At 37.6% G+C, this 57671-nt stretch carries 45 protein-coding genes and 12 tRNA genes (2 of these 57 only partly in view); 44 read left to right on the top strand and 13 right to left on the bottom strand.

The window, feature by feature from the left end; translation table 11 throughout:
• The 3 genes in view from OC457_RS16710 to OC457_RS16700 are tightly spaced (at most 18 nt apart) and all read left to right on the top strand, a layout consistent with a single transcriptional unit that may run on beyond the window.
• Positions 1–4500: the 3' portion of a hypothetical protein gene (locus OC457_RS16710; RefSeq protein WP_235866992.1), read on the top strand. 1989 nt of this gene lie to the left of the window's left edge; 4500 of the gene's 6489 nt are visible here — the last part of the coding sequence; its start codon lies off the left edge, out of view; the stop codon is at positions 4498–4500.
• A 17-nt stretch (positions 4501–4517) separates the two neighbouring features.
• Positions 4518–5039 carry an OmpA family protein gene (locus OC457_RS16705; RefSeq protein WP_080176103.1) on the top strand — a complete coding sequence of 174 codons (522 nt, stop codon included), beginning with the start codon at positions 4518–4520 and terminating at the stop codon, positions 5037–5039.
• Between the two features lie 18 nt (positions 5040–5057).
• Positions 5058–7817, top strand: a complete 2760-nt coding sequence (locus tag OC457_RS16700; protein WP_080176104.1) for a hypothetical protein — start codon at positions 5058–5060, stop codon at positions 7815–7817.
• 127 nt (positions 7818–7944) lie between these two features.
• On the opposite strand, the gene OC457_RS16695 is transcribed toward OC457_RS16700, so the two are convergent.
• A complete protein-coding gene (locus OC457_RS16695; protein ID WP_080176105.1) occupies positions 7945–9066 on the bottom strand; it encodes a tetratricopeptide repeat protein in 1122 nt (373 codons plus the stop codon).
• A 62-nt stretch (positions 9067–9128) separates the two neighbouring features.
• Between OC457_RS16695 and OC457_RS16690 the strand changes: the two genes are divergently transcribed.
• The 22 genes from OC457_RS16690 (at position 9129) to OC457_RS16585 (ending at position 33761) form a co-directional block, all read left to right on the top strand.
• Complete coding sequence (locus OC457_RS16690) at positions 9129–9725, top strand: hypothetical protein (RefSeq protein WP_080176106.1); 597 nt, start codon at positions 9129–9131, stop codon at positions 9723–9725.
• A 203-nt stretch (positions 9726–9928) separates the two neighbouring features.
• Positions 9929–10020, top strand: a tRNA-Sec gene (locus tag OC457_RS16685).
• Positions 10021–10121: 101 nt separating this feature from the next.
• The gene (selA, locus tag OC457_RS16680; RefSeq protein WP_080176107.1) at positions 10122–11531 is read left to right on the top strand and encodes an L-seryl-tRNA(Sec) selenium transferase; all 1410 of its coding nucleotides are present in this window, start codon (positions 10122–10124) and stop codon (positions 11529–11531) included.
• Positions 11531–13381, top strand: a complete 1851-nt coding sequence (gene selB, locus OC457_RS16675; RefSeq protein WP_080176108.1) for a selenocysteine-specific translation elongation factor — start codon at positions 11531–11533, stop codon at positions 13379–13381. The genes selA and selB overlap by 1 nt, the downstream gene beginning before the upstream one ends.
• 328 nt (positions 13382–13709) lie before the next feature.
• Positions 13710–14324, top strand: a complete 615-nt coding sequence (locus OC457_RS16670) for a 4Fe-4S dicluster domain-containing protein (protein WP_080176109.1) — start codon at positions 13710–13712, stop codon at positions 14322–14324.
• Positions 14321–16252 carry a proton-conducting transporter transmembrane domain-containing protein gene (locus tag OC457_RS16665; RefSeq protein ID WP_080176110.1) on the top strand — a complete coding sequence of 644 codons (1932 nt, stop codon included), beginning with the start codon at positions 14321–14323 and terminating at the stop codon, positions 16250–16252. Before OC457_RS16670 ends, OC457_RS16665 begins: the two co-directional genes overlap by 4 nt.
• Complete coding sequence (locus tag OC457_RS16660) at positions 16252–17205, top strand: respiratory chain complex I subunit 1 family protein (protein ID WP_080176111.1); 954 nt, start codon at positions 16252–16254, stop codon at positions 17203–17205. The genes OC457_RS16665 and OC457_RS16660 overlap by 1 nt, the downstream gene beginning before the upstream one ends.
• A 9-nt stretch (positions 17206–17214) precedes the next feature.
• The gene (locus OC457_RS16655; protein ID WP_080176112.1) at positions 17215–18969 is read left to right on the top strand and encodes a hydrogenase large subunit; all 1755 of its coding nucleotides are present in this window, start codon (positions 17215–17217) and stop codon (positions 18967–18969) included.
• A gap of 8 nt (positions 18970–18977) precedes the next feature.
• Positions 18978–19526, top strand: coding sequence for a formate hydrogenlyase complex iron-sulfur subunit (locus tag OC457_RS16650; protein WP_080176113.1), 549 nt, complete (start codon positions 18978–18980; stop codon positions 19524–19526).
• Complete coding sequence (locus OC457_RS16645; protein ID WP_080176114.1) at positions 19523–20365, top strand: NADH-quinone oxidoreductase subunit B family protein; 843 nt, start codon at positions 19523–19525, stop codon at positions 20363–20365. Before OC457_RS16650 ends, OC457_RS16645 begins: the two co-directional genes overlap by 4 nt.
• Positions 20358–20807 (top strand): formate hydrogenlyase maturation HycH family protein, encoded by a 450-nt coding sequence (locus OC457_RS16640; protein WP_080176115.1) that lies wholly within the window; start codon positions 20358–20360, stop codon positions 20805–20807. Before OC457_RS16645 ends, OC457_RS16640 begins: the two co-directional genes overlap by 8 nt.
• Positions 20808–20877: 70 nt before the next feature.
• Entirely contained in the window at positions 20878–21372 is a 495-nt protein-coding gene (gene hycI / locus OC457_RS16635; protein ID WP_080176146.1) for a hydrogenase maturation peptidase HycI, read from the top strand.
• A 270-nt stretch (positions 21373–21642) separates the two neighbouring features.
• Positions 21643–22191: a 4Fe-4S dicluster domain-containing protein gene (locus OC457_RS16630; protein ID WP_080176116.1), complete on the top strand. Its 549-nt coding sequence runs from the start codon at positions 21643–21645 to the stop codon at positions 22189–22191.
• Between the two features lie 58 nt (positions 22192–22249).
• Entirely contained in the window at positions 22250–24394 is a 2145-nt protein-coding gene (gene fdhF, locus OC457_RS16625; RefSeq protein WP_080176117.1) for a formate dehydrogenase subunit alpha, read from the top strand.
• Between the two features lie 318 nt (positions 24395–24712).
• Entirely contained in the window at positions 24713–26818 is a 2106-nt protein-coding gene (locus OC457_RS16620) for a sigma 54-interacting transcriptional regulator (RefSeq protein ID WP_235866993.1), read from the top strand.
• A 51-nt stretch (positions 26819–26869) separates the two neighbouring features.
• Positions 26870–27703: a formate dehydrogenase accessory sulfurtransferase FdhD gene (gene fdhD, locus OC457_RS16615; RefSeq protein ID WP_080176119.1), complete on the top strand. Its 834-nt coding sequence runs from the start codon at positions 26870–26872 to the stop codon at positions 27701–27703.
• Between the two features lie 112 nt (positions 27704–27815).
• Positions 27816–28403, top strand: a complete 588-nt coding sequence (locus tag OC457_RS16610) for a HupE/UreJ family protein (RefSeq protein ID WP_080176120.1) — start codon at positions 27816–27818, stop codon at positions 28401–28403.
• 18 nt (positions 28404–28421) lie between these two features.
• Positions 28422–30800 (top strand): carbamoyltransferase HypF, encoded by a 2379-nt coding sequence (gene hypF / locus OC457_RS16605; protein ID WP_080176121.1) that lies wholly within the window; start codon positions 28422–28424, stop codon positions 30798–30800.
• A gap of 2 nt (positions 30801–30802) precedes the next feature.
• Complete coding sequence (hypA, locus tag OC457_RS16600) at positions 30803–31144, top strand: hydrogenase maturation nickel metallochaperone HypA (RefSeq protein ID WP_080176122.1); 342 nt, start codon at positions 30803–30805, stop codon at positions 31142–31144.
• Position 31145: 1 nt separating this feature from the next.
• A complete protein-coding gene (gene hypB, locus OC457_RS16595; protein ID WP_080176123.1) occupies positions 31146–32213 on the top strand; it encodes a hydrogenase nickel incorporation protein HypB in 1068 nt (355 codons plus the stop codon).
• Positions 32214–32478: 265 nt separating this feature from the next.
• Positions 32479–32781: a hypothetical protein gene (locus OC457_RS16590; RefSeq protein ID WP_080176124.1), complete on the top strand. Its 303-nt coding sequence runs from the start codon at positions 32479–32481 to the stop codon at positions 32779–32781.
• 503 nt (positions 32782–33284) lie between these two features.
• Complete coding sequence (locus OC457_RS16585) at positions 33285–33761, top strand: hypothetical protein (protein WP_080176125.1); 477 nt, start codon at positions 33285–33287, stop codon at positions 33759–33761.
• A 70-nt stretch (positions 33762–33831) separates the two neighbouring features.
• On the opposite strand, the gene OC457_RS16580 is transcribed toward OC457_RS16585, so the two are convergent.
• Positions 33832–33905, bottom strand: a tRNA-Gly gene (locus tag OC457_RS16580).
• Positions 33906–34270: 365 nt separating this feature from the next.
• Here OC457_RS16580 and OC457_RS16575 point away from each other — a divergent pair.
• Positions 34271–35620, top strand: a complete 1350-nt coding sequence (locus OC457_RS16575) for a sensor domain-containing diguanylate cyclase (RefSeq protein WP_159447883.1) — start codon at positions 34271–34273, stop codon at positions 35618–35620.
• Here OC457_RS16575 and OC457_RS16570 read toward each other — a convergent pair.
• Entirely contained in the window at positions 35613–36092 is a 480-nt protein-coding gene (locus OC457_RS16570) for a GNAT family N-acetyltransferase (RefSeq protein ID WP_159447884.1), read from the bottom strand. The two genes, OC457_RS16575 and OC457_RS16570, sit on opposite strands and share 8 nt — an antisense overlap.
• A 589-nt stretch (positions 36093–36681) precedes the next feature.
• On the opposite strand from OC457_RS16570, the gene OC457_RS16565 reads away from it, so the two are divergent.
• Positions 36682–37989 carry a lipopolysaccharide biosynthesis protein gene (locus OC457_RS16565; protein ID WP_080176129.1) on the top strand — a complete coding sequence of 436 codons (1308 nt, stop codon included), beginning with the start codon at positions 36682–36684 and terminating at the stop codon, positions 37987–37989.
• A gap of 97 nt (positions 37990–38086) precedes the next feature.
• On the opposite strand, the gene OC457_RS16560 is transcribed toward OC457_RS16565, so the two are convergent.
• Positions 38087–39142, bottom strand: a complete 1056-nt coding sequence (locus tag OC457_RS16560; protein WP_306341397.1) for a nickel/cobalt transporter — start codon at positions 39140–39142, stop codon at positions 38087–38089.
• 20 nt (positions 39143–39162) lie between these two features.
• Positions 39163–39825, bottom strand: a complete 663-nt coding sequence (locus tag OC457_RS16555) for a DUF1007 family protein (protein ID WP_080176130.1) — start codon at positions 39823–39825, stop codon at positions 39163–39165.
• Positions 39826–40275: 450 nt separating this feature from the next.
• Between OC457_RS16555 and lptA the strand changes: the two genes are divergently transcribed.
• Positions 40276–40764: a lipopolysaccharide transport periplasmic protein LptA gene (gene lptA, locus OC457_RS16550; protein WP_080176131.1), complete on the top strand. Its 489-nt coding sequence runs from the start codon at positions 40276–40278 to the stop codon at positions 40762–40764.
• A gap of 11 nt (positions 40765–40775) precedes the next feature.
• Positions 40776–41243, top strand: a complete 468-nt coding sequence (locus OC457_RS16545) for a GNAT family N-acetyltransferase (protein WP_080176132.1) — start codon at positions 40776–40778, stop codon at positions 41241–41243.
• Positions 41244–41533: 290 nt separating this feature from the next.
• On the opposite strand, the gene OC457_RS16540 is transcribed toward OC457_RS16545, so the two are convergent.
• Positions 41534–42685, bottom strand: coding sequence for an iron-containing alcohol dehydrogenase (locus OC457_RS16540; RefSeq protein WP_080176133.1), 1152 nt, complete (start codon positions 42683–42685; stop codon positions 41534–41536).
• Positions 42686–42894: 209 nt separating this feature from the next.
• On the opposite strand from OC457_RS16540, the gene OC457_RS16535 reads away from it, so the two are divergent.
• The 5 genes from OC457_RS16535 (at position 42895) to OC457_RS16515 (ending at position 48797) form a co-directional block, all read left to right on the top strand.
• Positions 42895–43842, top strand: a complete 948-nt coding sequence (locus OC457_RS16535) for an AraC family transcriptional regulator (RefSeq protein WP_080176134.1) — start codon at positions 42895–42897, stop codon at positions 43840–43842.
• Positions 43843–43950: 108 nt separating this feature from the next.
• Positions 43951–44574 (top strand): NAD(P)H-dependent oxidoreductase, encoded by a 624-nt coding sequence (locus OC457_RS16530; protein WP_080176135.1) that lies wholly within the window; start codon positions 43951–43953, stop codon positions 44572–44574.
• Positions 44571–46508 (top strand): monovalent cation:proton antiporter-2 (CPA2) family protein, encoded by a 1938-nt coding sequence (locus OC457_RS16525; RefSeq protein ID WP_080176136.1) that lies wholly within the window; start codon positions 44571–44573, stop codon positions 46506–46508. Before OC457_RS16530 ends, OC457_RS16525 begins: the two co-directional genes overlap by 4 nt.
• A gap of 214 nt (positions 46509–46722) precedes the next feature.
• Positions 46723–47754, top strand: a complete 1032-nt coding sequence (locus OC457_RS16520; RefSeq protein ID WP_080176137.1) for an ABC transporter substrate-binding protein — start codon at positions 46723–46725, stop codon at positions 47752–47754.
• The gene (locus tag OC457_RS16515) at positions 47754–48797 is read left to right on the top strand and encodes a histone deacetylase family protein (RefSeq protein ID WP_080176138.1); all 1044 of its coding nucleotides are present in this window, start codon (positions 47754–47756) and stop codon (positions 48795–48797) included. The genes OC457_RS16520 and OC457_RS16515 overlap by 1 nt, the downstream gene beginning before the upstream one ends.
• Positions 48798–48862: 65 nt before the next feature.
• Here OC457_RS16515 and OC457_RS16510 read toward each other — a convergent pair whose 3' ends face one another.
• The 3 genes from OC457_RS16510 to OC457_RS16500 form a co-directional block, all read right to left on the bottom strand.
• Positions 48863–49117: a hypothetical protein gene (locus OC457_RS16510; protein ID WP_080176139.1), complete on the bottom strand. Its 255-nt coding sequence runs from the start codon at positions 49115–49117 to the stop codon at positions 48863–48865.
• A 111-nt stretch (positions 49118–49228) separates the two neighbouring features.
• Positions 49229–50113: a DMT family transporter gene (locus OC457_RS20965; protein WP_080176140.1), complete on the bottom strand. Its 885-nt coding sequence runs from the start codon at positions 50111–50113 to the stop codon at positions 49229–49231.
• A 155-nt stretch (positions 50114–50268) separates the two neighbouring features.
• Positions 50269–50976, bottom strand: a complete 708-nt coding sequence (locus OC457_RS16500) for an SDR family oxidoreductase (RefSeq protein ID WP_080176141.1) — start codon at positions 50974–50976, stop codon at positions 50269–50271.
• Positions 50977–51179: 203 nt separating this feature from the next.
• On the opposite strand from OC457_RS16500, the gene OC457_RS16495 reads away from it, so the two are divergent.
• A tRNA-Ser gene (locus tag OC457_RS16495) sits at positions 51180–51270 on the top strand.
• Between the two features lie 273 nt (positions 51271–51543).
• On the opposite strand, the gene OC457_RS16490 is transcribed toward OC457_RS16495, so the two are convergent.
• The 3 genes from OC457_RS16490 to OC457_RS16480 form a co-directional block, all read right to left on the bottom strand.
• On the bottom strand, positions 51544–52077 hold the full coding sequence (locus OC457_RS16490) for a hypothetical protein (RefSeq protein WP_080176142.1): 534 nt from the start codon (positions 52075–52077) through the stop codon (positions 51544–51546).
• Positions 52078–52240: 163 nt separating this feature from the next.
• Entirely contained in the window at positions 52241–54373 is a 2133-nt protein-coding gene (locus OC457_RS16485; protein ID WP_080176143.1) for an ExeM/NucH family extracellular endonuclease, read from the bottom strand.
• Between the two features lie 67 nt (positions 54374–54440).
• Positions 54441–55442 carry a porin gene (locus OC457_RS16480; protein WP_080176144.1) on the bottom strand — a complete coding sequence of 334 codons (1002 nt, stop codon included), beginning with the start codon at positions 55440–55442 and terminating at the stop codon, positions 54441–54443.
• Positions 55443–55781: 339 nt separating this feature from the next.
• Between OC457_RS16480 and OC457_RS16475 the strand changes: the two genes are divergently transcribed.
• From OC457_RS16475 to OC457_RS16435, 9 genes are all read left to right on the top strand, one after another.
• Positions 55782–55872, top strand: a tRNA-Ser gene (locus OC457_RS16475).
• Positions 55873–55913: 41 nt separating this feature from the next.
• Positions 55914–55990: transfer RNA gene (locus OC457_RS16470), tRNA-Asp, on the top strand.
• A 50-nt stretch (positions 55991–56040) separates the two neighbouring features.
• Positions 56041–56116: transfer RNA gene (locus tag OC457_RS16465), tRNA-Thr, on the top strand.
• Positions 56117–56125: 9 nt separating this feature from the next.
• Positions 56126–56210, top strand: a tRNA-Tyr gene (locus tag OC457_RS16460).
• A 394-nt stretch (positions 56211–56604) separates the two neighbouring features.
• Positions 56605–56695 (top strand) — tRNA-Ser (locus OC457_RS16455).
• A 41-nt stretch (positions 56696–56736) separates the two neighbouring features.
• A tRNA-Asp gene (locus tag OC457_RS16450) sits at positions 56737–56813 on the top strand.
• Between the two features lie 50 nt (positions 56814–56863).
• Positions 56864–56939, top strand: a tRNA-Thr gene (locus tag OC457_RS16445).
• Positions 56940–56948: 9 nt separating this feature from the next.
• Positions 56949–57033 (top strand) — tRNA-Tyr (locus OC457_RS16440).
• A gap of 6 nt (positions 57034–57039) precedes the next feature.
• Positions 57040–57115: transfer RNA gene (locus OC457_RS16435), tRNA-Asn, on the top strand.
• A 93-nt stretch (positions 57116–57208) separates the two neighbouring features.
• Here the strand turns inward: OC457_RS16435 and OC457_RS16430 are convergent.
• The gene (locus OC457_RS16430) for an IS630 family transposase (RefSeq protein ID WP_262054044.1) occupies positions 57209–57671 on the bottom strand (it continues 573 nt past the right edge of the window). Within the gene, positions 57209–57671 belong to an annotated coding region that runs on past the window's edge; the region does not span the whole gene.

Raw genomic sequence — 57671 nt, 5'->3', positions numbered from 1 at the left:
TCGGCTTATACGACTTTAGATAATTTTAATATTCATAATGTAACCCCTGCCTCATATGGTTCATATGGTAATGAAGATCTTGAAAATTCAGGTTTATTTCCAATTACGATCAGAGATCGTGCTGAGACCTTTGACATACCTTTAGATCCTAAAAGTTTAGATCGTAGGTTAACAATTCAAAAAGATGCAGATAAAGATAATGCTGAAATTGGCAGTTTCGTTAAATACTCTGTAACGATCAAAAATAACTTACCGGATAGCCAATTATTTAATGCACAAGTTTATGATTCAATGCCATATGGTTTTAAGTATATGGAAGGCAGTACTCGATTAAATGATCAGCCATATAAAGAGCCAGTACGGATTGATACTTATACTTATCGTTTTGATATTGGAACATTAAGTGGAAGCACACAACCACCTGAAAATGGTACATATAAATTAACCTATGTTCTTCAATTAACGGCTGGTGCGGTAGATTCTGATGGTATTAATTCTGTTTATGTTGATGCCGTTACTTTTGGTGGAAGTGATGATGATCGTATAACTTCTAATGTTGATAAATATCAGGTTAAAGTTACGCAAACAGGAGTGATGTCAGAGAGAGGGATTATTTTCGGAAAGGTATTTGTCGATGCACAGTGCAACGATATTATGAAAAATCAGATATGGCCAGTTGGTGGAGTAAAAATATATTTAGAAACCGGTGATTATGTTATCACTGATGAAAATGGTCAATATTCAATGTTTGGTGTTAAACCTGGCAATCATGTTATGAAGGTTGATAAACAAACACTGCCTTTAGGTATTGAATTAGAGCCGATAGATACACGTAATGCAGGAAAAGGTGATTCTCGATTTGTTGATATAAGACGCGGTGAAATGCATCGGGCTGATTTTGTTGCACCATGTCCGACAGAAAATCAAGATGCGGTTTATCAAGAATTGAAAGAAAGAAATACTAATATTAACGGTGATTGGCTCTTTAAAACTTCTGAGAAGTTTAAAGGGTTGCAATATGACGCTAAACCAAAAGCATTAAAAACCGGAGAGTTACAGTCTGGGGTTATTAGTGGGCCTTCAACAGCATCTGATAATAGTTCTAAAGTGGTAACAGCAGGCTCAACGTCTTCTTTGACCATGTTTAAAGGTTATGCGTTAGAGTCACGTAAAGGCAGTGAAGCAGATCTTGCGACAATGATTAAGCTATACCCCAAATCAGTACAAGATGAAGCATACATTTATCCCAATAGCGATAAATCATCATCAATTCGATTTGGTTTTAGTGACTCAAAAGATAAGCTTAAAGCATTAAGAAAAGCCTTATCACTTAATAATATTGATACTGAGATTGTTCCTACGGCATACAATAATATACCGAAAGATGCGAAATTTAGGATCGATAACGTATTGCAAGATGTTATCCCATTACCTGAAGATGAAGCAAAAAATATCACTCGAGCAGAAGCTGAATCAGGCGCATGGTATTGGCCAACAAATGATTATAGTTATGACGGACGTTTTATTGCAGTAATTAGAGGGGATGTTGAGCCAACCTTGTATGTTAATGGTCGAGTGATCAGTATTGATCAACTGGGTGAACGTATTATTAATAAACGTGAGAATGCTCAGATTGTTGGTTGGTATGGAGTACCACTAGAAGATGGCGATAATGTTGTTGAAATCAAAACAGTTGATCCATTTGGAAATGAGCGTTTAGTTTTAGGCAAAACGTTCTCTCATCCTAAGTCTGCAAAACGTATTAGTGTTGTTGCTGATGGTGATGTATTACGTGCCGATGGTGGTCGTTCTGTTATTCCCGTAATTATTAAATTATATGATGAAAACAATAACTTAGCACGTGGTACTTATTTTGTAACCTTAGATACAGATCAGGGCGATACTTGGCTAGACCCTGATATTCAAGAGAATGAAACGGGTCATCAGGTTCGTGTTATTAATGGTGAGAAAACCGTTTATTTACGCAGTACTGAAAATACGGGTCAAGTTAATATTCAGGCTTCAGTAGAAGATTTCTCTGACAAGATAAAGCTTTATCAAATTGCAGCTAAACGACCACTTTTTGTCTCTGGTATTTTAAATTATACCGGGCGTTATGGTCGTTTTAGTGGCGAACAGCCGCCAGCTCAGATCGACGGTTATGAAAATAAAAGTTACAGTCATGATGAAAGAGCGGCAGCCTTTATTAAAGGTAATATTAAAGGTGGCATGCATTTAACGCTAAGTTATGACAGTGATAAATCAGATGAAGAGTTTTATCGGGAGATTTCACCTGACAGTTACTATCCAATCCCTGGTGATGCGAGTATTAAAGGTTATGATGCTCGCAGTACAAGTAAACTTTATGTGAAGCTTGAGAAAGAACGTCATTTTGCAATGTGGGGTGACTATAGTACTGCTGATGGAACTGATGAATCAGATATTGGTCGTACGAGCCAGATCCTTAATGGCTTTAACAGCATGTATAACGATGGCAAAGTAACGGCACAATTATATGGGGCTCGCCCAGAAGATTTACATAAAGTGGTTGAGTTTAATGGTAACGGTACTGCAATGTTCTACAGTATTGGCGATACCCGTATTGTTCGTCATTCAGATACAGTAACGTTAGTTACTTATGATAGAAATAATACCGGCCTTGTTTTAAGTCAAAAATTATTATCTCGTTATATCGATTATACCATTGATTATTTTACGGGTGATATGCGTTTTAATCGTGTAATTCCAACCTATGATCCTGATCTTAATCCGATTAAAGTACGAGTTGCCTATGATGTTGATGGTGACGGTGATGCTTATACTGTCGCTGGGGCAAGACTCTCATATTTATTTACACCTTATTTACTTGCCGGTATTAGTTATGAATATAACGATAATAATATTGAAGGTTATGATATTGGCAGCATTTGGGTTAATTATGACTTTGATAGTAAAACGCAAGTAACTGCATCAGCAGCAACGATGTCTCATAAAGGAAATGAAAGTGCCGATACACTAACAACGGCAACAGAGACTGATGGAAAAATTAAAGATGGTATGGCTTATAAACTGCGCATTAATCGTGACTGGAATGCTCAAGCAGCCACTGAACTTGAATATGTTTATGCAGAGGAAGGCTTTACCAATACGACCGGAGGAGTAACCCCTGCACGTCAAGAACTTCGTCTTCGCCATCGTCAGAAATTGACAGGCTTAATGAATTTAAACATTGAAGCTAGCCATTCTGAATCTCTTGTTCATACCGAAAAGCAGCAGACTATTGGCGCAACGGTAGATACTAAGATCTTAGGATCTCAGTGGACAACACGTTTAGGCTCTCGTTATATAAAAAATGAAACCGAAACCGATTCAGAGGAATATACCACAGCGATTGTAGGTCTTGGTCGTACATTCAGTTTATGGGGACGTCCTGGTCGAGTAGATACCGAATATGAACAGAGTTTTGGTCATGATAGTAAGCGTCGTTTTAACGTAAAAGCTGATTGGAAGGTTCATAAGCAAGCGAGCATATATACTCAATATGAATATATCGATTCTTTAAGTGGTATTAGCAATTTAGGCAGTGGCGCAACAAGCCTGTTTACTGCTGGTATTGATGTTGATTGGCTTCATGGCGGTAGTACTTTCAATGAATTTAGACAAAGAGGGGCGTCTGATGGTCGTAGTCTTGAGCTAGCAAATGGTTATCGTGGTCGTTTCGAAGTAATACCGGGTATCAGTGTTGACCCTGCGATTGAATATGTGGAAGTTATTGAAGGCGAAGGGACATCTGGTGTTGCAGTATCTTTAGGTCTTGCTGATATACGTAATCCAAATTATAAAACCACAGGGCGTATAGAGTATCGTCATGGTGATTCTGAAGATTATTATGGAATATTGGGCGCTTGGGTGACACGTTTAAGCCAAGATTGGAGTGGTTTAGTACGTGAAGAATACCGTTATATTGATAAAGAAAATGCGCAAAATACTTGGAGTAATCACTTTAGTTTAGGTTTTGCTTACCGCCCAAGATTAACCAATCGCTATCATATGCTAGGTGCATACGAGTGGAAAACGGAACGTAATGACAGTACTCGTTCTGCACATATCTTATCGACTCATCAGAATTATCAATTATCACCAGATTGGACATTATCAGGACGTGTTGGCCTGAAGTGGGAAGATTTTACTGAGTATGAGCAAGATTATAATTCTGTAGCAACAATTATTGATGGTCGTGTAATTTATTATATTAATCGACGTTGGGATCTTGATGTGCATGCAGGCATGTTAGGAACTGATTGGTTCGATAGCCGTCGGTATTCATTTGGTGTCGGTTTGAATTATCTGGTAATGAAAAATCTGCGTGCTGGTATTGGTTATAACGTAATTGGTTTTGATGATGATGACCTCGATCCACAAGGTTATAACTTACAAGGTTTTTACTTTGAAATGATGTTTAAACTTGATGAAGACTTATTTGGTTGGTTAAGCGAATAGCGGTGAGGAATGTAATCATGAAATTATTAACAACTTCTTTCTTATTTTTAAGTGTAGGGATTTCAGGCTGTGTTTCTAATCAAGCTATCTATGCCGATTATGGTGATCTCGCTTGTGGCCAGACGACGACGGTTGTTGAAGGACATTATTGGCCAACTGTTGTCAATTTTGATTTTGATACTAAATCATTAGATAAAGCGCAGCAGCGAGAACTCGATAAAGCGGCACAATTGTTAATAATGAATCCTACATTAAATATTGCCGTCATTGGCTCTGCTGATTATTCAGGAAAAACGGGTTATAACGATAAATTAGCAAAAGCAAGGGCCGTTGTTGTTGCGCGTTATTTAGAACAACAAGGCGTCTCTTCTCATCGAATAATAACGTTAGGTACGGGATCGAGAGAACCATTTATTATTTCTAATAATAAAACAGAAAACCGAGTAAATCGTCGCACGCAACTTATTCTTTTAGGCGCTGATTTTAATCCGGTTAGCATGCAATATAATTCAGTGGCTAGTCATTCTAGTGCAAAATAGGGAAAGGGGGAGCGTCATATGAATGTCTTCAAGGGAATCGCCAAAATAGGTATAACCGTTGTTGCTAGTGCTAGCTTCGCTGTAATGGCTTTAACTGAATCTGGTACAGTAATTAAAAATCAAGCTGGTGCTACATACCGGGATAGTGCCAATGTTTTACGTAGCACAACATCTAATTTAGTTGAGACCCTTGTTCAGCCTGTTGCGGCGCTTACTTTGATTAATGATCAATCTAAGTTAGGTGCCCCTGGTCGAACAGTGACATTTAATCATGTGCTAACTAATACGGGTAATAATACAGATTCCTTCGCTCTCGATATTGTTTTACCTGCCTCTGTGATTAGTTCTGCCACTATTTATCCTGATGAAAATAATGATGGTATTGCAGATCCTGGCTCATCACCGATTACATCAGGATCTATTATTGGACCACTAGCTGCCGGTGAAAGTTTTGAATTTGTTATTGTGGCTGATATTGATGCAGCGGCGACTATTAACGCTTCAGGTTCCCTAACGGTTACAGCAACGAGCCAAGCCGTAAGCGTTGATGGTATTTCTGTTGCAAATGGCGCGGTGGGTACACAGACAAATACAGATATAGTAACGGCAACAAATTTACCTATTGTTGAAATATCTAAAGCATTAAGTAGTAATGTTGGTGCATCGCCAAGTGGTCCTCATACTGTAACATTTACCTACACCAATGTTGGTCTTACCGATATGGATCCTTTACAGACGAATGGTGTTATTTTAAATGATGAACTTCCTGAAGGTATGCTATTTAATGGCGCAGTATCTTGGAGTTTATCAGGTACAACAATAACAGCTTCAGGTTCAACTACTGGCGGTAGTGAAACGACAGGTGATCAAGATTTAGCTTTTACAACCTGTATAGCACCTAATGCTTCTTGTCCTGATAATGATGAAATTCAATTTGTTATGGATGGTTTAGCCGCTGATGAATCTGCAACAATAACATTTGAAGTAAATATAGATTCAGGTCTTTCAGCAACGATATTATATAACCAAGGTATTTATGGCTTTGATGAAGATAATAGCGGTACTGTTGACTCTGGTGAGTTAGATTCAACAAATACGAACAGGGTTCCATTCTTAATCACCTCGAACTATGCAGTTATTGCTAATAATGGTGGCTGTGATGTGGGTACTGATGCTAATTGTGATGCGCTTGATGATACTAATCATGAAATTGTTAATATAGCATCAGCTTCGCAAGGTGCACGAGTTAGCTTTACCAACTACATCTGGAATACTGGTAACGATGAAGATATTTTTAATGTTACGATTGAATCATCAACATTTCCTAGTGGCACTAGTTTCTTCTTATATAAAAGTGATGGTGTAACACCATTAATTGATACTGATAATGACAGTAATCCAGACACTGGGGTTATTCCGGGAGTGGGTGATACTTGTCCGTCATATTTAGTTACGGATAGTAATGGAGTGTGTGGATATAAAGTTATATTGGTAGCAACACTGCCGGCATCGGCGTTAGGTGGACCTTATCAAACAGTTAAGCGAGCGACGTCTTCTAGTGATACCTCAAAAACAAATACAGTAATTGATCAGTTGGGATCAATAACGGCAAGTTCGGTTGATTTAACAAATAATGTTCGAGCTGAAACAAGTTTAACCGTCGAAGATAGTTGTGATGCAGTTGATGATAATTGTGGTTTTGGTGCAGGTCCTGAAGCTGCAGCAGTTACAACAAATACCGCATTACCTGGCGCAACAACTCGATTTACTTTATATGTTACTAATAAATCAGAGGCTGCTGAAAGCTATGAATTACAATATAGTAGCTCTAATTTTGCTGTAAATACTATGCCTGCTGATTGGACCGTTGTATTTAGAAATGCAGCAAATGAAGTGATTACTAATATTCCGGTGTTGGGTCCTGATGATGCTGTTGTCGTTTATGCTGATGTTACTGTTCCTGTCGATGCCGTGTCTGCTACTCAGGATATTTATTTTAAAGTTCTTTCACCAACGACTGGCGCCGAAGATATTAAACATGATGCGGTTACTGTGGATAATAGTTCTCAATGTTTAGCATTTGGTCCACCTAATTCCAATGGTATTACTTTTGCGGGTGGAAGCATTGTTTATAAACATATTTTAAACAATACCAGTAATGATGATTTTTTAAATATAGTATTAACGGTTGCTAATTCAGAGACTGATTTCTCCGCTTTGATTTATGAAGATACGGATAATGATGATGTTTTAACGGGAGCTGATAATGCGATAACTTCAATTGCTTCTCTTGCTGGAGGAGCTCAGAAGGTACTATTTATTAAAGTTTTTGTTCCTGCGAATGCTTCGCAAGGGGTGACAAATATTACGACTGTTGAAACGACGGTAAGTTGTGGCACATTACAGATTATTGATACGACGACGGTTGCTAATACCAATATGAGAGTAACGAAAGAGCAGACGCCTGATTTAGACTGTAATGGGATTTCAGATACAGGTAATTACGTCACAACAAATTTTGCAGTGGCACCAGGACAATGCATTATGTATCGTTTAACGACTGAAAATATTGCCATTGAGGAAGCACGTAATGTTACCTTAACGGATGCAACGCCACCTTATACGACATTTAATGTTATTGCTTCTTTACCTAATATCTCAGAAGGGTCAATAAATACGATTACTCATGGTTCTACAGGGACAATTATAGGAACAATAGGAAGTGTTGCTCCGGGCGAGTCCGAAGCATTAATCTTTGGTATTCGTATTGATAACTAGTTATCGTTTATTTGTAACGGCAATACTTGCTTGATGTTATATCAAGCAAGTTTTTTTTATTAAAAGTAGAATAACAAAAAGCCCAATATATTTTATTGGGCTTTTTGTCTTATAGAGTGTAAATAAATTATTCATTTTCTTTAAGTAGTTCTTTTGCTCGATTGTTACCATTCTTTGCTGATTCTATTAGCCAGTATTTGGCTTTTTCAATTGAAATATCTACACCATCACCATTAATATAAATACTGGCTAAATTATACATTGCTCTATTGTTTCCTTGTGCTGCTGAGCGTTTATACCAAAAAATAGCTTTATTAAAGTCCTGTTTAATAAGATTACCTTTATCATATAATTTTGCTAATTCAAAGCTTGCTGGTGGATAGCCATTTTTATCTGCTGATTCAAGTTGATTAATTGCAATGTTAAGGTCATTTTCAATAAGTTCTAAATTTTCTATGCTTAATGTGGCTAAATCAAATAAAGCTTTTGGATTGTCATTTTTAGCGGCAATATTGAGATGTTTGAAACTTTTTTCTGTGTTTATTTCTGTATTATAAAGTCCTCTACGATAAATATCACCTAACACAAGGTGGGAATATGGATGATCTTTTTTAGCCGATTTTTCTAATAACTGAATAGCCTGTGAGGTGTTATTATTTAATTCAAGGTATGAAATGGCCAATAAATAATCAGAATATTCATTATTGCCATTGTCTCCTTGATTTAATGTATTGATAACATGTTGATATTTTTTTTGTATAAAATATAAATATCCTAATGAATATATTGATGGGTCATGCTTGTTTTTAACATTAAGCAGTAGATATGACTCAGCTTTTGTATGATTAGTATCACCACCTCTACCATCAATAAGCATTAGGGCGTAGTAATAACGAGCAAGGAGATGGTCTTTATCTGCTGCCTTTTTATATAGTGATCGCGCTTTATTTTCTGATTGAGTGATGAGTGTACCTTCTTCATATAAAGCAGCTAAGTAGATCATTGCATCAGGATCATCTTCAGCCATGAATTCTATTTTTTTTATTTCTATCATTTTTTCTTTTTTAGCTATTTTTTCATCTTCAATATTTAATATTGATTGTGATAATGGTGAAAGTGTTTTTAACATTTTATTCGTTGAAATTGTGTCAGCATTGTTTAATGTTGTTTCATTTAATAAGCTTGATTCGCTTTTTTCTGTGGCACAACCAGAAAGTATTATTAATGTTGAGATTATCATTTTTTTCATTATTGCTTTCTCCTATCCCTGTACTATTGTTAATTTTAGAACATAACTTAAAGGGATGTATTATGCGTGCAATATTTATTTTTATATTAACGTTATTATTAACGTCGTGTGCTTCTAGCAATTTGACATCATCTTGGGTTGATAGAACATATTCATATTTTCCAATAAAAAGTTCACTTGTTGTTGCAATGTCTGATAATTTGCGAGTTAGACGAATTTTTGAAGATGATATGGTGAAAGAATTACAAAAGAAGGGGGTTAATGCTATTTCAAGCTCTCAAATATATCCTGATAAATTACCATCAAAAGCGGACTTATCGAGTTATATTAAGAAAAATAGTACACAAACAGTATTTGTTGCTAAGTTAGTTAATATAGAAGATAAAAATGTTCGTTATCCTGGCAATAATTATGGATACGGCAGTGGTCTATCTTTTAATAATTATTATAATAATTCATATAGCTATATTTATAATGATAGCTACACCGTATCGTATGAGTTTGTTAATGTTGAATTTACGTTATTTGATACTCAAAGTCATAAGCCTATTTGGTCAACATCATCAGAGTCGATTGATCCAAATAACATGAATGATATTATTTCTGAATTAACGCAGATTTTAATAAAAAATATGCAAGAAAATGGTGTTGTGAGATAACGTTATTATTAATAGACTTTATTCTTTGAGCCTTACAGCAATGTAGGGCTTTTTTTGTTTTAGTAATAACAGAATTTAACTTTTGAATGATGAAATAACACCCACCTTTGTTTATTCTATTTTGGTATATTGATATTTGTACTACGAATTGATATAAATCAAATAATAACCATGAGAGTTACATTATCATGCACAAGAATTTCGGAATGAGATGAGGTCTGGTGGCCTTCTCGGTCTTCAAAACCGATGTGAGCTGTATAAGCTTTGGTAGGTTCAATTCCTGCCTCTTCCGCCATTTTTCGCGCGTTTAAATGGTTCCTCTGATACTCATTACTTTTCCTTTTTTAAGGTTACAGTACGAGTGCTGTTGTCTGCAATTCAGCCAAGGAACTTACCGTGACTACTACAGCATCTTTAGAACAACCGTCTCCGTTAGCAACACCAATAATTAATTATCGTTTACCTCAAATCGAACAATTACTTCAACATTCAGATTTAGCTGATTATATACGCTTATTAAGCCGCCCGGTTGTTACTAATACTCTTCGACAGCTTTTTACTTCAATTCGCCAGCATCCTGATTTTAAAACCCAAGGTGTTAATGACCTTGATATCATGGCATTAGTACTTGATAGTTGCCGTCAGTTATATCGTCGTCGTCAGCAACGCGTAATGAATGCAACAGGTATAGCGGTACATACCAACCTTGGACGTTCTCCGATTGATGAACAAATTTGGGATAGTGTTAAAGCGGTTAATACTGGGTATAACAATCTTGAATTGAAATTAAGTGATGGTAAACGTGGTGATCGTAATGGCTTATTATCGACCTTGATTCAGAGTTGGATCGGTGCTGAAGATTGTGTTGTTGTTAATAATAATGCTGCGTCAGTTTACTTAGTGTTGCACGCTTTAGCGGCGGGTAAAGAAGTTATTGTCTCTCGTGGTGAGCAAGTTCAAATTGGTGGTGGTTTTCGTATTCCTGATATTTTAGCCCTTTCTGGGTGCAAGCTTGTTGAGGTGGGTACCACCAATATTACCACCAGTGATGACTATATTAATGCAATCACAGAAAATACTGCCATGGTATTAATGGTGCATCAGTCTAATTTCTCAATGCAGGGATTTACTGAGTCACCCGATATTCAGGATGTGGCTCAACGTTTACCTGAGCATGTTTCATTAGTGATCGATCAAGGCTCGGGTTTATCGTCTGAACAATATGCACAAAGTGAAGTGTCATTACCGCGCTATTTACAAATGGGTGTTGACTTAGTCTGTTTTTCTGGTGATAAAATCATTGGTGGCCCGCAGGCGGGTATTATTGCTGGGTGTCCAAAACTTTGTCAGCAACTGGCTAAAAACCCGATGATGCGTACTTTCCGTCCGGGGCGAATTGTTTTATCAATGCTTGAGCAATTATTAGTCCAGAAACTTAACCGTGATCCCGCTGGTTTTGGTGTGGCGCAACAAGCGTTAGATCGTGCCAAGATCAGCCAAACGCTAGCTCAACAATGGGCACAACGCTGGAAACCTTATGTACAAGCAGTACCTCTGGTGATGCAAGTTGGTGGTGGTGCTATTCCTAGTGAAACTTATCCTTGTTATGGTCTTAAACTTACCTTGCCGGGTAAAGCACAACTGCATTTAGATGCGTTACGTGATTTACCAATCCCAATTATTGGTTATGTTAATAGTAATCAATTGTTATTAAATGTTGCTACTTTATTAGACAGTGATCATACCGTCTTTATTACTCAACTTGATGATTATATTCAACCTTATATAAATACTGAGGCAAAATAATGGCAGTAATTCCAACACAATATCAAGCAGTGGTTGGCCTTGCTGGGCATGTTGACCATGGTAAAACAGCATTAATTGAAGCATTAACGGGCATGATCACTGCGCGCCCACATGAGCAGCAATTGGGCATGACCCAAGATTTAGGTTTTGCTCATTTTCAAGATGATCATGGCAATACCATCGGTGTAGTTGATGTTCCTGGGCATGAGCGTTATTTGCGTAATATGGTTGCAGGTGTGTGGCATTTAAATGTGTTGTTATTAGTGGTGGCGGCTGATGAAGGCTGGATGCCAATGACGACTTCACATCTTGACGTTGCGCATGCAATGGGGATTGAAGATATTGTCGTGTGTATTAATAAGCGCGATAAAGTCAGTGCCGAGCAATTAGCCGAAATAGAAGATCAAGTCTTAGAACAGGTGATGGAACGTAGCGGTTTATTGCCTGAAATTGTCACTGTTTCTGCATTAAAAAAAGATAACATTGAAGCATTACGTCAGCTTTTAATCGAAACCGTACAGGTTAATATTGCACGTCATAAAATTATTGCTCCAGCAAATAGTGATGATAATTCAGTGCTTGAGCCCGCGACAGATCCTCTGATGTATATTGATCGGGTATTTGTGGTAAACGGAATTGGTACGGTGCTTACTGGCACGTTAGCGCAAGGGCAATTAGCGATTGGCGATAAAGTACGTTGTCAGCCATCGAACCTGATCGGTACAGTGCGATCTATTCAGGCTTATCATCAACAATTAACTTCTGTTTCAGCAACATGCCGTGTGGCGGTAAATGTCAAAGGTGTCGGCCGTAAAGATATTGGCAGAGGACAATTGATCACCGGTATCAATCAACACATTACTCTGCGTGATCAATGTATTGTACGATTAACCAAAACCGCAACAACGTTAAAAGTTAAAAAACAACGCCAAGTGGAAGTGGCAATGGGAACGTGGCATGGCACTGCACGTTTGAGCTATATTCCCAATACTGAGTTAGCGCGATTAGTGTTTGAAAAACCGATCCCATTATTATTTGGTCAACGATTAGCGATGATCCAAAAAGGTGGCAGTGGTTTACAACATGGCGCAGAAGTGGTGTGGACCGATTATATTTTTGGTTACCAAAAACGCCGCTTATACGATGTGCTTAATAATTTACCGCAGCAATTACAACCAGAGTCACAACGACAGATGTTGTTAGTGCTACAAGGTTATTTTGAATGTACGGATACTGATTTTAAAGCCACTGAACAACAAACATTCATTGCACCATTTTGTTTTGATAGCCAATGGTTAGCGGATATGTCACGCCAAATTGAAACATTATTGAGTGCGGGTATTTCGATGGCTTCAGCAGAACTTTGTAGTCGGTTACGGATCAATGATGCGGTGATTGAACTGATCATGCAGCGTTTAAAGCAACAACAGAAAGTACATTTAAGTTACGGTAAATGGTGTGTTGGGCAAGGTGATAATGAAGATGACTTACCTCAAGATGCACTTAATATATTGCATCAGATCCGTCAGTTTGGTAAAGCGGGGCTTGAGTTAAATAAAGTCAAAATTGTTGGCGGTAAAAAGTGGTTACGCCAATTAAGCCATCAAAAGTACATTACCGCGCTTGATGAAAATATCTATTTTGATATGGCGGTCTATTTAGATCTTGTGAAAGCGGTGATTGCTGATCATCAACCTCATGATCGTATTACCATGACCGATATTAAAGATCGTACTGAACTAAGTCGTAAATACTCAATTCCGTTAGCGAACCGAATGGAAAAAGACGGTTGGGTTAAACGTGATAATGATGAACGTATTATTTTAAGAGCATGGCAAATAAATGCATAAGATGTAATTTGCGATAGCCATTGAGAATGAAAAATGCCCCTTACTTAAAATAACGAGATAAGTAAGGGGCATTTTTTATCTTACGATGGTTGATAGAGAAAAAACGGTATTAATAAGATAGGTGTTCGACAGTGAGTGTCGAAAAGTGACGATTGTAAGTGTCGAGGTTAAATATGACGACATATTGAGGTCTGTATTTTTATTATTAAAAGTATTTTTTAACCTCTATTTATTTATAAGTTGTTGATATTTAATGGTTTATATAATATATACTTTTTTGGCATATTTATTGCTTTAATGGTTTTTTTTGCGATTGACTAGGTAGACAATGAAAAGCTTTGTAATTGCAGATCCTGAGAAGTGTATTGGTTGTGGCACCTGCATGGCAGCCTGTTCGACAGTACATAAACAACAAGGACTGCAAAGCCATCCCCGCCTAACCGTGGTTAAACTAGATGATGCCACAGCGCCTGTGATGTGTCGTCATTGTGAAGATGCACCTTGTGCGACAGTATGTCCAGTGCAAGCGATCACTAAGCAACAAGATCGTGTCATGCTTAATGAAACATTATGTGTCGGTTGTACGTTATGTGCTGTTGCTTGTCCTTTTGGTGCAATCGCTTTTGATGGTAGTCGACCTATTGCGATGGCAAATAGTTACGATACCTATATTCCTTCAACCATTCGTTCAAGTAACCCTTCAACTTCAATTCCAAGCACATTTGGTCAAGATATTCTTGCTTGGGAGCCTGGAGTAAAGAGCATTGCAGTTAAATGTGATTTGTGCGGTTTCCGTGAACAAGGACCAGCCTGTGCTGAAGTATGTCCAACACAAGCGATTGTGCTAATCGATGCAGAAAATATCGCTAAAGCACGTGATATTAAACGTGAGTGTGCAGCCGATAGTGCAGCGTCAGCCAAAGGTGGAGCAGTAACACGATGAGTCCATTAGTTTTAGTTTGTTTTGCTTTAATCAGTTATGCCGTGGCTGCGATTTTATCGTATCAAGGGCGTAAACATGAGCAAGAAAGTTTGCGTCTTGCGGGTGTGATCAGTGCTTTTGGTGGCCTGTTTGGCATCATTGCGGGTATTAGCACGATAGTAACAGGTTATGATGCTGCCGATGCTACAGCAGCAATGAGTCACTGGTTTAGCATGGATATGTTGTCAGCACTGATGGTGGTGGTGATTTCCTTGGTGACCATGGCTGCCTCTGTTTATTCGATTAACTATTTAGAAGAGTACTACGGCAAAGGTGGTTGGAAAGTAAATGTACTTTTTAACGTATTTGCTGCAGCAATGACAGCCCTTGTGGTGTCAGCTAATGTAATGGTCTTTATTATCTTAATGGAGATCATTTCACTGGCTTCTTGGTTGATTGTTATCAGCGATGGTAGTGCTGCAAGTAAAAAAGCGGGTTTACAATATTTTATTGTGGATCATGCTGCAAGTGTACTGATTGTTTTCGCTTTTGTTATTGTTGCTTCACACGCTAACAGTTATCAATTTAGTGCAATTATGCATAACCCTGTAACAGGGGCGACAGCATCATTAGTGTTCTTACTTGCATTAGTCGGCTTTGGTATTAAATCTGCGGGCATTGGTCTACATGGTTGGTTAATTAAAGCTTATCCTATTTCGCCGTCATATTGTTCAACACTTATATCATGTGTAATGGTGAAAATTGGTATCTATGGCATTTTAAAATTTGCGATTTTATTTTTAGGCGCAACCCAATTATGGTGGGGCTTTGCAGTCTTAATCTTTGGCGCAGTGTCTTCTGTTCTTGGCGTAATGTACGCATTGGCTGAGCACGATATTAAACGCTTATTGGCATACCATACCATTGAAAATATCGGCATCATTTTAATTGGTGTTGGTGTAAGTATGATTGGTATCGCGTCTCATCATCCAGTTTTAGCGCTACTGGGTTTATTAGGCGGTTTATACCATTTATTAAACCATGCAGTGTTCAAAGGCCTATTATGTTTAGGCTCTGGTTCAATTGTATTCCGTATGCATACTAAAGATATGGATAGCATGGGTGGCTTGGCAAAAACAATGCCTAAAACTGCTGCAGCGTTTTTGATTGGTACTTTAGCAATTTGTGCCTTACCACCATTAAATGGTTTTGTTTCAGAATGGTTTATTTATCAATCGCTATTTAGCATGGGTAAAGTGGGTACGGTAGCAAACTTATTGTTTGGTCCATTTGGAATGGTAATGCTTGCCTTTACGGGTGCTTTAGCATGCATGTGTTTTGTGAAGGTATACGGTATTTGTTTTACTGGTGCACCAAAAACAGAGCGTGCTGCTAATACGCGTGAAGTAGGTCCTGCAATGATCACTGCAACGACATCGCTTGCGATATTGTGTGTGGTACTTGGTGTCTGTTCTCCATGGATTGCGCCGTACTTCTCATCAATTGCATCTTCAATGTTGAACATGGCACCAGTAACGGTTGCTCATGGGTTAACAGTTTACCCTGCAGTTGCTGATCAAGCGATCCTTTCAACCCCTGTTATTGCGATTGCACTGGCACTATTAACCTTAGTACCTGCTGCATTACTTTACGCCTTCCGTCAACGTCGTCTTCCACGTCGTCATCAAGGTGATCCTTGGGCATGTGGTTACCAATACGAGCATAAAATGACGGTTTCTGCTGCAAGTATTACGCGTCCAATGCGTAATATGTTTGGTTTTATTTATAACAATCGTCAGCAATCATTTACTGAACGATTTGTGCTGCCTTACCTCAGTAATGGTGGTGAAAATCCAACATTAGATAGTCGTAAAGTGTGTCGATTCTGCATTATTGCCGTAGTGGTAGTGGTGTTGTTCGTTCCTCTCATTTCAGGAGTTAGTCACTAATGTCCCCACTTGAAATGCCTACAGCGGGTTGGATTGTATTAGCGATTGTCCAAGCCATTTTAATGCTGATGTTAGCACCGCTTGCTACTGGTTTCTCTCGCGTTATTCGTGCCAAAATTCATTCGCGCCAAGGGCCGGGTATTTTGCAAGATTACCGTGATATTGCCAAATTATTACGTCGTCAATCTGTTGCTCCAGCAAATTCCGGATTTATTTTTTGGATCATGCCATGGGTACTTGTAGTTACGATGCTATTAATTGGAATGGCACTGCCTACAGTTACTCAGGTGTCACCATTTCCAATTTCGGGAGATATTATTACTGATATCTACTTGCTAGCGATTTTCCGTTTCTTCTTCTCATTATCAGGTATTGATTCAAACAGTATGTTTGCTGGTATGGGTGGTAGTCGTGAATTGACATTGGGTATCTTAGTTGAACCCGTGTTAATTCTTGCGATTGTTGTGGTTGCACTGAGTGTAGGTACAACAGACTTAGGCTATATCAGTCATGCTCTAGCAAATAATGAATGGCATCATCCATTAACCATTATTCTTGCTGGTATTGTGTGTGCGTTTGCGCTGTTTATTGAAATGGGTAAAGTGCCATTTGATAGTGCAGAAGCAGAGCAAGAACTTCAAGAAGGTCCAATGACAGAATATTCAGGTTCTGCATTGGCAATGGTTAAATTAGGATTAGGTCTAAAGCAACTCGTTGTTGCACAGCTATTCCTTGCGATTTTCATTCCATGGGGCAAAGCAAGTAGTCTTAGCTTCGGTGGTTTGTTCTCCGCAACTATTATTTTGTTGATTAAATTATTTGTGGTGTTCCTGATTGCAGGTCTTGTTGAAAACACCATGGCACGTGTGCATTTTACTAAAATTCATCGTGCTATTTTCCCTGCGTTTTTAGTTGCCGTTTTGGCTCTGATTTTTTTAATTTTTGGTTGGTAAGTTATAGATATGACAAACAATACATCTCAACAATTCCACTCGCAGCCACAAGCGGGCCGTATTGGTAAAAATTATGTCGATGGTGTGAATCATTTCTTCCCATCAGCGATTATTGATGAAGAGTGGCAAACAGAAAACCAAGTGACTATTACCGTAAAAATGACGTCACTTGTCGATGTTATGAAGTGGCTTTATTACGATCAAGGTGGCTGGTTAACAGTAACCTTTGGTAATGATGAGCGTACATTGAACGGTCATTTTGCGGTTTATCATGCGCTTTCAATGGAAGGTGAAGTAAAGAGTTGGGTAACAGTAAAAGTATTGGTTGATGCCAATAGCCAAGAATTTATTTCTATTACGCCAACTATTCCCGGTGCTGTATGGGGTGAGCGTGAGATCCGTGATATGTACGGCTTACATCCGGTAGGTTTACCCGATGAGCGTCGTTTAGTACTGCCTGATGATTGGCCTGAAAACCTTCACCCGTTACGTAAAGATGCGATGGATTACCGTCAGCGTCCACAACCTACAACAGAAACGGAAACCTATCAGTTTGATAATCAACTGGGTGATGATAGCAACCGTATCGTGCCTGTTGGTCCATTGCATATTACCTCTGATGAACCCGGTCACTTCCGTCTGTTCGTTGATGGTGAAGACATTGTTGATGCCGATTACCGTATGTTCTATGTTCACCGTGGCATGGAAAAATTAGCTGAAACACGCATGGGTTACCATGAAGTGGCACAGTTAACTGACCGTGTATGTGGTATCTGTGGCTTTACTCACAGTGTTGGTTACAGCAATACTATTGAAAACGCATTATCAGTGGATGTACCGTTCCGCGCGAAGATGATCCGTACCGTATTACTTGAAGTTGAGCGTCTACATAGTCACTTACTTAACATTGGACTATCAAGTCACTTTGTTGGTTTTGACTCTGGCTTTATGCAATTTTTCCGTGTTCGTGAAAAGACCATGGAATTGGCTGAGTTACTAACGGGTGCGCGTAAAACATACGGCATGAACTTAATTGGTGGTGTGCGTCGTGATTTTCTAAAACAGCAGCGCGTACAAGGTATAGCGATGGTGAAAGAAGTCCGTCAGAAATTCTCTGAGCTGGTGGATGTGCTGCTTTCAACGCCAAATATTGGTAGTCGTACTGAAGGCGTAGGTATTTTAAGTAAGCAAATTGCGCGTGATTATAGTCCTGTAGGTCCATTGATTCGTGCGAGTGGTTTTAAGCGTGATGTACGTACTGTGCATGGTCAGTCATTAGAATCTTACGGTAATGTGCCGATTAATATTCAAGTGATGGAAAACGGCGATGTATTCTCGCGTGTAATGGTACGTGTACGTGAAGTATTTGAATCATTAAATGTGATTGAGTATGGATTAGATCACCTACCACCAGGTGCAATTTTAACGGAAGGTTTTGATTATAAACCTAATAAGTTCGCATTAGGTTTCACCGAAGCACCGCGTGGTGAAAATGTTCACTGGAGTATGACGGGCGATAACCAAAAACTATTCCGCTGGCGTTGTCGTGCGGCTACATACGCTAACTGGCCAACATTACGTTATATGTTACGTGGTAACACAGTGGCTGATGCGCCGTTAATTATTGGTAGTTTAGATCCATGTTATTCATGTACTGACCGTGTAACGATTGTCGATACTAAAAAGCAGCGTAGTAAAACTGTTCCTTATAAAGCGATTGAGCAATACAGCATTGACCGCAAGAACTCGCCATTCAAGCTTTAGGAGGTCATGTGTTTAAGCTATTAAAAACAGTTATCAAAACAGGTTCAGTTACCACTAAATATCCTTTTGCACCGCTAGAGGTGAGTGAAGATTTTCGTGGTAAACCTGAATTAGACGCTGATCAGTGTTTGTCTTGTGGTGCGTGTACACGTGCTTGTCCTGCTAATGCCTTGATCATGGAAACAGATACTAAAGCGGGAACCCGTCGCTGGGAGCTTTCTACTGCTCGTTGTATTTATTGTGGACGTTGTGAAGAGGTTTGCCCAACTCATGCAATTAAATTAACACAGAATTTTGAGTTAGCTGTTACCAATAAAGCTGATCTTTATGATGAAGCGGTATTTAGTTTGGCAAACTGTCGCCAATGTGATCGCCCATTTGTTGCGAGTAAGTTACTTGAATATGTTATCGATACATTAGCGCAAAGTGGCGTTAGCGGTGAGCAACTTATAGAACGCCGTAAGCAAATTGAAACATGTCCTGAATGTCGTCGTAGCAACAATATGTTAGACAGCGAAAATGTCAGTCATCTTCGTTATCTTGAGGAGCAAAAGTGAAAGGTATAAAACAGCTAGTTGGTACAGCTCATACTCAAACCGTACCTGTTGCGCTTCCGCCGAATAGCCAAAAGTTAAAAGATGCATTGATCAAAGAAATTCGTCGATCTGCTTATGTTTATCGTGTTGACTGTGGTGGTTGTAACGCGTGTGAAATTGAAATTTTTGCAGCAACAACACCTATTTTTGATACTGAACGATTTGGTATTAAAGTTGTAGCTTCACCGCGTCATGCTGACATTTTATTGTTTACCGGCGCAGTAACTCGTGCCATGCGAGCACCAGCATTACGTGCTTATGAAGCAGCGCCTGATCCGAAGATTGTTATTTCTTATGGGGCATGTGGTTGTGACGGCGGTATTTTCCACGATCTTTATTGTGTATGGGGTGGTACAGATAAAATTGTGCCTGTGGATGTCTATATTCCAGGTTGTCCGCCAACCCCCGCTGCGACTATTTATGGTTTTGCTGTTGCGCTAGGTTTACTTGATCAAAAATTAAAAGCGAAAGTGCACCAACCGGATGAACAAAAAGCAACCTTAAAACACACTGAAATTCCATTGGATATTAAAGTGATGATTGAGCGTCAAGCACGTGTACTTGCAGGTTATGTTCAAGGCCAACGTATTGCTGATGACGTTATGGATGTATTGGCGACCTGTAGTGCTGATGATGTCGACCAAAAAATCAGTGCTTATCTTGCAACTAAAAATGATCCACGGTTAACAGAAATTGTGAATATTTTACTGTCAAAAACCATGGCAGCATTAACGGGGGCAGATACATGCCCTAGTGTTCAGCAAGGTCAAACATCATGTGGAAATTGTACCAATGAGTGATGTTTTAGCGGAATTAACACAGTCTCGCCATTTTCAAGGCCATATCTACTTTTATACGTTAGGACGAAAGTTTGTTGATGAAAGTTATGATGTGCCTGAAGAAGCTAAACAGATCATGTATTACAGTTTGGCGATTGGTCACCATTTAGGTGTCGTTGATTGTTTAAAAGCGGTAATTGAGTGTGAAGGTGATGAGTATCTAACGTGGATTAGTGCGTTACCTCAAGATGGTGAAGCGTTTAATAAAATGAAAGGCTATTTTGTGTTTGGTGAAATCACAATTTATCCAGAGCACCTTAATATGCTGGCGTTAGCGTTTGATCGGATTGATAGTTCAACGCAAACTGCTCGTTCACAGCAATTAACCCGTGATTTTATTAGTGCACTTGGTGATATTCACCGTGAACCAACGATGTATATGATGATTAGAGGGATGCGTTAACCATGTTACATGATGAAAATACGCTACATGAGGTGAAGATATGCTTCAGGAAGTAAATTTGTCAACCGTGATGGGTGAAAGTGTCTCTAATGATGATGTAGATCTATCGGTCAGTAATATCGTGCTTACCGTTGGTAATAGTATGATGGGTGACGATGGTGCAGGTCCATTATTAGCGAAAATGATCAAAGATAATCCGATTACAGGTTGGAGTGTGCTGGAAGGCGGCTCGATGCCAGAAGATTGTTTACATCTTATTCGTAAAGCACAACCCCAACGAGTGATCGTAGTCGATGCGGCAGATATTGGTGAACAGGCGGGGGAGGTAAGAATTATTGATCCAGAAACCATTGTTGATATGTATGTGGTTTCTACTCATAGCTTGCCATTGAACTTTTTAATTGATGACCTAAAGACTTTTGTTCCTGAGGTTGTTTTTGTTGGTATTCAACCTGCTATTGTTGCATTTTCATTTCCGTTAACTGAGATGGTACAAGCGGCTGTTGAAACGATTTATCAGCGTTTACCTGAGTGGCAAGGATCGGGTGGTTTTGAGCATTGTTAATGCTAAATCAGTTCTAAGCATCAATAAGTTGTGACGAAATGTGTCGATAGTCACTGACGAAGAGTGACGATGTGATTGACGAAAGTAATGACATTATCGACATTAATAAAAAAAGGAAGTACGGCATTGCATGCACTTCTTTTTTTTACTTAAATTTCATTTAGTTAAAAATAAATTTATGATTTTGTTATTTTTGGTATAATTAATGCTTTAAAGGTATCGCAGCATAAGACTATGTTGCGATATATCGATATCAACAAGGTATAGACCATGAACCGGTTTGTTTTTGCAGATCCAAATCTGTGTATTGGGTGTCGAACTTGTGAAATCGCATGTGTCGTTTCTCATCAAGCAGATGGAAAATTGACAGGCGTTGCGCCTAGTGATTTTTCACCACGCTTAACCTTGGTGAAAAATGCACATGTAACAACACCTGTAATGTGCCGTCAATGTGATGACGCACCATGTGCACAAGTTTGCCCTAATAACGCTATCGTTTTAGAAGATGGCTATGTAAAAGTAATTCAGTCACGTTGTATCGGGTGTAAAACCTGTGTCATTGCTTGTCCCTACGGTGCAATGAATGTCGTGACTAAAATGGTTGAAGAATCTAAAGGTACATCGTTATTTAAGCGCATGGTACCTAAGTCTCAAGCATTAAAATGTGACTTGTGTTCTCATCGTGAAGCCGGTCCTGCGTGTGTAGAAGTTTGTCCTACTAGCGCAATTCAGATTATCGAAGCTGAAACATTGATTGAAACAAGCAAACAAAAACGTGAAGCAGCGGCGCTTAATGCAGCTGTAGCGATCACTCGCTAGTGTTATAAACCCTTGGTTTACAATACGCATTAATAACAATTATAACCAAAAGGTTAGTATGAAAAAATCAATTGTTGTTTGTCCCTACTGTGGTACTGGGTGCAAACTAAAGTTGGTTGTCGAGAATAACAAAGTAATCGCAGCAGAGCCTGCTGATGGTCGAACCAATGAAGGTCAACTTTGTTTGAAAGGCTACTATGGTTGGGATTTTCTCAACGATACCAACTTATTAACACCACGCTTGAAGCAACCAATGATTCGCCGTACACGTGAGTCAGCCTTAGAAGCCGTGTCTTGGGATGAAGCTATTCAATTTGCCGGCGATAAGCTAATGGCAATTAAAAAGCAATATGGTCCAGATGCGATAATGACAACAGGTTCAGCTCGTGGTCCGGGTAATGAAGCCAACTATGTGATGCAAAAATTCGCAAGGGCGGTGATCGGAACCAACAATGTTGACCACTGTGCTAGGGTGTGACACGCACCATCAGTCTCCGGTCTGGAGTCAACAGTAGGTAATGGCGCAATGAGTAACGCTATTCCCGAAATTCAACTTGCTAAATGCTTACTCATTTTTGGTTACAATGCGGCGGATTCACACCCTGTTGTAGCTCGACATATTCTTAAAGCTCGTGCAAATGGAGCTAAGATCATTGTCTGTGACCCTCGTAAGATTGAATCTGCGCGTGTTGCTGATCAATGGTTACCGTTGAAGAACGGTTCAAACATGGCACTCGTTAATGCGTTAGCGAATGTGATTATTGAAGAAAACTTATACGATAAATCTTTTGTTGAAAATAATACCGAAGGTTTTGCTGAGTTCCGTGAAATTGCTTCACGTTACACACCAGAAACAGTAGAAGAAGTAACAGGTCTTAAAGCGGCAGATATTCGCCTAGCTGCGCGAACTTATGCAGCAGCACCTGAAGCAATGATTCTATGGGGGATGGGTGTTACTCAGTATGGTCAAGCGGTTGATGTTGTTCGTGGTTTAGCCGGCCTTGCATTATTAACCGGTAACTTTGGTCGTCCTGGTGTTGGTTGTGGTCCGGTTCGTGGTCAAAACAATGTTCAAGGTACCTGTGATATGGGTATGTTGCCGCACCAGTTCCCTGATTATCAAGATGTGAACATTGACGCTAACCGTGAAAAATTTGAAAAAGCGTGGGGCGTTGAGCTTTCAGGTAAGCCGGGTTACCGCTTAACTGAAGTTGGCCACAAAGCTGACGAAGGTATTTGTAAAGCGTTTTACATCTTTGGTGAAGATCCAGCGCAAACTGAAGCAGATCTAGCAGCAATGCGCGCAACCATGCGTAAGATGGATTTGGTTATCGTACAAGATATCTTCATGACTCAAACAGCTGAATTTGCTGATGTTATTTTCCCAGCAACCAGTTGGGGTGAACATGAAGGTGTTTACAGTAGTGCCGACCGTGGTTTCCAACGCTTCTATAAAGCGGTAGTACCAACGGGTAATGTCAAGCCTGACTGGGAAATCTTTAGTTTGTTAGCGACGTACATGGGTTACCCAATGTCGTATAACAATACGCAAGAGATCTGGGATGAGCTACGTGGGTTATGTCCTGATTATGCAGGTGTAACGTATGAAAAAATGGCTGATTTAAAATCGGTACAATGGCCTTGTCCAACAGAAGATCATCCAGGTACATCGTACCTATTTGAAGGCAATAAGTTTACAACACCTTCAGGTAAAGGGATCTTTATTGGTGCTGATTGGCGTCCGCCACTAGAGCAGCCAGATGCTGATTATCCATTAGTATTGTCAACAGTTCGTGAGGTAGGTCACTACTCTTGTCGTTCAATGACGGGTAACTGTTCTGCGCTTCAAACATTGGCTGATGAACCTGGTTATGTGCAAATGCATCCGAATGATGCCAAAGCATTGGGGATCGATGATCAACAATTAGTTTGGGTATCGTCGCGTCGCGGTAAAGTTATCTCTCGTGCTAACTATAATGACCGTGTTAATGCAGGTGTGGTTTACATGACATACCAATGGTGGATTGGTGCATGTAACGAATTAACTATCGAACATGTTGATCCGATTTCAAGTACGCCTGAATTTAAATACTGTGCAGTTAAAGTAGAAAACATTGATGATCAGCCATGGGCTGAAAATTATGTACAAACTGAATACAGTAATTTAAAAGCACGTTTGAAAAACCATGTTGCTAACGCATAAGCATATTGTCTAAATAGGCGCGTGTGTCTTATATACAATATATAGCATCATAAATGAAAATAAGGTTTCCAAGATAAAAGATTGATTATTTTTATTTTGGGACCTTATATTTTTTTATTATTTAAATGAGTATGTTAATTTATTTATCAGTTCAAATTGTTGCACTATTATCAGTTTTATTTTAAAGATATTATTGTTAATAATTATTGATTGATATGGATCAATACTTAGTTATTAAAATGATTGAGAATTGTATAACAAATGCTTGAATTATTATTCGCTATTCGAGCCATATTATCAGTAAGAGTTAATGTTAACATGGAAAATTTTGAAAGCGATTTAATGATCTTTTCTAAAGCATTATTGACGATAAATGATATCTCAGGTGTTATAAATTTTCTAAATAATGAAAATTTGTTATTTATAAATGCTGATCGTGTTAATATTATTCTAAAAGATGATATAAGTGCTCAATCAATTTTATATTATCAAGATAGAGATAAAAATCCTCAACGCTATGATTATTCAGAAGATAGTTTAAGTCTTCATCATGTTGTGTCATGTGAATATAGTCATTATATTAATGGAGAAGAACTTTATCGTACTTTTCCCCAATTATCTCTTCATCCGGCATACACTAATATTCAAACTTACTGTAAAATACCGCTTCTAATAGCAAATCAACAGTTAGGTGCGATTGAATATATTAATCTTCGGTTACCTAATTATGATGATGTAGAAAAGCAATTTAAGCTGTTCAATAATATGATTGCTGCAATGATCGAGCATATTCTTGAGCATCAAGTTGCTTCATTTTTAACGCAACAATTAAGTAATGAGCATAAGGACTTTCAGTTTTTAGTCGATATTACCAATGCGGTTATTAATCAGAGTTCAAAAAAAGAGCTGATTGAATCGTTATTACATTTTTTATATCAACGCTTTGGTATGCATGAATTATCAATCATACAAGCTCAAGATGGTCATTATACTCAACATTCTGGTGATGGTGGTGATGGTGTTGATGGTAAAATAAATTATCAGTGTCATTTTTTTACAGATGACAGCATGATTAAAAATGCGATTGAAAATAATAAAGCCGTTATTTTAACTGCGGCTGATATTTATAAATTGCAAAAAGACAAAAACAGTCCTTATTTTTCACCACACGCAAAAAGTGCGACTGTTATACCGATGATTTTTCGAGGTGTAACTATCGGTTATATCTGTTATGTCAAACCCGTTGAAACTCAGTTTCAGTTAGCCGATATTGAATTATTTAAGCAGATATCTGCACGAGTTGCATTAGCTATACATAGCATTAAAGTGAATCAATCTGCGATCCCTCAGCGATCTCAAATTAAGTTTATCAATATTGAAGATGGCTATGATGATCATGCTATTTTTGATGACATTATTAGTCAAAGTGAAGTGATGAACAAAGTACTGGAACAAGTGGCATTAGTGGCTAGTTGTGATAGTACGGTATTAATTTTAGGTGAATCAGGCACAGGAAAAGAATTAATTGCACGTGCGATTCATAAAATGAGTCATCGTAGCAAAACTGACATGATCAAGATGAACTGCGCTGCGATTCCAAGTGGATTGTTTGAAAGTGAGCTATTTGGTCATGAACGAGGTGCGTTTACAGGGGCAATCACTCAGCGCGTTGGTCGATTTGAACAAGCACATAAAGGTACATTATTTCTTGACGAAATTGGTGATATGCCACTGGATTTACAGCCTAAATTATTACGCGCTTTGCAAGAAAATGAAATTGAGCGAGTCGGTAAAAATCAGCTAATCAGTGTTGATGTACGTATTGTCGTTGCGACAAATGTTAATTTATTAGCGATGGTACAACAGAAAAAATTTCGCAACGATTTGTATTACCGCTTAAATGTTTTTCCGATTGAGATTCCGCCGTTACGTGAACGAGCAGAAGATATTCCCTTATTGGTCAAACATTTTACGCGAGAATTAGCTAAAAAAATGGGGAAAACCATTACTTCGATAGCTGTGGAAGATATGGCGATTATGCAACAATTTCCATGGCCAGGTAATGTGCGTGAATTACGAAATGTAATTGAACGTTCAGTTATTTTAACGCGAGGTCAGGTACTAAATGTACCTACTCAAGAGCTAATGCTCCAGCCACCTTTGTTGATTAATACACCGCTGAAGTCTATTAAACCGCAAGTTGAGCAAGTTGAGCAAGTTGAGCAAGTTGAGCAAGTAAATCAGGTTAAATCGACACCTGTTGTGATTGATCGCCAGATGATTGTGGATGCTTTAATCAATTGTCATGGCGTAATCGCAGGGCCTAATGGCGTTGCAAATCAACTTGGGTTAAAACGCACCACCTTATTATCGCGTATGCAAAAAATGGGTTTAAGTAGCCAAGATTATCGCTTGATTAGCTAACAGTTATTAATAAAACAATGAATATCGTATATAGATGAGTAAAGGAAAAAGATGTTGAACACCCTAGAAGCGTTACCGGAAGCGATGTTTTGTAATGCAAGTGAACGTTCTATTGTACGTTACCGTAAAGGCAAAAGTGATTGCAATGAACTTGATTACATCATTGAAGAAACGCCGGTTGCCATTGCTTTTAATGGTGTCGCTTACACGGTCATGATGTGTACACCGAACGATTTAGAACAGTTTGCGATTGGTTTTTCATTATCAGAAGGGATCATCGATCACCACCGTGATATTCATGATATTGAAATGACACCGACGTGCGATGGTATCAATATTAATGTCACGATTGCTAACCGTTGTGTGGCACGTTTACAGCAAAAACGTCGATCATTAGCAGGACTCACTGGCTGTGGTATTTGTGGTGAAGAAAAATTAGAAACGGTATGTCGAGTATTAGCTCCTGTGCCGTCATCAGTACAATTTGATTTAAGTTACCTTGATCCCGTATTACAACAATTATTACGTAAACAACAATTGAATCAACTAACGGGTTCCGCTCATGCTGCGGTGTACATTGATCATCAAGGTCAAGTGGCGGCGATTTTTGAAGATGTAGGTCGTCACATTGCACTAGATAAATTGGTAGGGTGCATTCATCAACAGCAGCTAAAGGGGGGCGCGGTGTTAGTTACTAGTCGCGCAAGTTTTGAGATGGTTCAAAAAGCAGCGGCTGCTGGCGTTGAAGTGCTATTAGCTATTTCATCAGCAACTAAAATGGCGGTTGATCTGGCTGAGAAACTTAACCTTACGTTATTAGGTCATTGTCGTAATGGTCGAGCAGATGCTTATGCGCATCCTGAACGCATTACAGGGATGATTTAATATCTATTAACTATATGAATTTAAAATAAATGAGCATGAAATTATAGTGCTTATTTACAATAAATCCCCGCAACGTCGGGTTTTCATTCTATTACACTAAGGATAAAAATAAATGAAATTTAAACATGTTATTATTGGTGCGCTTACTCTTTTTTCACCACTCGCTTTAGCGCACCCTGGTCACATTGGTCCTCATACAACGACTGGATTTATGACGGGTTTTGTTCACCCCTTTACAGGTCTTGATCACTTATCAGTAATGATCGGTGTTGGTTTATTGGCAGCATTGATTGGCGGTAAAGCTGTATCACGTTTACCAATGGCATTTGTTGGGATTATGATTATCGGTGGTGCATTAGGTGTCGCTGGTATGGTATTACCTGGTATTGAAATGGGCATTGCTTTATCTGTTATTGGTATGGGAGCAATGTTATTAGCGGGTGGTCGTATGTCAGAGAAAGTGGCAACTGGCTTAGTAATGGCATTTGCACTATTTCACGGCATGGCGCACGGTATGGAAATGCCACTTGATGCACAAGCACTGGAATACTTTAGTGGCTTTGTTGTTGCAACCGCAATTTTACATGTATCAGGTATTGCTTTAGGTAAATTAGTTATGAACTCTGCTATAAACCAACGTGTAATGCGTGTGGTTGGTATTGTTATGGCGGCCTTTGGTGGCATCTTAATGCTGTCTTAATTTAGCTGGATAATTGCAGTGAAAGACAACTTTGCACGACAATATATTCATATTACCGGCATTGTACAAGGGGTCGGTTTCCGCCCCTTTGTTTATCAACTGGCGCTGCAATATGCGCTTGTTGGCTGGGTAATTAATGATTCAGAAGGCGTAAAAATAGATGCTCAAGGTAGTAGTGAAAATCTTGAACAATTTATTATTGAACTTCAGCAACAGGCACCGCCGTTAAGTCGTATTGATCAAATGACAGTGACGCCATTACCTTTATGGTCCATCACAGAAAAGCCAAGATTATTCAGTATCGAGAAAAGTCAGCATTGTGATAGCACGACAGTGTGTGTTTCTCCCGATCAAGGGGTTTGTAATGCTTGTAAGCAAGATATTGTTGACCCAACCTCGCGTTATTATCACTATCCATTTACTAACTGTACCCATTGTGGTCCTCGTTACAGTATCACGCGTGCATTGCCGTACGATAGAATTAGCACGAGCATGGCAAGTTTTGCATTGTGTCATGATTGCCAGCAAGCGTATGAAAATCCAATTGATCGTCGTTACCATGCTCAGCCAATAAGCTGTGCAGTTTGCGGTCCGTGGACACGGTTTATTGATTACCGTGATAACGCAGTGTCAGATACTGAATTAATGCAACAAGCCGCTATTAATCAATTAGCAAACCGTCTTCAAGCTGGTGCCGTGGTTGCGATTAAAGGATTAGGTGGGTTTCATCTTGTCTGTGATGGCACCAATGTTGATGCTGTTGCACAATTACGCCAAATTAAGCACCGTCAACAGAAACCATTGGCAGTAATGGTTGCTGATCTTGAGTTGGCACAACAATTAGTAATAGGCGATACAATTGAGTGGCAAGCTTTGGATTCTCAAGCTCGCCCCATCGTATTAATGCATAAATCTCAAACGGTAAATAGCAGTACGAATACTGTTAGTGTTGCAGTAAACGTTGCGCCGAATGTGCCTTACTTAGGGGTTATGCTTCCTTATACACCACTGCATTATTTATTATTTACCGCATTAGCTGAAATTAATGCTACAGCGGTGATAGTTATGACCAGTGCTAATGTTTCAGGCATGCCAATTGCGACTGATATTCAGCAAATTGAACAACAATTTTTGGGTACAATTGATAGTGTACTTGACCATAATCGTCCTATTGTTCATGCCTGTGATGACAGTGTTGTTCATTATGCTGGAGGTAAAATACGCCCATTACGTATGGCGCGAGGCTATGCACCTTATAGTCAATTTGGTGATAAAGCGAAAACGATCACTCTAGCATTAGGCGCTCAACAAAAATCGACGATAGCATTAGCGTTACCTCATCAATGGGTAGTGTCACCTTATATTGGTGATCTTAATAACCTTGATACAGAGCAGCGTTATCAACAAAATGTCGCAGATCTACAAGCGTTATATCAGGTAACTGCGCCACAACTTGTATGTGATAAACACCCTAGTTACTATTCAACTAATTATGCTAAACAGCTTGTTTCAATCTCTCCAATCCCAGTAAATTTACTTCAAGTTCAACATCATCATGCACATATTTTAGCTGTAATGGCTGAATATAATCTAATTAAACCTGTTATCGGTTTTACTTTTGATGGTACTGGTTGGGGGGATGATAATTCTGTGTGGGGTGGAGAAGTGCTCCTTGCATCATGCCAAGATTATCAACGCATTGGTCATTTACGTTGTTTTCGTCTTATTGGTGGGGAGCAAGCAATAAAAGAGCCTGCCCGATTATTATTAGCTATGTTATTAGAGTGTTATGATCTTGATGATATAAAAGCAATGCAACTCCGTGCTTTTTCAACATGGAGTGAGACACATTTTAATAACTTATATCAGTTATGGCAAAGCGGTAGTCGTTCACCTTATACCTCATCAATGGGACGGTTTATTGATGCTTGGGCTTGTTTATTAGAGCTGATAGATAAGGTTAACTATGAGGGGCAATGTGGGCTGTTATTAGAAAAAGCAGCGAAACAAGATACCAACCCAGTTCCATTATCGTTTCAAATTACCTCTGATAACATTATTGATTGGCAGCCTTTATTGGAGTATGTATTGCCGCTTATTCATGAAATAAGTGATCAGCAACGCCAATCTTGGGTAAGAAGTTTGGCACAGGGTGTTTTTGTGGCAATTGCTGACATCATTGTCACTATTGCAAAACAATATCCCCATCATGCTGTTGTTTTAGGCGGTGGTGTATTTCAAAATCGTGTGTTAGTTGATCAAATTTATCACCAATTCTCTGGTCAATCTCAACCTCTATATTGTGGCGAAAAGCTGCCATCAAATGATGCTTCAATAGCGGCAGGGCAATTGTGGTATGCACTTCATTATCATCATATCGATTCACAGGAATTGTAGCTATGCATGAATTATCACTAAGTATAAATACGGTTGACACCGTGGTTGATCAAGCTAAAAAGCAGGGCTTTAAACGCGTGACAAGCGTGACATTAGCCATTGGTACGTTGTCATGTATTGAACATCAGGCATTAGCAACCGGATTTGAATTTGCTAGTCGTGGCACTATTGCACAAGACGCGCAATTAAAGATTGAATCGATTGCTGCTCGTGTATGGTGTTTAGATTGTTTGCAGTATGTAGAAATTCCTGAACGTGGCGTGAGCTGTCCACGTTGTGACAGTTATCAACTTAAGGTTGAAACTGGAGAAGAATTAATGATTAAAAATATTGAGGTTGAGTAATATGTGTAATGTATGTGGCTGCGGCGGTAGTCAAATTGAAGGTCATTCTCACGAGCATCATGATCACAGCCATGATGAGCATCATCACCACGAACATCCACATCAGCATGATAATCATAAAAATGCTGTCGCGGATGCACCACAATCGATTGTGATCCATCACCATTATCATCATCAAGGTGATGTTCATCATCATGTTCATTATACTTTACCCGCGAGTATTATGCCGCAGCAAAGTACGGATGGGCATCATCATGAGCATGAAAATGATCACGCACACTCACATGATCATAGCCATGAACAACATCATGCAGATCATCACCATCATGAATCACATCAACCAGAGCATCTAGACAAGGGTGATTTACACTATGGCAAAGGTGAGGCCGAAGTTCATGTTGCAGGGGTTTCTCAGCGCCAGCTATTAACATTAGAAATGGATATTCTAGGCAACAATAATCATCTTGCAGCACATAATCGTGAGCATTTTATTGAAAATCGTCAATTGGTACTTAATTTAGTATCAAGCCCCGGTTCAGGTAAAACAACGTTATTAACTGAAACATTAATGAAATTAAAAGATCAGTGTGTTTGTGCTGTGATCGAGGGTGATCAGCAGACAAGTAATGATGCTGATCGTATTCGTGCTACAGCAGTACCTGCAATTCAAGTTAATACAGGTAAAGGTTGTCATCTTGATGCGCAAATGATTCATGATGCTTATCATCAATTAGCGATTAATGAACCTGGTTTTTTGTTTATTGAAAATGTGGGCAATTTAGTGTGCCCTGCAAGCTTTGATTTGGGTGAGGCCTCTAAAGTTGCTATTTTATCAGTGACTGAAGGTGAAGATAAACCACTTAAATATCCAAATATGTTTGCTGCTGCAGATTTAATGATCATTAATAAAGTCGATCTTTTACCGTATGTTGATATCAATATAGAAGACTGTATTGCTAATGCACGTAAAGTGAATCCCACAATTCAAGTTATTAAGCTATCAGCAAAAACGGGCGAAGGCATGGATGCATGGTTTAACTGGTTAAACGAAAATCGACAACAATTGTAATTAATTAGCGTATTTTATTTGTTATTAAAATGCTGTAAATATTAATTATATAGATACAGCATTTTTACTCTTTTTTATGTGTGAGTGATATTTAAGATTGATTAGTGATAGTGTTCAAAAAATTGTTTAAATAGATAATTTTTTGCTATCATTTTTTTTATTTATCTATAGAATCCCGCGCAAACAAGCTAACAGAGCTTAAACGTGCACTTGCGTTCAGTCTCTCATTAGCAATAATTTTGATGATAAACAACGTAAGTAGCCAATGAAAAAAAACATTTTTGTTACAGCATTATTATTAGCAACTGGCTGTGATATTACAACTGAAACCCTTCAGCCACCTACTGCTCAAGATATTGAAATGTGCCAACAACGAATTGCTGCTAAAACTAACTATAAAGTTACAGCGATGTCAGATAACCATTTAGATAATAACGCGAAAGACAATCGTGGTTGGGTATATGTTAATTATCAAAAAGATAATAATAGAGGGTATTTGAAATTTAGATGTAATGCGGCCTACGTTGAAGTCTGGGCTGCTGGTGCTGCGATGTGGACTGGTTTATAAGTGAATATTGTGAATGCCCGTACTGTATCAGTACGGGCATTTTTGTATCTGGCAATTATGATTTATGCATAGGCACTAACCACTAACCACTAAAGTTAGGTGTCATTATTTTCCTTCTTACAGTGTTAAATTAAGTACTTATACGTTACAAAGAACGCTAAAAATAATCGTTTTTAGCAATACTATTTGGATATTTGTTAATAGTGATAAATTGTATTGTTTTGATTGTTAATAAAAGAGAGGAAAAATAGTGGTATTAAAAATTTATTTTTATTGATTGGATGGGTTCTATGTATGATATCTGTCGCAAAAAAATGCAGTTAAAAGGTAGCTTGAAAGTTTATTTGTGATCGGTCTTTATTCGTTTTTATTAAATATTCTCATTATAAAATTTGTCGTTATTATATTGCTATGTTTTCTAGATAGTGATGCCATAAAATTTAAGTTTGGATAAAACAATACCGTGAAAGGATTGTTTATTTTATTGATGTTAAAGGAATAATATGAGTAAATTTTTTTGGCTTGCTTGGGCTTGTGCCACAATGTTACCTGTTCATGTTAGCGCATCAGAATGGAATTCTTCGGGGATTGACGGACATTATGTTTTATCATCATTAATTGAAGAACAACAGGGACAAAAAAAAGTTTTTTTTTCGCTTTATAAGGCGAAGTATAACAATAATGGATTTGAGCGATTTTTAAGCCAATGTAATAAAAATGGGTTTGATAAAACAGTATTAATGACTATTAATGGTCAAGAAGTTGAGATGGATAAGATTTGTCGTAGAACAGAAGACAGTAAAAATTATTGGATTTATACACCAACAACAAATAAAGGTTTAGCTTTTCTCATTACACAATTTAAATATACTGAAACTGTCAATATACATAAAGTCTTTATTAATATATATAAGCAAAAGGCGGATTTAGATTTTAAAATTTCTGCTAATGGATTTGTTCAAGCATGGAATAAGTTATAAGGCAATGTTAAATATATATTAACGATACTAACTAAGAGACGATATCAAGTTATTGGTATCGTTTTTGTTTTGGAGCGGATAACGGGAATCGAACCCGTGTCATTAGCTTGGGAAGCTAAGGTAATACCATTATACGATATCCGCTCGATGAGTAGACAATAAACATTTGTCGTTATCGGGTCAATAAAAATTATAATGAATCATAATATTAGTTTAAAAATATGAATTAAATGTACTATATTTGATATTTAATGTTCAAAATATCAACGACTATAATCATAATGCAAAGTGGACATATTTTATATTTTAATAGATTTTTTAGCTAAAATAGTGCGATAGTCTACTTAATTTGTGACGGATTATGTGTTTTTAGCTGTATTTTATATTCATTATTTTGTATATGATTTAGTATATCCGATACGAGCATATGAATGTGACCATAAAACATACAATAAGTAGTTATATGGATAGCACCATTCTACTTTTTAATGCACTTTGAAGTAGTAATAATGAAGTTAAAAATTTCGCCATCGAGTTTAGCAATAATTGTATCAGTGTTACTAACTCTAATAGCACTTGAAATGTTTTTTTTAAATGAAAAAAAACAATTTGAATTACAGAATAAGAAAAATGATTTAGTTTTAGAGCAGGATGTATCAAAAATTATCAATAATGAAATTAATAATATGATAATTAGTTTGAAAACATTTAATTTATTGTTTAAATCAAAAGACTATAACCCTAATGCGTTTGATATATTAGCAAAAGAAGTTATGGCAACAAATAAAAGCCTTTCTGAATTACAGTTTGCACCGAAAGGGATCATTCAATTCACATATCCATATTCAAAGAATAATTCCGCAATCGGACATGACTTAAATCGATTGAAAAATAGGCACGTAGGGGTATCTTTATCGATTAAAAATCAAGAGCTTACCTTGATAGGTCCTGTGAAATTAATACAAAATCATCGGTTAGCCTTTATTTTGAGGTTACCTATTTTTGATAAAAAATCTCAATTTGCAGGTTTTGTTATTGCGATTAGTGAGCTGAAAAATATTCGCGCTCAGTTACCATTTGATAACTTATTATATAAAATACAAGGGTTTAATCCTGATGGCGAAATGCTAACAATATTTAATAATATTGTTAATGAAGCGATGGGAACAATAACCGTTTTTACTATTCCTGTTCCTAATGGTACTTGGCAGCTTTCGGTTCAAAATGAGAAATTCAATACAAAAAAATACTTTGTGATTCATGTATTATTATATTTAATAGTTATTGCCTTTTTCTTTTATATATATAAGCGTGAGCGTTATCTTTTCTTAACTAATATTTATATTAATGATACGAATAATATGTTGAAACACGCTACTTTTACGGATGAATTAACAAATATCTACAATCGTAGATATATGAATAATATAATAAGACAGGTATTTTTTTCCAAAGCTACGGCTACTCATAGTATTGCCTTTTTAGATATTGATCATTTTAAAATAGTTAATGATACTTATGGACATGATGCTGGTGATGAAATATTAAGAGTTTTTGCTGGTATTTGTTTAAATAGCATCCGCACTAGTGATGTAATTGCCCGCTGGGGAGGCGAAGAATTTATTCTCTTTATGGATAAAACCAGTCAAAGCCATGCCAAGGATGTGTGTTATCGAATTTTAACCGCCGTTAATCAACACGTTTTTTTATATAACGGGCAGGTTATTCATATCACGGTATCTATTGGTTTAACCTCATTTTCACCAAAAAATGATCACGTTGACGTGGTGCTTAAAAATATTGATGATGCTGTTTATCATTCAAAAAAGAATGGGCGAAATTGTATAACTGTTATATAAGTCGAGACATGCAAACAGCCTTATCACCATAGGTCGTAGATGCACCCAGGCTGTTATCTGTAATAAAGCCATATTTTTGCCAAAATGTTGCGGAATTTTGTACTGAAATCAATGAGACGGATTGATAAATTGTCGTATCAAGGAAAGTGAATAAATGGTTGAGTAATAGTTTGGGGAGCCCTTTTCCTTGTGCTACTGGCGCTATCGCTAAATCATGCAGATGGAGGTGGATACTATCAATTTTCGAGGTTATTTGATGTAATTTAGGGGTTGAACCTTTATGGTAAGGATGGCTAATAAGATAACCAACAACTTGCTGTTGTTCATTAAGACAAACAAAACAAGTTTGTGGTGATGCTGTGACTTTACTTTTTAATACCGACATACTTTCAGGTAAATCATCACTATAAGCGGCGTGTTGGAGGCGTTCAATTTGCGGCCAATGTGATGATGTTATGGGGCTTATTTTCATTATTTTTCTCATCATTAAAATTAGATCTACTTATACCGAGCCATTGTGGTGATTGCAATCTGAACAGTATGTTTAATATGGGGTAAATTGTAACCAGACGTGTTTTTATTATTTAACAATGAAGATTTCTGTTTTAATGCTGTTATCGGTTTACTTTAAGATTTCCAAAAAGTTTGATTGCATTTTAAATTATTAACCATTTTATGAAAATTGTTAGAATGGAGAATGATTTTTAGTGATATTATTTTTTGGATTTAAAATGGCTTCATTAGTCGGTTGTTTATTGTTACCACACCACCAATTAAAGTGTCGGCTAGCTATTGCACGATTTAAAGTTAAGAGTATTGAGAGAACAATACGCTATTGTGTAAGCCATGGATTAAATAACAATCTACAGTTTTTACTGGATCATTTAGATCGCTATTGTACTGAATTTGAGGTCGTTTATGCTTTGGTTAGTGAGAAAAATCAATACAAATCAAACGATAATAAGAATTTTTAACTGTTAATAATTAAATATGCTATTCGCTTGGGATCTCATGTGAAAAATCCAGTATCATACTAGAATGTTTATTTATAGTTATTACGCATGAAAGAATCGCAAGCCATTCCTTTAGTTGACGATATTGATACCTTAACTCGATTAAAAAAAGCATTTGTTGCAGGGATTTGGGCAACATTAGCCAGTATATCTATCGGTTTTTTATTTAAAGTTTGGTTGGCGCAGTGGGTCGCAAAAGATGATTTAGCCTTATTTAATAGTGTTATTGATATTGTGTCATTATCATTAATATTAATGACAGGTTTTCGCTCTTCAATGGTAGTTACCTATAGTCAGACGCATAATGATCATGACATTATAAATATATTTCGCTTTAGCTTAATTGTGATGGTGTTAATTACATGGGGTTTAGTTCTACCTTATATAAAGCATGAATTGCATATTAATGTTGGTTACTTTGAAATGGTAGGCGTTATTTTTGGTATGGGGCTAAAAATATACTTTACCAATTTAATCGCCATGTACCGTTTATACGATGTTTCAAATAAAGTCACATGGATTGAACCAACATCAAATGTTATTACTTTTGTATGTTGTTATTATCTTTTACACTTTACGGCATTAGCTTCTCTTTTTTATAGTGTGATGGTGTCCTCATTGATTGTGGCGCATTTCATGTATTGGAAACGCAGAAAACAAATTGCTACTAAACCGCTAACCACTGTCCAGCTTGATCCTAATATGCGTAATTATGTACGCAAAAGTTTTACTGCTTCTTTAGAGGCGGGCGCAAGTATTTTAATGATTTATGCAGCGGTTCTGCTAACGATCACGCATTTTAGTTTAGATGAACTAGGCGATTTCCAAGTGGTTGTTAGACCGATATTTACCTATATGACAATGTTGTTTGTATTTCCTATTTATCGGTTTGTATTACCAGAATTATCGCAAAGTGTACGTAAAGGTGAACATACTCAAATACGTGCTATTCGTCGTTGGGTATATCGCTTAGCAGCCATTGTGAGTGTAAGTTTTTTCTTAGTTATGCTTATTGGCGGAAAAGAAATTATTGGATTTATTTTCCCTGCGCAATATAAAGGGGCAGAGATTGTATTGTTTCATTTCTCTATCTTCTTTATTTTTATGATGCTTAATGCTTACCAATTGGCGTATATCAAAGCTCACGGTAAATTTACACTGAGTTTGATGATTCGATTAAGCGGTATTGTTACTTTGGTGGTGAGTTATTATCTACTCGCGTTATTTACGGCTAATGTAGTGGCAATTATTGTTGCGCTTGGGTTTGGCTACGTGATGATGTTTATTTTATCAACTATCGCGGAACAACAAATACTACGTGAATATCGACATCAAGGTATTAGTGTTGACGGATAGCGAATAATTAAATTCACACAGTATGTGTTAATAAAAAAGGTTGAGTATGCAGATTGCTACTCAACCTTTTTATTTTAGAGGGATAAGTTATTGGCGGTTATAGCACTGGAGACATACCATAACTGTGACCATTAAGTAACAATAAGCTTAATAATACCAATAAAATACCGCCTAGCAGTTTAATAATAATACGGGTCATTATTCGTTGACGTTCATTTGTTGCTAAATAATGACTGACGATTTTTTTACTCGATAGGGTTAGTAATGCAATGGCCGATGTTGTTAGCGCAGTGCCTACAGCCATGAGTATTGCACTGATAATGCCAAGCCAGTAGAGGCCAACCATATTAGCAAATAACAGGACTAAAATAGCACCAGTACAAGGACGAATACCAATACTAAAAATAATGACAATATATTCTCGTAAACTAGAGGCATTATTGATTTCATCAGCATTTGCGAAGTGCTTATGTCCACAACCACATTCACTGCCATGATTATGGTGTTGTTGTGCCATTTTAAGTTGCCAAGCTTGTCTCAAGCTGCGGTAAATAACGATCACGCCAAGCAATAACATGGCCATAAAGCTATAACTTATCAATTGATCCGCAGTATCGTTCACTTGTCGCATTGATGATTTAAAAAACAGTAATAAAATACTGACTAACGTAATAGCAACAATTGCTTGTACAAATGCGGATATTATCGTCATGATTAAGCTAGCTTTTATTTTAGCTGGGTTAGTTGCAAGATAAGTAGTAACAATCACCTTGCCATGACCTGGGCCTAATGAGTGAAAGATACCGTAAAGAAAGCTCAACCCTGCTAATGAATAAGCCGCAGTTATATTTTGTTGAGCATCATAGAGTAAATCACTTAATTGACCATTAATGTTACGTTGCCATTTAATACTTTCCATTAGCATTGTTGGCCATTGTTGCCATAAATAATAGCCACTAACTATAAATACTAGTAACACCACCATACGAGTTAACCATGATGGGGTTGCGTGAGTATCAGTAAGAGGATGATCACATATTATGCTATGACTATTATTATGAACCTCAGAATGATGAGGTTGATGTTGATGGCTGCAAGTAGAGGTAAGCGTATTTTTATCGTTCTTTGGGGTTGAGTTACAACAGGATTTCATGAGTCGATCCTAAGTCAATACTATTTTGCAGAAGGTGTTAGTGAGCTAACATTACAGTACAGCTGAACTGTTTGGGTAAACACTTGCCCTAACTGATTATCAGGATCAGCATCTGCTGGAATCGACATTGCAAAAGTTACTTGTTCTGGCGTTGGATTTGGCTCTATTAATGTAAAGTGGCAAGTTTTTGCTAATTCTGGCGATAGAATAATGTCACTTTTGTTATTCCATGACATATCAACATAATAACTAGGTTCAAAGATTAATAATTTTAACGAATCTTTAGTAATAGGTTTAGGTTTTGATAATGGTAGTTCAAAAGTTAGTGTGGCTTTGGCGCGAGGTTTCACTAATTCACCACCCGTTGGAATGCGGTATTTAATCGGAGTGTCGTTATCATAAAAATACGTAAAGTAATGCGAATTTTTCATATTTTCCATAACCGATTGGGCTATATCCTTTAATGTTTGCTGCTTCTTTGCATTTGACATATCTTCGCCATCAAGCATATAAGCGGTGGTCATTGCATCAAATGTCCATACCATCTTAAATCCTGTAATTTGCGTGCTGTTACCCTCAATGTAGGTTTTCATATTAATCCATGAATGGGGGTGTGCTTGACTGGTTATGGGTAATAACGCAGCAATGGCTAATAGAAAATAGGGTAAGGCATTCAAACGCATTTAAGTTGGCTCCATATTCATCATTTGATGAGTGACAATAATTCAGAGTAAATAGCATATTCTTGTTATGTTATAACATAGAGCTATTGATGAATCTAGATGAAGGTATGGGCATTATTTGAAGAGTATTGAGCTGTTAACTATAGAGTTACTGACTATTTGTTGTATGATCAAATTAGTAATCGGTCAGCAAGTCTTTATTAATCATTCAAATCTAGCTTATAAGTTAGTGACATTATATATTTCATAACGCGTTGATTAAAATGACGATGTGTTTAGTAAAAAGCCATGAAAGAGAAACAAATAAATAGCTTTAAGATAAAACGTTAAAAATCAGTTAGAATATAAGAAGAGCGATATATTTTAAGTGTGTAAGAAAAGAGGTTATAGCATCTTTCATGGCTTGATTATCGCGGCAAAATTAGCATCACATGATGAGAATAATAAATAATGAAGAAAAAGCTATTTACTGCGACGTTACTCTTACTTTTGAGTTCTTCTGTTTTTGCGGCACCAGCAGAGACGGCATTGCCAATCCAATTATCATCCGTTACCCAGAATGTTGATGTCGTAAATAATACCACCACGTTAACGGGTAACGTGGATATTGTTCAAGGTGGCATCACCATTAAAGCAGATAAAGCAGTCATTAAGTTAAATGGTAAAACCAAAGAATTAAAAACGATTGAAGTGTATGGCAAGCCAGCTCACTTTAAACGGGTAATGAAAGATGGCAAAGTCATTAATGGCGAGGCTGGATATGGTATTTATACGCCAGCAGAGAGTATGATGGTATTAAAGAAAAACGCTAAAATAACCCAAGATGGTAATACTACTCGCGCTAATACAATTAGTTATAATCTTAAAGCACAATTTATGAAGGCGACAGGTACTAAGTCTCAGCAAGTTAAAACCAAATTATTACCAGAAACGAAATAAAAGGAATTTTCGTGGAATTAGTCACTGTTAACGCAAGCAATCTAGCTATCTATTTAAATCTAACCCAAGCTTATGAAGCTGAATTTTCGCCATTAACCCAAAAATTGCCTGATGATGAGGGTAAGTTTGCTTTAGACACTCCGATAGCGGGTAATGTTACGGGGTATTTATTGTATATTGATGGTAAACCGGCAGGATTAGCAGCAATTGCTAACGAGTGTGTTGATCATTACGAAGTGTGTGATTTTTACGTTGTGCCTGTATTTCGTAAGAACAAAGCAGGTCAACGTTTTGCCCACACACTATTTGATATGATGCCGGGTTTATGGCAGAGCAAACAGATAGCAGGTGCAGATCACGCGATTGCATTTTGGCGACGAGCTATTGGTAGTTACACCAATGAGGTATTTGTTGAAGATATTTATCATGATGAATATTGGGGTGATGTTACTCGCCAATGTTTTAAAACCACGGCTTAATTTGCCGTAATTTTAAATAACCGCATAGATATAATAAAACCGCTATTGTTTAATAAATGATAGCGGTTTTGTTTTCGCTACGGTAGCGTATTGTAGCATTACTCTTTTTGTTTGCTTCTTTTAGGCTTGATCTCGTGCTCAAGAGATCACGGATAATCTTGTATCAGTAAACTCTTTTCCAAAATGATTCTGTTGGTCAATCTCGATCTATAATCCTTATTCGCCGCACAAAAAAAAGGCTAGAGATAAAATACCTAGCCTTTATATATAAAATTATAATCGAGTGATAATTACAACGCAGTCTCTAGAATCTTGCGGCTATCTGCAATCGTTAGTTTTCCATGTTCACCAAGTGCTGTTCTACCGTGTTTTTCAAGGCTAGCAACTAATACATCAATATCAGCAGCGCCTAGTTCAACATCCGCTAATGAGGTTGGAACGTTCATTTCTTTAAAGAAAGCAATAGTGCGTGCAATTGCAGCATCAATACGTTCGTCAGTTGTACCTGTGGTAATGCCAAATACGCGTTCTGCATATTGCACTAATTTTGCTTGTTTCTCTTTACGGCAAACTTGCATCACTGCAGGTAGCACAATACTCAGTGTACGTGCATGATCGATACTGTAGTTACCAGTAAGCTCATGGCCAATCATATGTGTAGCCCAATCTTGTGGTACACCAACCCCAATTAAACCATTTAAGGCTTGGGTTGCAGACCACATGATATTGGCACGAACAGCAATATCATTAGGTGTTGCCAGTGCTTTCGGGCCTTCTTCGATAAGCGTCAGCAATAGACCTTCAGCAAAACGGTCTTGGACTTTGGCATTTACAGGGAAGGTTAAGTATTGCTCCATAGTGTGAACAAAAGCATCGACAACACCGTTAGACACTTGGCGTGGTGATAAACTTAAGGTGGTCTGTGGATCTAAGATAGCAAATGTAGGCTTTACCAATGGTGAGCCAAAGAATAGCTTATCGTTACCACGAGAAACCACGGCACCGCCGTTAGTTTCAGAGCCTGTTGCTGGCAGCGTTAATACACATCCGATAGGTAAAACGGTCGTTATAGGTGCTTGGTCATGCAAAATTTCCCATGGATCAGCGCCTTCATAACATGCTGCAGCAGCAATGAACTTGGTGCCATCAACCGCAGAACCACCACCAACAGCGAGTAGAAAGTCATAGTTTTCTGCTTTCACTTTAGCAACGGCTTGCATTAGAGTGTCATATTGTGGGTTTGGCTCAACACCTGAAAATTCTCCCCAATTAAAGCTAGTCAGTGCTGCGGCAACTTGCTTATAGACACCGTTAGTTTTAATGGATCCACCACCGTAAATGACTAAGATTTTTTTATCTTTAGGAATATCATTGGCAATTTCAGCAATTTGACCTTCACCAAAATGAATTTTTGTAGGGCTTTGATACGTAAATTTGTCCATTTTATTTTCCTTAGAACAGCAAGCTGAGCTGATTATTATAATGATTTTAATTATCAGATACTGAGTACCTTAGAATATTCAGTTTAGGGGATAATAGCGTTTTATTTAATACATAATTCTCTTTAATACTTGCCTATTTCTCTTTTGTTACTGCTATTAATCGGTAAGGTCTGCTAAGGTGATGGAAACGATTTTGTGAGTAGATAGCCATGAACTGTGGAAGCATTGCAAATATAACAGTATCTCAACCCATCGCCATACCCGCGCCCATTATTAGCTTAGCGTATTCGTTATGTGAATATTATGGGTTGGCACATCGATCTGGCCGCGTAGATACTAACCTTACTGGAGTACGGCTATTTAGGATTGATAGTTATCACAAATATAGCCCGCAAATGTATGAGCAAGGTATTGTTATTATTATTCAAGGCTACAAAATTGGTCATTTAAATCAACATCAATTTAATTACGATCCACAACGATGTTTATTGGTTACGACACCTTATCCTATTATTTGTGAGACCTTCGCCTCACAACAGCAGCCATTGATTGGGATTAATATTGATTTTGATTTAACCGTTATTCGTCAGTTAGTAACCATGATTGAAGATGAGCAACAACAGCAATTCAATTATGAAGGTAGCTGCGGGGTAGCGACGGCAAAAATGACAGAACGCATGTATCGTAGCATTGAGCAATTATTTGAAGTATTGCATGATCCTCTTGATGCTGCCGTTATAGGTCCATCATTAATTCGACAGTTGTTTTATTATTTACTTCAGGGTGATCAAGGGTATTTATTAGCGCAATATTGTGAACAAGACAGTGCGTTAGCCAAAATTTCATCAGTCATCGATTATGTACAATTGCATTATGATACTAAATTACAAGTACATGAATTGGCTGCAATGGCGGGAATGAGTGTATCTGTTTTCCATAAAGTGTTTAAACAAGTCGTGACCGATCCACCACTGCAATATATTAAGAAAATACGTTTAAATAATGCCAAGACGTTAATCTTACAACAAGGTATGGCTGCTAATATTGCTGCGGGGTTGGTGGGTTATGAGAGCCCTGCACAGTTTAGCCGTGAGTTTAAGCGTTATTTTGGTTTGTCACCGAGTAAAATTCATGAAAATGCAGGATTTATTCGATAGTATGTCTAAATAGTATCGTTGATATGCAATCATGATAACCGTTTTATAATATAATGTTTTATTAGCGTACTGTTTATTAATGATAAGACAACAATAATAAGGAAAACAATGTCGGCTTCTCACAACAAGGTGTTGATTTTATTTGCTCATCCGTCACAAAATCGATCTGAAATCAACGTACCGTTATTTAATGCATCTAAAGGTTTCGATCACGTTACGGCAGTGGATTTATATGCAGAGTACCCCAATTTTCGTATTGATATCGATAAAGAGCAACAACGGTTACGCGATCATGATGTGATTGTGTTTATGTTTCCACTTTATTGGTATTCCACGCCATCGTTACTGAAAGAGTGGCAAGATCTGGTATTAGAATATGGTTTTGCTTATGGTAGTGAAGGCAAAGAATTAATAGGTAAAAAATTCTTTTGTGCGCTAACCGCTGGTGGAGCGGAATCAAGTTATCGTAAAGAAGGCTTTAACCATTTTACAATTCGACAATTGTTACAGCCGTTAGAGCAAATGGCAGAATTAACGGGTATGGAATTTTTGGCTCCATTTGCTTTATTTGGCGCAGGTACTGCTACAGAAGAACAACGGATCACCAAACATCTACAAAATTGGCGGCGCGTGTTAATCGCAATCGCAGATAATCAATTCGATTATGATGTTGCGAGTAAATTATCAAAATTAAATCATAGTCTTGATATTGTGATCACGGAGTCGCTATGACGGGTATATTTTTACAAGCATTTATCTATTTAGTTGCGGCCGTGATTGCAGTACCGATTGCGAAACGGTTTGGGCTTGGCTCGGTATTGGGTTACTTAATTGCCGGTGTCGTTATTGGACCTGTTATTGGATTAGTTGGTAGCGAAACTACCACAATTCAGCATTTTGCTGAGTTTGGCGTAGTAATGATGCTATTTATTGTTGGCCTTGAACTCGAACCTAAAATGTTGTGGGGCATGCGTCATCGCTTATTGGGTTTAGGGGGTCTGCAGGTTGTAGTGACCACCGCTGTTGTGATGGGTATTGCCAGTATATTAGGCGTCGGTTGGACTTATGCTTTAGCAATTGGCTTGATCTTTTCATTATCATCAACCGCGATTGTGCTGCAAACTTTTAATGAAAAAGGACTCAATAAAACTGAAGGCGGAAAAAGTGCATTTTCGGTTTTATTATTTCAAGATATTGCTGTTATTCCAATGCTGGCATTAATTCCCTTGTTGGCATTACCTGAACTAGTAGAGAAAGCACAATCAACCGTTGCGGCTGCTGCTGAACATCATGATGAATTGAGTTTAGTGGCGGGTTTACCTGGGTGGGGGTATACCATTGTGGTGATCCTTGCTATTGCGGGGGTTGTCGTGGGAGGACATTATCTTAGCCGACCACTATTTCGCTTTGTTGCAGCTTCTGGTCTGCGTGAAATTTTTACCGCAACAGCATTAATGTTAGTGATTGGTATTGCGGCATTAATGAGTTTAATTGGCTTATCACCAGCATTAGGTACCTTCCTTGCTGGTGTCGTCTTGGCAAACAGTGAGTTCCGCCATGAGCTTGAATCAAATATTGAACCGTTTAAAGGTTTATTGTTAGGGCTGTTCTTTATTACTGTTGGTGCAGGAATTAATTTTAGTATTTTGTTTGATCAGTTTGGCACTATTATTGGTTTAACCCTTGGTGTGATGGTGGTTAAGGCAGTCGTATTATTAATCTTAGCATTTGTTTTTAAAGTAAAAGGTAGCGATAAGTGGTTATTTGCGCTTAGTTTGGCACAAGCGGGTGAATTTGGGTTCGTTTTATTGAACTACACTGTCCAAAACAATGTATTGCCAGCTGAATTAGGGCAGACATTATCATTAGTTGTAGCATTGTCGATGTTCTTAACCCCAGGGTTATTTATTTTATTTGATAAAGTAATTTTGCCACGTTTTAGTGCGGCAAAAAATGAACGTGAAGCAGATGAAATAGATGAACAAGGTAAAGTGATCATTGCCGGTATTGGTCGTTTTGGTCAAATTGTGAATCGCTTATTGACCTCAAATGGTATGCAAACCGTGGTACTCGATCATTCTGTGACTCAAATTGATAATATGCGTCAAATTAATATTAAGAGTTTCTTTGGTGATGCCACTCGCCATGATTTATTGCATACCGCTGGGATTGAAGATGCCAAAGTATTTGTGGTAGCAATTGACGATCAAGAGCGTGCCACAGAACTTGTGCATTATATAAAGCAAACGTATCCACATGTTCGAGTGTTAGCGCGCGCTTATGATCGAGGGCATCATTATTCATTACGTTGTGCTGGTGCTGATTATGTTATCAGTGAAACCTACCGCTCAGCATTAGCTATGGGCGCACAAGCCTTGAAAGAACTTGGAGTACATCCATTTAGGGCTGAACAGCAAAAAGAAATGTTTGTTGAAACCGAAGCGAAAAGTAAAGAACTGTTGTACCAAACATGGCGCGATAGTACTGAGGAAGATCGTTTTAATGCCTCTTATGTTGAATTATTTATGCAGTTAGAGCAAACGTTAGGCGAGGCCATGAAACAAGAGCGTACAGATAAACATACTAAGTCTGAACGTGGTTGGACACCGCCACCGAAAAACTTTATTGAAGAAGCTGAACAAATGCAGGCGAATAAGAATAGCTAACCTTGCTAGATATGATTCTTGATCTAAAATAGCAACTGCAATTGAGTTAATAAGACGCTAACTGTTTAATCATTAGCGTCTTTTTTTATATTACCATCATTATATTTGTGTAGCATTTGCATACAATTTCTACATAACTGCTTAAATTTATTTATGCTATTGTCAATTGCAAAAGCTTATATCGAGCTTTATTTGAATATTGGTAATAGGTGAAATGTTTAAAAAGAATCTGCTCGTATCGCTTCTATTTAGCTCTTTCGTTGCTCAACCTGCTCTCGCTGATACAACATTAAATATCTATAATTGGTCAGAATATCTGCCGACAGAATTATTGACTAAATTTACCAAAGAAACTGATATCAAGGTTAATTATTCAACGTTTGAAAGTAATGAAACGATGTATACCAAGATCAAAATGATCGATGGTAAAGGGTATGATTTAGTTTTTCCATCCACCTATTATGTGTCTAAAATGGCAGATGAAGGCTTATTAGCACTATTAGACCATAGCAAGATCACCGCATTTTCTAAACTAGATAGCACGATTTTAAATCAACCTTTTGATCCTAATAATCAGTATTCATTGCCTTATGTTTGGGGCAGTACTGCATTAGGTTATGACAGTGATCGAATTGAGAGCCAGCAGATCACACAGTGGAAAGATCTATGGAAGCCTGAGTTTAAAGGTAATGTGCTATTAACTGACGATCCTCGTGATGTCTTTGGTATGGCACTGATCATGAACGGTCATAGCGTTAATAGTCGTGATGAGGCTGAAATCAAACAAGCTTACGAAACATTGAAAACATTGATACCCAATGTGGCAGTATTTAATTCAGATGCGCCACATATTCCTTATATTGCAGGTGAAGTCTCTGTTGGAATGCAATGGAACGGTACTGCGGTACGTGCTGAAAATGAAAATCCAGCACTTAAATTTGCTTATCCGCAAGAAGGGACTATTTTCTGGATGGATAACATGGTTATTCCCGCAGCTAGTCAGAATAAAGATGCTGCCTACCAATTTATTAATTTCTTATTAAAGCCTGAGAACCAAGCTAAAATTATTACAGAAATTGGCTATGCTGCTCCTAATTTGGATGCATTGCAGAATCTTCCTGAAAATATTCGTCAGAGCGAGATTATCTTTCCGCCCAAAGCAATTAAGCAAAAAGGTCAATTTTTAGCTGATGTTGGTGACGCGACGGCACTCTACCAGCGTTACTGGATGGAGTTAAAGAAATAATGAAAGTTATCTATACTGAAAAACAACGTTTACACCATGTACGCTTTGAATTCTTAAATGGTGAAGCAACCCCTTGTTTTGAAAAACCAGAGCGTGCTGATATGGTGCTAAATGCGCTTAATAGTCACGGTGGTTTTACAATGATTGAACCAAATAGCTATGGTGATGCACCGCTGCGTTGGGTTCATACTGATGATTACGTTGATTTCCTTGCAAGCTGCTGGGATCAATGGGTCGAAGCATTTGGTGATGTGCATGACGCATCGCCATACTGTTTTGCGCCTGCACGTCATTTACGTAATCGTATTCCAAAAGATATCGAAGGTCGCTTAGGGTACTACAGCTTTGATATGACAGCGGCTATTACCGCCGGATCTTGGAAAGCAATTGTTGCAGCAACGGAATGTGCTTTAACTGGGGTCGATTTAATTAAGCAAGGCGAACATGCCGCGTTTGCATTATGTCGTCCTCCGGGTCACCATGCGGCCTCTGATTTAATGGGGGGTTATTGTTACGCTAATAATGCGGCTATTGCTGCTGAAAGTTTTATTCGTCAAGGTGCAAAGCGAGTCGCGGTATTGGATATTGATTACCATCATGGTAACGGTACGCAAAGTATTTTCTATCATCGTAATGATGTGTTATTTGCTTCTATTCATGGCGATCCTGATTATGATTATCCGCATTATCTAGGCTTTGCTGATGAAGAAGGTGAGGGTGAAGGCTTAGGCTTTAATCTAAACTTACCTTTGCCACTGCATACTACTGATTGGTCAGTGTATGAGCCCGTATTAGCGCAAGCATTGGCGCGTATTACAGAATATAAACCTGAAGCGTTAGTTATTTCATTGGGCATGGATACCTTTGCTGATGATCCGATCAGCTACTTTAAATTGATGCGCAATGATTATCAAAATATTGGCTGGATGATAGGCTTATTAAATATTCCAACATTATTTGTTTTTGAAGGTGGTTATGCAGTAGATGACTTAGGCCATAATACCGTTGCCGTTCTTGATGGATTTAACAAAGCGTTAGTTTAAGATTGTTGTGATATAAAAATTATGCGGTGTAAAAAGCGATAGCCTAATGGTTATCGCTTTTTTATTTATAGAACAATACCCATATAAATACACAATTCACGCTTAATTCGGTTGTATTCACTTGATATGACTTTTTGAGCCTGATAGTCAGTACCGTCATTGGTCGCCATATCGTTTTCTTCAATCTCTAAAAAAGGCAGTTCAGTGCTATTTGTTAATAGATATAGAGCTCGATGACCATCTATTTTGTAATTTAAATCAAAGGCTACAATCGTTTCCATATTGATATAAATATTATTAATTTTTAGTGCTTTTTTCATTACGGATACCTTATGTAAGCAACGTTAAAGTCACATTTAATCTGTGGCTAAAAATAGCATATTCCGAGTTTTTGTCTTTGTATGCAGAAAGTTCTGCAATGAAAGATTGTATTATTCGTTAACAGCAATTGCTTGAATTGAATCTTTTTTATGCTGTTTCCTTTCTACTTTTGCTAGCCATAATAGTGGCGCAATGATCATTACCGTACCCACAAAAGTGGTCGTATCTGGCACTTCATTAAACAATAAGTAGCCGACAACAACAGCGCCAATTAAACCACTGTATTCGGCACTGGCTATTTTATTACTTTCAGCTGCACGATAAGCCACTACACATGTTGCTGCATACACCAAAATTAAAGCACTAGAGCCTGAGGCTGTAATCAATGGTGACCAATCCCATGGTTTATTTTCCCATAAAGCCAATGCAAGTGATGCAGGCATACCTATTAGGTTGGTGAGTAATAATGTTTGAGCAACACTTTGTTGGGTAGGGAGTTTACGAATAAAAAGGTTATTAACTGCAATCGTAAATGCGACGACCAATGCACCAAAAGCGGCCCAACTGATGTCGGTTGGGCGCACAATGACCAATACGCCAGCAAAACCAATAATACCTGCCGCAATAGAATATCGACTGAGTTTTTCGCCATAAACAAGCATTGCTAACGGAAGCATGATCAAGGGCGCGGCATAGAAAATGGCATTTGCAGTAGCTAAGGGAAGCGTACTTAATGAGATCACCATAAATACAGCACCTAATAACCATACATGTGCGCGTATGCAATGCCATTTTAAGCCAATGAAAAAGCTTTGTTTTGTAGCTCGTAGACAAAAGGGTAATAAAATAATCACAGCTGACAGTTGGCGAAAAAATACAAATTGAAACACTGCGGCATCTTTGCCCATGGTCTTGATTATTGCATCAGAAAGTACGGCGACTAAATTACCAATAATTAAAATGGTCATAGCAAAGCCAACAGAACGTTTTTTCATTATATCTACCGCAAGAAACAAGGTGAATGGTGATGCTGATTGAGGTTAATAAGCACAAACAACAGCATTAATAAGCCTGTATATTATGATGAATTTCACATTATGCATAATAATATAATATGTGTTTTATCAGCATTGTTTATACTTAAAGCGTATCACCAAGGAAGAGTGTTACCGTCATAACTTAAAAATTGTCCAGTTTCTTGTGGTGTGAGTCGTGCTAATAAGCTCAATAAGCATTGCGCAGTATAAGTGGGTGTAAATAATTTGTGGGGTGCAACATTACGTTGAAATGGTTTAGAGAGAGCGCTTGCGGTTGTTCCGGGGTGAAAAGCAATCACACAACAATGGGGAAGTTTGGTGCGCCATTCAATACTGATAGTTTTAATCGCCATATTAAGTGCGGCTTTTGAACTACGATAACTGATCCAACCGCCTAATTTATTATCTTCAATACTGCCTACCCTGGCTGAAATAGTTACAAAATAACTGTGAGATGATGTTTTTAACGCTGCCATGAAATGTTTGGCAATTAATAAGCTAGGTAGTGTATTCGTTTGAATGTTGGTTTGAAAAAAATGCACATCAAATTGTTGAATGGACTTTTCAGGCTGATGTTCAGTTGTGTGGAGCATACCAACAGCATTAATTATTAGATCAAGTCGAGGAAGTTGTTTTGCAAGTGCTTCAATATGATCCTCAAGTGTAATATTACACTGGTGCCAACGTAGCTGAGAATGTTGATATTGAGGCTGGTGGCGAAAAAATGTTGCATGAACATTCACATGGGGCTTAATGAGTAATAATTGTTGAATAATCGCTAATCCGATTCCACCAGTACCACCAATAATTAAGACATTCATGAAATCTTCCTTGAAATAGTAACGTTATTATTTACCAATAGTCTAACAATGGCTGTTAAATTAAATTATAGCGAACCTTTTGTCATGCTGTCGGTACAATAAAGCGGCCAATAATAGTTATTGGGGTGATAAATACCCAAGTAAATTCCTTTTAAGAATAAAAGCTTTACAGTGAATGATGAACGCTATAGTATACGCCGCATGGAGAGATGGCTGAGCGGTTGAAAGCACTGGTCTTGAAAACCAGCATACGTTTATAGCGTATCTAGGGTTCAAATCCCTATCTCTCCGCCAAATTCTTAAAAGCCAACATTTAGATGTTGGCTTTTTTACGTCTGAATAAAATGTAGGCATATTTAATTCGTGTAATAGCAGCAGGTTCAAATTCACGACTACCTAGATCGTGTTTTTTCATCATACTCTGTAGTTAGGTTACGAACGAGATAGGGTAGCGATTATTAGTATGTTGTAGCATAACCTCGTTGATGATAACGAGGCTTTTATATGTCTACCATCAAGATGAGAAAATGTTGAAGGTTTGGTATTTTATGATGGTGATTGAGAACATTAAATAGCTAATGCATTATGCACATTGATGTTGTATTTTATGATATGCGATAGAAATAATAGTCGTTCAACTTTCAAATCAGTTAGGCGGCGTAAATCATATTCTGATGAGTATTGATGATTAAGATCTAATAAATTAAATTGGTCATTAATAATTATTTCTTTTTTTAATGATTTCATTATTAATGAATGACAATAATCTTGAGGTGATTTTTCAAATGCTATTTTTTTAATAATTTCATCAATGGTTATTACATTTCTATATTCAAAGAAATCAAACAATTGATCTTCAATCATAATAGCTAATTTTTCAGTGTCGATATGACTATTTTGTGATATTTTCTTATATTCAATAGTTACTCTAACTTTAGGGCTTGAAACTAATTTTTCCTTTATATCTATTTCAAGAATACAGTTACTTTTATATTGTTCAAACCAAGACTGAATTCTTTTTTCAACATCAGATTTATAAAGAAAAGGTTTTATCCATGCTTTATTTAATGAGATTGAAAGTGATTTTGCTGAACTAAGCATGTAGTTAGGATCCTAAAATAGACGAGGCATGATTACACCACTATGTAGGATTTGTTTTTATGATAAGCATCACATTGCAAGTATGAATTGCTTATTAATCATTAGAGTTATCAGTAATGTTACTTTTCAAAAAAGAGGCTTAATCAGCCTCTTTTTATATTAGTTATTTATTGATCTTTTTTCTTGATAGTAGGATTCCAAATAAAGAAATTAATCCTATAATACCTGTTGAACCACCAGAGTGCTGTGTTTTTGTATTATCTTTAATTTTTAAATCAATGATCGCAGGATCGTGATCTGATGCGCGGTAGATATCCTTATAACGAGGAGAACATGTATTTTTATTACAATTGTTTTTATCTGCATATTCTAATAACGTAGTTTCGCCAGCATTAATATTCCAATCTGTAGCATCGACAACCTTACTTATTAGATCTGGTGATAATAGAATATAATCTAACGTACCAATATTATTTTGATATGAAAAGCTGTATGAATCTTGATGTAATTGACGGATGATATTGGTATAACCATAATTTTTATTGATGACTTTACCTTCTGGTCCATATAATCGTGTACCTGTCTTTTCATCTCCTCCAATATAAGTATATCCTGCGGCTTTAATAATATGATCTTTAGGTACGTTATCTCGATTAGTTAATACGATGACAGGATCTTCATTTGCGTATGAATTTAAATCGCCAATGATAATTTTTGAACCGGAAATTTTATCTAATTCCGCACCCAAATGTTCAGCAGCAGCTACCCGTAAATTCTCACATGAACCTTGCTTATCTGCATCAAGCTGTTCACCTGTATTTACATCTTCCCAGCAAGTAGAGCCTTTTGATTTAAAATGGTTAACAGAGATGGTTAAGGTTTTATCTGTGCCATTGATTTTAAAGGTTGGAGCAATGGTATCACGTTGATGATTAATGCCACTTTCGTTTCTTTGCTTACGTTTTTCATCAGTATACTTAACTGCAGGCGCATGTTGCTCTGGCATTTTTATTATACGGTATTGCTCTAATGTTACTTTACTTGGTTTGTAAATCACTTGGCTTGAAATAGCATCACTACCAACAAATTTTTCACCATTATTGGGTTTTACATACTTGTAATGTTCAGCTGGATCTTTTATTCGATCATTAATTTTAGTAACTAAATCGTAAACGGCTGAATCTGATTTAAAACCATTATTTTCAATTTCCATTAAACCGACAATATCAGCCTGCATTCGCACAATGGCTTTAGCAATTTTAGTGCTTTGTAGGTCAAATTCCTCTTGTGTCATTGCGCCACGGTTTTGTTTTAATGGATTTTGAGTCTCATGCGTAAATGGGGAATTGAAGTAATTAAGAACATTAAAACTAGCGATTCGTAAATCTCCGCCTTGTTTTAATACTGGCGCGTCAGTTCTATCATTTGTATGAATAAATGTCTTTGTATCGGCTTCATTGGTGACATAGAAACGATAATCGCCATACGAATAACCTATTACACCTTCTAAGCCATCAACAATATCACCAATACGAATATAATTATCAGTTGTTCCGGTGCCGTTATCTGCACCAAAGGTTGAATACCAAGGAATATCACCGTTTGGTGCTTTGGTAAAAGATTCAATAACTAATAAATCATTGGGTTGTTTTGCATGAGAGGTTGTTGGCACATGGTTTTGATTAGGGTGTACGTTTACAGTTCCATGTGAAAGTAACATATTGCTACGGTATGAATTAAAATCAAAACCATAATTTTTTGTAACGTTTAGATCTGAATCCTCATTAATACGTACTAGCATTCCTTCGTAACGTTCTAAATCAAATTTATTGGCATCATCAAATGTTAAGGCAGTAATTGGTGGTAATGGATTATTATTTGTTAATATTTTAATACTTTCGACATTAATTAATTTAGTCCACTTAAAATCTTCGCTAATATTAGCAATGACACTAACTTCCTGTCCTATTTTTAAGCCAATTATTTTAGTTGTTTGAACAAAAATACCATCAGAAGTTGCTGGATTATTGTCAGTTACAGCTTGCATGAAAAATCCTTGCTGTAGATCTTTACCTAAATTGTGTTGCTGAATAGCAGTAATAATTCCGTTTACTTGATATTGTTGAGTCGATATATGTTTATTTAGGGCAATAGGAGTGTATTCGCCTTCACCTTGAATACCTTGAATGGTTAATGTTTTTATTTCATTTTGGTCTTGATTATCAGCGGCATATAGTTGAAAACTAAATGATGAAATGGTGGCGCCAATAACAATAGCTAGAATGTTTTTTTTCATGAGTTATTTTCCATGTGTATAACAATATATGAATTATCATTCAATGAATTAAAAGAGAGGGAATGCTTTAAAACCAATAGTATGCTTTTAGATAACCTAATGTGCCTGTATTCCCCCCCATTGCAGCTTCAGCAACGAGTTTTACATTCTTGGCATACATATATTGCGTACCAACGACAACATGTTGGTCATCTTTATCGTTATTATCATCATTGTATATATTACCAACAACATAACCTGTTAATTGGCTTGTAATGTCGTAAGAACCTGATAATACATAGGTCATGCTATTTTTGTTTACACCATCACGGTCGGAATAAGAGGTAAACCCACCAATAGCAAATTTATTAATTTTATATTTACCGTGTAATGAATATAATTCGCCACGATTATGTACCGTCTCTGCTGCAGCAATGACGGTTAAGTTGTTAGTAAAGTAGCCAGCATAGCCATTAATTACTTCTCCTTCACGGGAGTCAGTAATGTATGATCCTCTTTTCTTGATGAATATGCCATTTTCATCATACAGGGATTGAGCATCGTGTTCGAAATCCCACCCTTTGGCTGAATATGAGATACCGACTTTTAAAGCGCCAAATTCGCCACGGTATTTAATCGTATTATCTTGATCTCCTGCTTCTGATACTTCATCGGCTAATTCATTTGAGAAATCGCCAAAAGCATCATAGTGATCATAGGCTGTATCTGTTCGTCCAAACTCGACTGTTTGTTTATCAGTTAAGAAATATCCAACATAAGCTTTATCAATAACTAATCTAAAGTTGTTTTCATAAGTCCAATCAGTACGTTCAGCGTCAATTTCTAATTTGGCATAAAATTTATTAGTTTGTCCTTTAATACCAATAGTTCCAAAAGAGTCATCAACATAAGATTTAGATTTATCGCCAAAAGGGGATTTATCTCTATTTGTGACAATGGTACCGCCTATTTCTGCACCGCCATAGATATCTAATCTATCGCCATTATCTTTTTTATAAATAGTGGCTGATTGGGCGAAAGTGCTCATAAAAAGTGATGAAATGGCAATTACTAATATTTTCTTTTTCATTTTATTTGCTCACAGATTAAATTACTGAGAGTAAAATACCTCTTTGGAATAAGCTCAATGTAATCTTTAATGATTCTAATTTCATATTTCTGATTAAAGTGTGATGCTTGACCAAGCAATCGTTTGCTTTGTTGAGAAAATTTGGAGCAAGATCAATATTTCAATAGTGGGGCTATTAATACTGTGGTGTAATATTTATTAAGTTAAATAATTTTATTGTTACGATAAAGCGGTAATTGATTATTTTTACAGTACATTGATGAATAACAAATCAATTGATGTCTTTTTTAATATTATTACTTTACAGATAATAAACGCAACTATATGATTCTCCCCATTGGAGAGATGGCTGAGCGGTTGAAAGCACTGGTCTTGAAAACCAGCATACGTTTATAGCGTATCTAGGGTTCAAATCCCTATCTCTCCGCCAAATTCTAGGGATTCGATTTAATCGAGTTTCATTAAAGAATTGGAGCGGTAGTTCAGTTGGTTAGAATACCGGCCTGTCACGCCGGGGGTCGCGGGTTCGAGTCCCGTCCGCTCCGCCAACATAAAGACATAGTGTTAGATATTAACATGCTATGTAACGAAATTTTGTGCCGACTTAGCTCAGTAGGTAGAGCAACTGACTTGTAATCAGTAGGTCACCAGTTCGACTCCGGTAGTCGGCACCATTAAATTTCGGTGGGATTCCCGAGTGGCCAAAGGGAGCAGATTGTAAATCTGCCGGCACTGCCTTCGAAGGTTCGAATCCTTCTCCCACCACCATATAATGTCTATTGGTTTTTACATCATTAGTTAATGCTAGTAGACAATGATAAATAAGAAAGCCCGCAAGCAATTGCGGGCTTTTTTACGTCTGAATTTTAGTGAAATGTAGTTTCGAGGTTAGAGGCTGCGAGAGTGTAAAGTGCTAGAACCCACTACCGTATAATTCCTACTTAGTTCAGTTGGTGCTTCTTTATTGGCGAGATCTTGCCGTCATTCGTGATGGGGGATCTTTTTTAAATCTAGTCAGTCCATTATATTGGCTTATAGATTGTTGTATAAAACATCAAATTGAGTGATATTAACAACCATTGAACAATTGATGATCACTTGAAAAGCTTTTTAATATTATTGCTTTACAAGGAAAGGGTTGCGCTATATTATACGCGGCATTGGAGAGATGGCTGAGCGGTTGAAAGCACTGGTCTTGAAAACCAGCATACGTTTATAGCGTATCTAGGGTTCAAATCCCTATCTCTCCGCCAAATTCTAGAGATTCGATTTAATCGGGTTTCATTAAAGAATTGGAGCGGTAGTTCAGTTGGTTAGAATACCGGCCTGTCACGCCGGGGGTCGCGGGTTCGAGTCCCGTCCGCTCCGCCAACATAAAGACATAGTGTTAGATATTAACATGCTATGTAACGAAATTTTGTGCCGACTTAGCTCAGTAGGTAGAGCAACTGACTTGTAATCAGTAGGTCACCAGTTCGACTCCGGTAGTCGGCACCATTAAATTTCGGTGGGATTCCCGAGTGGCCAAAGGGAGCAGATTGTAAATCTGCCGGCACTGCCTTCGAAGGTTCGAATCCTTCTCCCACCACCATATAATTCCCTCTTAGTTCAGTTGGTAGAACGCCGGACTGTTAATCCGTATGTCACTGGTTCAAGTCCAGTAGAGGGAGCCAAATAGAGAAGCCCGCAAGTTATTGCGGGCTTTTTTACGTCTGAATTTTAGTAAAATGTAGTTTTGGGTTTCGAGGTTATACCAATCTGGAAAATTAACTGGTCAGGTTGATCCAATCTCTTGAACACATTCTAGTGATGCGTGAAGCCGATTCATTAAACTGATTCCATGCAAGGCAGACCTTATCGAGAATGTCGTTATAATCAGAAAAATTTTGATTAGCGAGATAGTGTTGTCGTAACCAACTCCAAACTTGTTCTATTGGGTTAAGTTCTGGAGAATATGGTGGAAGTTTGATGATGCTGAGATTATTAAACGGATTAGCAATATCGTCAGTATGCCAGCCTGCACCATCCATCACTACAATAGCATAACGACCTTTTTCTGTGGTTCGTGATATCTGAGCAAGGTGCTCAGTCATTATTTTTTTATTTACCCAAGGTACCACTAACGCCTCACCAACTCCTCTTGCTGGGCACACCGAACCAAATAGATAAGCATATTCAAACTGCTGTTGTTTTATCGCTCTTGGTCGAGTTCCTCGTTCAGCCCAAAGA

It is taken from the genome of Photobacterium toruni (genome assembly GCF_024529955.1).
GTDB classification, from domain to species: domain Bacteria; phylum Pseudomonadota; class Gammaproteobacteria; order Enterobacterales; family Vibrionaceae; genus Photobacterium; species Photobacterium toruni.
Note: the sequence above shows the minus strand (reverse complement) of the source record. Positions and strands in the feature narration are given on the sequence as shown.

Bases quoted from the DNA above. Each gene is read 5' to 3' on its own strand.
- OC457_RS16485 (WP_080176143.1), bottom strand. From the start codon at position 54,373: ATGAAAAAAAACATTCTAGCTATTGTTATTGGCGCCACCATTTCATCA.
- OC457_RS16570 (WP_159447884.1), bottom strand. From the start codon at position 36,092: ATGAAAATAAGCCCCATAACATCATCACATTGGCCGCAAATTGAACGC.
- OC457_RS16575 (WP_159447883.1), top strand. From the start codon at position 34,271: ATGAAGTTAAAAATTTCGCCATCGAGTTTAGCAATAATTGTATCAGTG.
- OC457_RS16520 (WP_080176137.1), top strand. From the start codon at position 46,723: ATGTTTAAAAAGAATCTGCTCGTATCGCTTCTATTTAGCTCTTTCGTT.
- OC457_RS16525 (WP_080176136.1), top strand. From the start codon at position 44,571: ATGACGGGTATATTTTTACAAGCATTTATCTATTTAGTTGCGGCCGTG.
- OC457_RS16665 (WP_080176110.1), top strand. From the start codon at position 14,321: ATGAGTCCATTAGTTTTAGTTTGTTTTGCTTTAATCAGTTATGCCGTG.
- hypA (WP_080176122.1), top strand. From the start codon at position 30,803: ATGCATGAATTATCACTAAGTATAAATACGGTTGACACCGTGGTTGAT.
- OC457_RS16560 (WP_306341397.1), bottom strand. From the start codon at position 39,142: ATGAAATCCTGTTGTAACTCAACCCCAAAGAACGATAAAAATACGCTT.
- fdhD (WP_080176119.1), top strand. From the start codon at position 26,870: ATGTTGAACACCCTAGAAGCGTTACCGGAAGCGATGTTTTGTAATGCA.
- OC457_RS16640 (WP_080176115.1), top strand. From the start codon at position 20,358: ATGAGTGATGTTTTAGCGGAATTAACACAGTCTCGCCATTTTCAAGGC.
- OC457_RS16500 (WP_080176141.1), bottom strand. From the start codon at position 50,976: ATGAATGTCTTAATTATTGGTGGTACTGGTGGAATCGGATTAGCGATT.
- OC457_RS16565 (WP_080176129.1), top strand. From the start codon at position 36,682: ATGAAAGAATCGCAAGCCATTCCTTTAGTTGACGATATTGATACCTTA.
- OC457_RS16660 (WP_080176111.1), top strand. From the start codon at position 16,252: ATGTCCCCACTTGAAATGCCTACAGCGGGTTGGATTGTATTAGCGATT.
- OC457_RS16515 (WP_080176138.1), top strand. From the start codon at position 47,754: ATGAAAGTTATCTATACTGAAAAACAACGTTTACACCATGTACGCTTT.
- OC457_RS16555 (WP_080176130.1), bottom strand. From the start codon at position 39,825: ATGCGTTTGAATGCCTTACCCTATTTTCTATTAGCCATTGCTGCGTTA.
- lptA (WP_080176131.1), top strand. From the start codon at position 40,276: ATGAAGAAAAAGCTATTTACTGCGACGTTACTCTTACTTTTGAGTTCT.
- OC457_RS16490 (WP_080176142.1), bottom strand. From the start codon at position 52,077: ATGCTTAGTTCAGCAAAATCACTTTCAATCTCATTAAATAAAGCATGG.
- OC457_RS16620 (WP_235866993.1), top strand. From the start codon at position 24,713: ATGGAAAATTTTGAAAGCGATTTAATGATCTTTTCTAAAGCATTATTG.
- OC457_RS16690 (WP_080176106.1), top strand. From the start codon at position 9,129: ATGCGTGCAATATTTATTTTTATATTAACGTTATTATTAACGTCGTGT.
- OC457_RS16480 (WP_080176144.1), bottom strand. From the start codon at position 55,442: ATGAAAAAGAAAATATTAGTAATTGCCATTTCATCACTTTTTATGAGC.
- hycI (WP_080176146.1), top strand. From the start codon at position 20,878: ATGGGTGAAAGTGTCTCTAATGATGATGTAGATCTATCGGTCAGTAAT.
- OC457_RS16705 (WP_080176103.1), top strand. From the start codon at position 4,518: ATGAAATTATTAACAACTTCTTTCTTATTTTTAAGTGTAGGGATTTCA.
- OC457_RS20965 (WP_080176140.1), bottom strand. From the start codon at position 50,113: ATGAAAAAACGTTCTGTTGGCTTTGCTATGACCATTTTAATTATTGGT.
- OC457_RS16630 (WP_080176116.1), top strand. From the start codon at position 21,643: ATGAACCGGTTTGTTTTTGCAGATCCAAATCTGTGTATTGGGTGTCGA.
- OC457_RS16510 (WP_080176139.1), bottom strand. From the start codon at position 49,117: ATGAAAAAAGCACTAAAAATTAATAATATTTATATCAATATGGAAACG.
- OC457_RS16535 (WP_080176134.1), top strand. From the start codon at position 42,895: ATGAACTGTGGAAGCATTGCAAATATAACAGTATCTCAACCCATCGCC.
- OC457_RS16655 (WP_080176112.1), top strand. From the start codon at position 17,215: ATGACAAACAATACATCTCAACAATTCCACTCGCAGCCACAAGCGGGC.
- selB (WP_080176108.1), top strand. From the start codon at position 11,531: ATGGCAGTAATTCCAACACAATATCAAGCAGTGGTTGGCCTTGCTGGG.
- OC457_RS16530 (WP_080176135.1), top strand. From the start codon at position 43,951: ATGTCGGCTTCTCACAACAAGGTGTTGATTTTATTTGCTCATCCGTCA.
- hypB (WP_080176123.1), top strand. From the start codon at position 31,146: ATGTGTAATGTATGTGGCTGCGGCGGTAGTCAAATTGAAGGTCATTCT.
- OC457_RS16695 (WP_080176105.1), bottom strand. From the start codon at position 9,066: ATGAAAAAAATGATAATCTCAACATTAATAATACTTTCTGGTTGTGCC.
- OC457_RS16610 (WP_080176120.1), top strand. From the start codon at position 27,816: ATGAAATTTAAACATGTTATTATTGGTGCGCTTACTCTTTTTTCACCA.
- OC457_RS16590 (WP_080176124.1), top strand. From the start codon at position 32,479: ATGAAAAAAAACATTTTTGTTACAGCATTATTATTAGCAACTGGCTGT.
- OC457_RS16670 (WP_080176109.1), top strand. From the start codon at position 13,710: ATGAAAAGCTTTGTAATTGCAGATCCTGAGAAGTGTATTGGTTGTGGC.
- OC457_RS16700 (WP_080176104.1), top strand. From the start codon at position 5,058: ATGAATGTCTTCAAGGGAATCGCCAAAATAGGTATAACCGTTGTTGCT.
- OC457_RS16585 (WP_080176125.1), top strand. From the start codon at position 33,285: ATGAGTAAATTTTTTTGGCTTGCTTGGGCTTGTGCCACAATGTTACCT.
- OC457_RS16540 (WP_080176133.1), bottom strand. From the start codon at position 42,685: ATGGACAAATTTACGTATCAAAGCCCTACAAAAATTCATTTTGGTGAA.